Consider the following 41,317-nt stretch of genomic DNA (forward strand, 5'->3'; position numbering starts at 1 on the left):
AAGCGGTTTCTTTTTGGTTGGCATACATGCACCTCTTACTCATGTTATGCCCGAACACAAAATTTCTGACAGTCCCCTCAGGTAACACGTCAAGGCGGCACCCGGGAGGCGTCTGTCGCGGCGACGGAATGTTTGCGTGGCGCAGCGGTCCCAGCCTGGTAAGCCCCCATCATTGAAGGAGCACCCATGAAATCCAGATCCCTCGCTGCCTGCCTGCTGGTCGCCACCAGCCTGTCCACCGCCAGCTTTATCGTGCAGGCCGGTGACACCCCACAGGAAACCGTACAACCTTCGAACATCAATACCCGTGACTTGAAAGAAGGTGACCGTGCCCCGGATATCCTGATGCGCAAGGAGTCGGCCGTCAGCGACTGGAAAAAGCGCGGTCTCAAACAGCCTGAAGAAGACAGCCAGTGGGCGCGGGTAGGCGATAAGTTCGTGCTGCTCAAAACCACCAACGGCACCATTCTCGAGATCACCCCTGTCAAGAAATGACCTTGCATTTGTGCCCTGTTCCTGAGTTAAGGTAGCCGGCTGAAACGGCCGTGTTACCTTCAAGGAAAGAGAGCAGGATGCTTGCGACAATAAGAAACTACCCCCGCACTGTTAACCTGTTGCTGTCCGCCACATTGCTGCTCACGCTGGCCAAGGCAATCACGTTTCCCTACCTGGTGATCTACCTCACCCACCATTTTTCCCTCGACATCACCCAGGTTGGCCTGGTGATCGGCAGTTCGTTGATCGTCGGCTCGCTGCTCAGTGTGTATGGCGGTTTCCTGGTCGACCGTATCAACAGTTATCGGTTGTTGCTGACCTTCAGCGTGCTATTTGTGCTGGGCTTTGTCGGTACTGTTCTGGCCCAGAACATCTGGGCGTTCTACAGCTGCCTGATCCTGATCAACCTGGCTTATGCGGTGATCGATATCGCGGTCAAGGCCGGTTTTGCCAGCCTGTTGCCCGAAGACGCCCGCAGCGAAGTGTTTTCCATCAAGTACACCCTGACCAACATCGGTTATGCGGTTGGGCCCGCTTTCGGGGCGGTGCTGGCCAAGCTGGATATCAGCGTGCCGTTTATCCTTTCGGCGCTGTTGGGGGTAGGGTTTTTCCTGCTGTATTGGCGCTGGGGCGACCGTACCCTGGCCACCGTTGATGCCACGCAAAAGCCGGTGCCATTCCTTGCCGTCGGGCGAGTACTTTTAAGGGATCATCGTCTCGTGTGCTTCACTCTCGGCGGTGTACTCAGTGCCGTGGTGTTCGGCCAGTTCACCGCGTGGCTGTCGCAATACCTGGTGACCACCACCACCGCCGAATACACCTACACCGTGGTCAGCGCCGTGCTGACCACCAACGCGGTGTTGGTGATTGCCCTGCAATACCTGATTGGGCGGCGTATATCGCACCGTTACCTCGGCCAGTGGCTGGTCGCGGGCCTGGGCATGTTCATGCTGGGGATCATCGGGTTTGCGCTGTCCACCAGCGTACTGTGGTGGGTGCTGGCGATGGCGGTGTTCACCGTGGGGGAGATCATTGTGTTCCCGGCCGAATACATGTTCATCGACCGGATAGCCCCGGACCACTTGCGCGGCATGTACTACGGGGCACAGAACCTGTCCAACCTGGGCGCCGCGCTGGGGCCGGTGTTGTGCGGGCTGGTGCTGGCCAGCCTGCCGGCCCATTACATGTTCTGGATGCTGGGAGCGTTTATCGTCGGGGGCGGGGTGTTCTACTTTATTGGGGCGTCGTTGAAGGCAAGTCATCCAGCGTGAGCTTGCCCATGGTGTTGCTCTGCAGTTCGTAACGCAGCTCTTCCACCATCTTTTCCACTTCTTGCGGGGTCTGCAGGCGGTTGGTGCTGATCCCGGTGACGACCAGGTCGACCCGGCCGGTTTCGGCGTCATAGACCTTGAGGGTCAGGGACGCATCCCGGCACAGGGTGAACTCGCACGTCAGCGGCGACAGGCCTTCTTCGATGCAGTTTCGCAGTTGAGAGAGGGTAAACATGCGGGTTCCTTCAGGCATTCAGTTTGATACCTTGAAGGTTATTGACTAGCCGTCGCCGCAATAAGGCGAATTCGCACTAGGTGCACTAGTGCATTTGCACTGTCACGGCTTGTTCTTGACCCGCAATTCCCCGGCGAACAGCCCGCGTTCACGGGCCCAGACGATGGCAGCGCTGCGGCTGTGCACCCCCAGTTTGGAGTACACCGTGGCCACATGATTACGCACGGTGTTGGGCGCCAGTTTCAGGCGCGAGGCGATCTCCTTGTCGGCCAGCCCCTCACAGATCAGGCCCAGTACATCGCGCTCGCGGGCGGTAAGGTCGGTAAAGGCCACGTTCGTTTGGCTGGCGCTGTTGACGCTCTTGGCGTTGGCCAGTTTTTCGATCAACGTCTGGCTGAACCACGAGGCGTCCTGCATCACTTCCTCGATGGCCGCCACCAGCTCCAGCTCCGAGCGTTTGCGTTCGGTGATGTTCATCATCACCATCAGGTAGCAGGGCACGTCCTGGATGATCACGGTGTCGGCGGAGACCACGCAGTCGATCACCTCGTTGCCTTTCTTGCGCACCTTGAGGTCCTGGCCGTCGAGGTTGCCGGCTTTTTCCAGGCTGGCGAACAACTGTGCGGCAGCCTGGGGGCTGTCGATAAAGTCGATGTCCTCGATCGATTTGCCGATCAGCTCTTCACTGATGTAGCCGGTGATGCTCATGAAGGCTTCGTTGATATCCACCACCTGGCGGTTACCGGCGCTGCACACCAGGGTCGGCACCGGAGTCAGGCGGAAGGATTTGGCGAAGCGCTCCTCACTCTGACGCAGGGCAATTTCCGCTTTGCGCCGTGGCTCCAGGTCCATGAAGGAAAACAGCATGCAGTCCTCTTCGTTCATGTCCAATGGCTGGCCAGCAACGATTACCAGCTTGCTGCCGCCTCCGGGCAGCCGTAGCTCCGCCTGCATCTGCGGGATGGTCGCGCCTTCGCCCAGGCGCTGGATGGCCAGGTCCTTGCGTTCGGCCTGTTCCAGTACATCCAGTTCATACACCGATTTGCCGATGACCTGGTCGCGGTTGTAGCCGGTCATCTCCAGGAAACCCTGGTTGACCTTGATATAGCGCAGGTCGCTGAGGCGACAGATCACCGCCGGCGCCGGGTTGGCATTGAAGGTTTTTTCGAAGCGCTGCTCGGCGCTGGCCCACTCGGTGGCGTCGCTGAGGATCAGCACCAGCAGTTCCGGTTCACCGTGGGAGTCGGTGATCACCAGGCTGCGGAGGCGGTGCACCCAGGTTTTTTCTTCGTCGGCGGTGGGCGTGACTTCCACCACCACGTCGCTGAACTCATCGCCCGCCGCGGCCCGGGCCAGCGGGTAGTTGTCTGTCTGCACCGGGTGGTTGTTGCGGTAGCGCAGGGCAAAGCGTTCGGCGTATTGCTGCCCGTTGGCCCCCAGCCCCATCACGTCACCCACGCCATGCATGGTCAGCGCGGCCTCATTGGCCCACAGGATGGTCTGGTCGACCTCGGCCAGAATCACCCCGTCGGACAGGCCGGAGATGATCTGCTGCAACTGGCGGCGGTTGGTTTCCTTGGCAAGCACATCCTGGGTCATAGGTCTTCCTGAGAGTGGGCGCATGGAATTACGACACCTATGGCTCAGGATAGTGCAGGTGCACCAGGCGCAGACCTGCGTAAAATGCCCGTTTCATACGTATCAGGCACAGGTGCATTTTGAGCGCAGGCAAAGCCGTCGGACTGTTGTTACTCACCTCACTGCTGACGGCGTGCGGCACCTCGCCGCCACGTACGCCAAATGATCTGTGCGGCATCTTCCGCGAAAAAGACGACTGGTACGACGCTGCCAAAGTCACGCAAAAACGCTGGGGCGTACCGATCCAGGTGCCGTTCGCGATCATGTATCAGGAGTCCGGCTTCCATCAGGACGCCTTGGCCCCGCGTAAATACCTGCTGTGGATCATTCCCTGGGGCCGCGTCTCCACCGCCGCCGGCTACGCCCAGGCCAAGGACGAGGTGTGGAACGACTACCGCAAGAGCACCGGCCGCAGCGGCGCCAGCCGCCAGGACTTCGACGACGCCATCGACTTCGTCGGCTGGTACATGGACAAGACCTACACCATCAACGGCGTCTACAAATACGACGCCTACGGCCAGTACCTGAACTACCACGAAGGCTGGGGCGGCTATCGCCAGCGCACCTACGCCGCCAAGGCCTGGCTGCCACCGGTAGCCAGCAAGGTACAGGCGCGGTCGCAGATGTATGCGGCGCAATATGCGCGGTGCAAGGATGACTTGGGGCGGGGGTTCTGGAGTCGGTTCTGGCATTGGTTTTAAGGGGCAGCCCTTTCAAGGTCTTAAGGTCACAGGCGGTAAGTACCCTGTGGCGAGCGGGCTTGCCCCGCGTTGGGTCGCGAAGCGACCCTGGAGGAAGGAATGCGGTGAATCAGGCACTCCTCGGCCGCTGGTTTTGGGGCCGCTTCGCAGCCCAACGCGGGGCAAGCCCGCTCGCCACAGTTGCAGTGACCGCCCTATTGGGAGGGTATCGTGAAGAGCACAGCGTGGGGATGAGCTACATCTGAATCAACCAACCCACCAAAGGCACTATCATCAGCGTACTCAACGCCATTGAGGTGACATTGCCAATGTACGGGTGAAAGTGTGCGGGCAAGCGACCTGCAATTGCACAGGCCAGTGGCGGCGCGATCAAAGCCCCGAGCAGTGCACTTGAACCGATGACGGTCCAACTGCCACCGTGGGTCAATACAGCCGCCGGGACCACTGAGACCAGTGGAACGTAGGTCGGATACCATCCGCGTTTCTTCCACTGTTTTCGCCAGATCGCGACACCCAGTGCCGATGTCAGCGCCTGGGCCGCTATCAGGGGCAACACCAGGCCTGATCCATACGCCGGGCTGATCGGGTTCAGCGCATAGGCTACCAGTACACCTGCCAGCAACCCGAGACTGGCAAGTTCGTTCCCGAAAAAAGGCGCTTCGGAAAAATCTGCGAGCACCCGACGCAGACTCCAGGCAATACCATAAGTGGGGGGCGGGGCGGGGGCCGGTTTGGCGAGGGCTATGTAATCAGAACTCACCAACGACGGCACTCGGCGACAAAGTACAAACGCAATGACGCTGCCGAGTGCCATGCCCACCACGTTGCCGATCACCACTGGAAGACCCAGTGGAACGCATACGAAGTTCACGATCAGCAGACAAAGGGGGGTCACCAGCAATGCGCCGAATACCGCACCGTTTACGGCAACTTTCCAGCCGCCGCCGAACATCAGCACCATGGCTGCCGGTAACGAGACGAATGCCGCAAACGTGGGTTGCCACGTTTGTGCGGTGACGCTCCAACCCCACAGAAGATTGCTCAACATCAGCCCCAGCAGTGAACTTGTCACCAACCAAGGCCATAGCCCTGTTCCGTAGGAAATAGAAAACCCTTGCCAGGCTTTACCGTGCTTGCTCGCCCACCATGCAAGGTAGGCGCCGCCCAACAAACCGAGCGATGCCAGTTCGTGCTTGTAGAAGGCTACTTCACTGATATCCCCGACTATCCACCGCAGCCAGGCAACGGGATGGGGCAGGCTTGTGATCATCTCGGTATAGCCCGGCCAGGACCACTGGTTGCTAAGTGCAACCCAAAGCATCAATAGCACGCTGGCTAATCCCAACATCAGGACGGTTATATCGGCCATGGACCGGCGGGGCCTCGTTTCTGTAATGAGTGTTTTCATACAGAGCCCTCCGATCAGCGTGGAAGGGCAGGGTGGCGGGAGTAGCCAAGCATTTGATCGTAGAGATCATTGCGTCGATCACGCTGCAGGTCATTAAGGCTGTTCCAGATCGGAGCACTGCGGGCGCTGGTGATATCAATGTCGGCGAACAGGATTTCCTGGCGATTGGCTGAAGCTACCGGGCCTATAGGCCAGCCGTTGGTTCCGGCAATCAACGAGCATCCGAGGTAGCGCGCTTCCCGCTCTTCGCCAATGCGGCTGGCGGCAGCGATAAACACGTTATTGACGTGGGCGGCGGTCATCGTCAGGTACGACGCCATGCATTTGCCTGCCTCATCGAACAGGGGCGGAGGCGTCCACACCCAGTTGTTCAGGCTGCAAATGATATCGGCGCCCTGCTGGCTGAGAATACGTGGCACCTCCGGGAACCAGATATCCCAGCAAATCAGCAAGCCAATGCGGCCTATCGGCGTTTCAAATACTGGAAATCCGCTATCACCAGGCGTGAACCAGAGCTTTTCCAGGTTCCATAGATGTGCCTTGCGGTATTTGCCGATGAACCCATCGGGACCTAGCAGCACAGCCGTATTGAATAACTGCATACCGTCTATTTCGCACAGGCCCGCCACCAGGTACACCTGGTGCTTGCAGGCAAAATCTGCCCACGCCCGCACACTATCGCCGCCTGGTATCAGCTCTGCATGATCAAAGGCGTCCTGGCGGCTGCTGAAGAAATACCCGCAATTGGTAAGTTCGGGCAGTACGATCAGATTCGCTCCACCGTTTGCCGCCTCGGTCGCCAGTGCAAGACTTTGACGCAGGTTGTTGGTTCGGTTGTTCATGCCAACCTGAGGGTCCAGTTGGATGACGGCTACGCGGGCGGGGCTTGCTGGTTCGCTCATGGCGGTGACCTCTTATTGTTATGCAACCGGGAGTCGGTTGGGCGTTTATAAGAGGCGAACAAATGTTTAATTAAAAGTCAGGTGATTCCCGTTGCGTTGTAGTCTCTTTCTTTTACGGTTCAGCTTTGTAGAGTGGGTAGTCATGCATCGTAAAGTCGCCATTGAAATCGGCTTGGGTTTTACTGCAAATGTTTATCACGGTATCAATTGCTCCCCTGAAGCAAGGTTCCGTCCAACCCGCATCTACGGAGAAAGATTCACCGCAGAGATACAAACCTGAGGTGTGAGAAAAATCTCGATTGTACTTCAGTAGCTTCATGGCGTCGTAATAAGTACCTGCACGATAAAGTTTTGCACAGCCAAGGGAGTTTTTATCATTCATCCACCGTTGAACCACCGCGTTATCGCGTCCGATATACGGTGATATTCTTTCCTTTATATTGGCAGATTTCAAAAGAATTCTGTCGAGGTCTTCGATGCACCGGTCAACCAGTTCTTTGTCAGTAAATATCGATAGTTTGGTAGCGTCGTCTTCCCATGTGTAGCTGAGAAGGATGCAATCGTAGGTATTGGTAGCGTTGTAGCGGTAAGTGTATACGTCATGAATCAAGCTATCTGTGACGATGGCTTGAGGGATTTTTTTATTTTGAGAGAGAAACGACTTTTTGAGAGGTGCGTACACCTTGCAGCTGGTTTCCCAGTGGGCTGACTTATAGGCTTCTATGACTTCAAATGGAAGCATTTCCTGGCTGAAGTTTTCAATTGATATGTGTGTTTCGATCAGCCACGAAGGCAGTGTCATTACCACAGAGTCGTAATCGATGAACTCTTTCTTTGCCTGTTCTTTTTGTGTGATGTTCCAGTCGAAATAGACCCGTATTTTCCCGTTCTTTAGTTTCTTGAGCTTTGTCACTGCACTGCTGGTCATGAAACCTGAATGACTTTTTATGAGGTGCTCGTATAGAGACTCATGTGTTTCTTGGGATTTGATGAAAAGGAGTGATTCGGCCAGTGAACCAAGGCCGATGTAGGTGGGTTTGTTGAATGCAAGGCCTCTTGAATCCAAGGTCTCTGGATGATTCAAGTAAGGCGATGCTATCGGTTTACCGTCCACGTCTACGCGCCCGTGGATTAATTGCAGATGACTGCTGAATCCAAATATCGCCGTGCGAAGTGGGTAAAGCGAGCATACGTCATAGAATGCCCCCCAACTGCCGTCACCAATGCCGATGGCGTAGAAAACAGCGGATTCCTGTGCGGTCATACCCAAACCACCGAAGTTTCCAGGGTCGCTGTGGTGCCAGCCATCAAGGCTTGGCATTTTTACCAATTCGCGGAAGGAAACACTTTCATATTTTTTGACGATTGAATTCCACATGTGCTCCCAGCCTTCACAACCGTAATGCTCGGAGACAATCAGCGTCATTCGCTCGGCGAAGGTTTTCCATTTTGCGAAAACACTAGCCAGTGTTTGACCGGGAGGCGGTGTTTTGCCATCAGTATTTTTCCAGATAAGCATTGTGGGTTCGGTGCTGTCATCTATGCTCCCTTCACGTAGAAATATACCCGTGGACCGGACTGCAGGGCTGCCTGGGTTGGGAAAGTCTGTATGGCGCAATTCGAACTCGTTGGCGTAATAGGCCATGAGTGAACGCCCATCTTTAGGCAGTTCGTTTGATTTATTGAAGAACGGCATTCTCATTGCGCCCATTTCGAAAGGTGGTCTTCCAACGGTATCGGTATTGTTATTTCCAAGGGCCGTAAGGTGCCTGCCGCCTATACGTTGTGACTTTTCAATTAACGTTATGTTTGTGAAACCACATCGGTAAAGTTCACGTGCAGTTGTCAGTCCAGTAATGCCAGCGCCAATGATGCAAATTTTATGATGTGGCTCAGTGGCTTGGGCAATGCCATTAAATTGTTCCACCAAGGTGCGGTAGTCAAAACATAAGTCTGGTGGGTTTGGAAAGCTGGCCGCCCATTTGCTCTTGCTGGAGCGCTTTTTTCGATGAGCGTGTTGGGCTGTATCTGCGGGGTAATTAAAGGTGGAACCGATGGTCATTCTGATATTTCCTGTTCAGAGTTAACGGACTCTGAAAGGATGGATGTGAGCGCTGCTGGCCAGAAATAGGTTGCAGTTGGGTTTTGATGAGGGAAGTTCGTATTTTTTTGTAGGGGCGGTGCAAAAGATTTAGAGTGGGAGAGCATGCTTCACCCTTAACGACAGAGTATTACGAGCGAGGCTGCATGCACTCCAGTGAACGAGAATGGGCAGTGACCGACGAAGACTAGCCACGTGATTTGAGCGGCGCAAGCGGTTGGGATTCTTTCGGAAACGTTCTGCGAGATAAAGGGAAATGTCACTGACTTGAGGTGTGTCATCTCTCCAATATTCCGTATGGCGCCATAAGATCAAGGCGCAAAAACTGACATTAGTTCTCTGGCGCAAAGGTCTCGCACATCGTCATCATCACGGCACGCAAGCTTGCTTGAGGGGTAGCGGGCTTTTTTCATTGGTGTGTCATGTGTGTACAAAAAACGCATTGCCATTTAGCGGTGTGTAATATGCACACCTAAAGGTGGGCGATGAGAAGTCGAGAGGTGATTGACCTGTTGGTTGCAGATGGTTGGGTGGCGGTGAAGGGGAGTCATCACCAGTTCAAACACCCTGTGAAGCGGGGAGAGTAACCGTCCCTCATCCCAAGTCGGAGATTGCAGTATTTTCAAGTCAGTGCGGTTTAATGCCTCTTTGCCGGAACACCTGTTGCAACGCATTGATGAGCGTGTGCAGAAGGACCATCGCTATGCATCGCGGTCAGGGTTCTTGGCGACTGCCGCAGTGCGCGAGCTTTCAGCGTAAACCAACTCAAGCAAACACTATCTATCCAACGGATTCCCCATGAGCCCCGAAGAACTCCAAATCACCGACATCCGCCCCGGCACCGGCAAAGCCGTGGTCAAGGGCGCGCTGATCACCACCCAATACACCGGCACCCTGGAAGATGGCACGGTGTTCGATTCGTCCTGGGAACGCGGCAAGCCGTTCCAGTGTGTGATCGGCACCGGGCGTGTGATCAAGGGCTGGGACCAGGGCTTGATGGGCATGCAGGTCGGCGGTGTTCGGACCTTGTTCGTGCCGGCGCATCTGGCCTATGGCGAGCGGTCGATGGGCGCGCATATCAAGCCCAACAGTAACCTGCGTTTTGAGATTGAGTTGCTGGAAGTACTGACGCGGGATGATTGAGACCTCCTGGATAAGCACTTCCTGAACCCTCCCTGAAGAATCTTCTTATTCACCATACGGAAACTTTCCTACGGTTTACTCTCCCATCATCGGGGCGTAAGCTTCGCGCGTTTTCATCAATAGCGGAGACCCTCAGTGGGTACTTGTTCGAGTGACAGTAGTCGGCCGGTTTCAGTAACCGGCACAGGCTTGGCAAGGTAACGCGCATTTTTCCGATGCCGTTGTCTCGCCACTAAAAGCGAGAAGCGGCATCCCGGCAGCGGCCAGTCCTGGCACCTGCCCGAATCCCTCTCATCGACGCTGACCAGCACCCGGTTCACCTCGGGATGCTACGGACGCGCCTGTCCTTTGCGGCAGGCGGGCCAAAGTGGCTGTGCCTGTAAACAGGGCGCGGCGCACAGGGCAGTACCTGCACGACGGTTTTTTCCTCGCGCAGGAGTAACACCATGAACCTCACTCTGCTCAAAGAGTTCTTTGCCGGCTTCCTGCGGACCCGGCACATCGCCCGGCATTTCCGCCGCCTGGCGATGCTCGAAACCGTGACCGACGCCAGCGTCAGCCGCGAAGTGCCGCCGACCCTGGCGCAAACCCTGGTGGTCTCGGCCAACAGCAGTGCCGTGCAATTGCTCGGTACCCTGGGCAGTCACGCCGAGGGGTTGAATACCCAGGAAGCCGACGCCCTGCGCGTGCAATACGGCCTCAACGAAGTCGAGCATGAGCAGCCGCTGCCTTGGTGGGTGCACCTGTGGCACTGCTACAAGAACCCGTTCAACCTGCTGCTGACGTTGCTGGCGGTGATCTCGTGGCTGACCGAAGACATGAAGGCCGCCACGGTGATTTTCTCCATGGTGGTGCTGTCGACGCTGCTGCGTTTCTGGCAGGAGGCCAAGTCCAACAAGGCTGCCGATGCCCTCAAGGCGATGGTGAGCAACACCGCCACCGTGCTGCGTCGCGATGAAGCCAAGCGCATCGAACTGCCGATCAAGCAATTGGTGCCGGGCGACCTGATCGTGCTGTCCGCCGGTGACATGATCCCCGCCGATTGCCGCGTGCTCAGTGCCAAGGACCTGTTCGTCAGCCAAGCGGCGATGACCGGCGAATCGATGCCGGTGGAAAAGTTCGCCCAGCAGCAGGACGCCAAGACCCACAACCCGCTGGACCTGGAGAACATCCTGTTCATGGGCACCAACGTGGTGTCCGGCGCGGCGACGGCGGTGATCCTGACCACCGGCAACAGCACCTATTTCGGGGCGCTGGCCCAACGTGTAACCGCCACCGACCGTGCAACCACCTCGTTCCAGCACGGCGTCAACAAGGTCAGCTGGTTGCTGATCCGCTTCATGTTCGTGATGGCGCCGCTGGTGCTGTTCATCAACGGCTTCACCAAGGGTGACTGGACCGAAGCGCTGTTGTTTGCGCTGTCGATTGCCGTGGGCCTGACCCCGGAAATGCTGCCGATGATCGTGACCTCCACCCTGGCCAAAGGCGCGGTGTTCCTGTCGCGCAAAAAAGTCATCGTCAAGCGCCTGGACGCGATCCAGAACTTCGGCGCCATGGACGTGCTGTGCACCGACAAGACCGGCACCCTGACCCAGGACAAGATCTTCCTGGCGCGCCATGTGGACGTGTGGGGCGAAGAGTCCGATGACGTGCTGGAAATGGCCTACCTCAACAGCTACTACCAGACCGGCCTGAAAAACCTGTTGGATGTAGCGGTGCTGGAGCACGTGGAGGTGCATCGCGAGTTGAAGGTCGGCACCGCGTTCCAGAAAATTGATGAGATCCCGTTCGACTTCAACCGCCGCCGCATGTCGGTGGTGGTCGCCGAACAGGGTCAACCGCACCTGCTGATCTGCAAGGGCGCCGTGGAGGAAATCCTCTCGGTGTGCAACAACGTGCGCCATGGTGAAACCAATGAGGCGCTGACTGAAGAGTTGCTGGCGCGCATTCGTCAGGTGACGGCAGCGTTCAACGAAGAAGGCCTGCGCGTGGTCGCCGTGGCCGCACAGCCGATGGCACCAGGGCGCGATACCTACAGCCTGGCGGATGAGAAAAACCTCACGCTGATCGGCTACGTTGCCTTCCTCGATCCACCGAAGGAAAGCACCGCGCCCGCGCTCAAGGCGCTGAAAGCCCACGGCGTCGCCGTGAAAGTGCTGACCGGTGACAACGAACTGGTCACCGCCAAGATCTGCCGCGAAGTGGGCCTGGAGCAACAAGGCCTGCTGATGGGCAACGACATCGAGGACATGACTGACGCCGAACTGGCCAAGGCCGTGGAAACCACCAATGTGTTCGCCAAGCTGACGCCAAGCCACAAGGAGCGCATCGTGCGCCTGCTCAAGGCCAATGGGCATGTGGTGGGCTTCATGGGGGATGGCATCAATGATGCGCCGGCACTGCGTACTGCCGACATCGGTATTTCGGTGGACAGTGCGGTGGACATCGCCAAGGAAGCAGCCGACATCATCCTGTTGGAAAAGAGCCTGATGATCCTGGAGGAGGGCGTGCTGGAAGGCCGGCGCACCTTCGCCAACATGCTCAAGTACATCAAGATGACCGCCAGTTCCAACTTCGGCAATGTGTTTTCGGTGCTGGTGGCCAGTGCGTTCATCCCGTTCCTGCCGATGCTGCCGATGCATTTGCTGGTGCAGAACCTGCTGTATGACATTTCGCAGATTGCGATCCCGTTCGATAACGTCGATGACGAGATGCTGAGCAAACCTCAACGCTGGCAACCGGGAGATGTCGGCCGTTTCATGCTGTTTTTCGGGCCGATCAGTTCAATCTTTGACATCACCACGTTCGCACTCATGTGGTATGTCTTCGATGCCAACACCCCCGACCACCAGACCCTGTTCCAGTCCGGCTGGTTCGTGGTGGGGCTGCTGACCCAGACGCTGATCGTGCACATGATTCGCACCCCGAAGATTCCGTTCCTGCAAAGCCGCGCGGCGATGCCGTTGATGGCGATGACCGGCGTGATCATGGCGGTGGGGATTTTCCTGCCGATGGGGCCACTGGCGCACTACTTCAAATTGCAGGCGCTGCCGTCGCTGTACTTCGTGTTCCTGCCGGTGATCCTGCTGGCATACATGGCGCTGACCCAGGCGGTGAAGGGGTACTACATCCGTAAGTTTGGCTGGCAATGAACAGGGAAGATTTCCTATGCAAGCAATCAACAACATCAACCTCGAATCCCTGGTCGACACCCTGGTCAGCCTCACCGCAGCCTTCATCCTGGGTGGCCTGATCGGTTTTGAGCGTCAGTACCGCCAGCGCACGGCGGGCCTGCGCACCAACGTGCTGGTGGCGGTGGGCGCGGCGATTTTTGTCGACATGGCCAGCCGGCTCGGCGGTGCGGAAGGTGCGGTGCGGGTGGTGGCCTATGTGGTGTCGGGCATCGGCTTTCTAGGTGCCGGCGTGATCATGCGCGAAGAAGGCAATGTGCGCGGGCTCAACACGGCGGCCACCCTCTGGGCGTCGGCGGCGGTGGGCGCTTGCGCGGGTGCCGACCTGGTCCTCGAAGCGCTGCTGGGCACGCTGTTTGTGCTGGCGGCCAACACCTTGCTGCGTCCCATCGTCAATAACATCAACCGTCAGCCACTGGACGTGGTGTCGGCGGAAGTCACCAACATCTTGTACGTGGTTGCCCGGCGTACCCAGCAAAAGGCCGTTCTGGCTTTGCTGGAGGCCGAGCTGGCGCGCTGTAACTACCCGGCCAGCGATGTGGATGTGCGGCCTTTTGGCACGGAAGAAGTGGAAATCGAAGCCACCCTGGCCGTGACCTCGGTAGACGGTGATGAGCTGGACGCCCTGGTGGCGCGAATCTCGATGTCGACCCTGGTGGTGCAAGCGTTCTGGAGCCCCAGTACCACCGAGTAGTCCCCGCCTGTCAGGCCTTGCCCCGCGCTCAGCTGGTCATGCTATGACTAGGAAAAGTCCTACAAGCATTGGAGACTATCCCTTCATTTGACCGGACACGCCGTTGTTAAGGTTGCGCGCTTGCGTCTTCCCAGGAGGCAGGGCGCAGCTCTACGTGTTTAGCGTGTTCTATCAAAAGGAGGGGTCTGTACTGCCTGAGGTGTCATGCAGAGTAATCAGTACCGTTTGTCGGAACTGTTACTTTTCACAGGTAGATAGGTCCCGTGTGATATGTAAGCGTACTGATCCCTCGGGGAGTCTTATGAGCAAAGCTTTAATTGTGGACGATCACCCTTTTATCCGCGCCACCGTGAAGTACCTGTTGAAGCAGGAGGGCTTCGATACCATCTTTGAAGCGGGCAACGGCGCCGACGCCATGCAGATTGCTCGGGAGGAGCGCCCGGATCTGGTTATCCTCGATCTAGCAATGCCAAAGCTTGGTGGGCTGGAGGTGATCAGCCGGATAAAGGCGCTGGGACTGCCCTGCAAGATCCTGGTGCTCACGTCCTACCTGGCGGTATTTTTCTCAACTCGCTGCATGCGTGCCGGGGCCATGGGCTTTGTTGCCAAGACCGGTGAACTGGACGAATTGCAAAAGGCGATCAGGGCCATCAGGGCCGGTTACAGTTGCTTCCCGAGCACGGCCACCAGTTCAGTTCGCCGCGACGATTTGCAGACCACCGAACAGGAGTTGGTGGAGGCGCTGTCCGACCGCGAATTGACGGTACTGCAAAAACTGGCGCTGGGCCTGGGCAACAAGGAAATCGCCGAGGATATGCTGTTGAGCCACAAGACCATCAGCACCTACAAGACCCGCCTCAAAGAGAAGCTGCGCATGTCCTCGGTGGTGCACCTGTCCAAGTTTGCCCAGCGCAATCATCTGATCTGAAATGACCACCTCCCGGCTGGTGACATTCACGGCCATCCTGCTGATGGGGCTGTTGCCCTGTGCAGCGATGGCCCTGGACGAACCGCATGCCCTTCGACTGCTCGGCCATTCCACCCTGGAGCACCCAACAGTAGCGCTGGATGAAAGCGACTGGCAGTGGTTGCGCGAGCGCCGCAGGTTGGTGATGGGCGTGTCGGCACCCGACTACGCACCGTTCGACCTGAGCAACGACAACGATTTTGAAGGCATCACGGCTGACTACACGTGGCTGATCAGCCTGATCTTGAATGTACCTATCGAGGTTCGGCGCTACGACACCCGTGATGAAGTGATCGAGGCGCTCAAGCTGGGCGAGGTGGATTTGGTGGGGTCGGCCAATGGTTATGAGGCGGCCGACAAGGCGTTGGTACTGTCGCGTTCCTACGCCAATGATCAACCGGTGCTGGTGACCCGCACGGGTGAAAGCCATTCCTTGAGCGCCGACCTGGCCGGCAAGCGCGTGGCGATGCTCTACCACTATATGCAACCCGAAGCTGTCCAGGCCTTTTACCCCCAGGCGCAACTGTTGTTGTACGGTTCGACTCATCAGGCTATCGGCGCCGTGGCTTTCGGCCAGGCGGATGTCTACCTGGGCGATGCCATCAGCGCCCGCTATCTGATCAACAAGAACCACCTTAATAACGTGCGCATGGCAGACTTTTCCGCGCTGGAGGTCAACCCGTTCGGGTTCGCGTTTACTGCCGACAACCAGCGTCTGTTGACGATCATCAATGCCGCGCTGGCTGTTATCCCGGCCAGCCAGCAGATGGAAATCCTGCGTCGCTGGAGTGCCGGCGGCAGTGGGTTCCTGGAGGCTGACCGATTACGCTTGAGTGACAGCGAGCAGCGTTGGCTGGAGAAGCATCCCCGGGTGAGAGTGGCAGTACTGGATAAGTTCGTGCCGCTGTCATTTTTCAATGAGCAAGGGCAGTTCATGGGGTTGAGTGACGAGGTATTGTCGCGGATCAGCTTACGCACGGGCTTGAAGTTCGAAGTGGTGCAGGGCAGTTCGCTGCCTCGGCAAGTCGACGAGGTCAGCGCCGGCCAGATGGACATGCTGGCGGTGATTACGCCCAGTGTCGAGCGTTCCGAAAAGGTGCGCTTTACCCGGCCCTACCTGTCCAATCCCTATGTGCTGGTGGTGCGCGCCGGCGACGAGCGTCTGCTGACTCTGGAGGACATGCCTGGCAAACGCCTGGCGTTCATTGGCGGCAACAGCCTCGCCGCGCAGATCGCCCGGGACTATCCAGGGATCGAGTTTGTCGACGTCGAGAACCCGGAACAGGCCATGGAATGGGTGGCCAAGGGGAGTGCCGACGCGACAGTCATTTCATTGATCAGCGCACGCTACATGATCACGCGCAACTATCGCGATCGGCTGCGTATCACCAGCACGGTGGGTACGGAACCGGCGCGGATTGCCTTCGGCGTCAACCGCAGCCAGTTGGAGTTGTATTCGATCCTCGAGAAGGCGTTGTTGAGCATTACGCCGGAAGAGATGGACGAACTGACCAATCATTGGCGCAGTGAAATCATTATTGAAGACAGCTACTGGGTCAGTCATCGCAACGTGATTATCCAGGGGTTTGGCCTGGCCGCGCTGTTGTTGCTGATCACCCTGGGCTGGGTGTTCTACCTGCGCAACCTGATTCACAAGCGTGCCCAGGCCGAACGCGCCTTGAGCGACCAGATGCGCTTTATGAGCGTTCTGATCGACGGCACGCCTCACCCGATTTATGTGCGCGACCGCCAGGGGCGCTTGATGGCGTGCAACAACGCATACCTTGACGTGTTCGGCTTCAAGCTGGAGGACGTGATCGGCAAGACTGTTGTGGAGACCGATACGGGCAACCCGCCCCAGGCCCAGTCGTTCCATGCGGACTACCTGGACTTGATGGAGCGCGGTGAGCCACAGATTCATGACCGAGTGCTGAAGGTGCCCGGTGGCGGTGTGCTGACGATTTACCAGTGGATGCTGCCGTACCGTGATAGCAACGGCAACGTGGTGGGCATGATTGCCGGCTGGGTGGACGTGAGCGAGCGCCAGCGCCTGTTGGGTCAGTTGCGGGAGGCGAAGGAAGACGCGGACGCCGCCAACCGTGCCAAGACCACGTTCCTGGCGACGATGAGTCATGAGATCCGAACGCCGATGAACGCAGTGATCGGCATGATCGAACTGGCGCAGAAAAATGCTGAGCAGGGGCACGTCGATCGAGATGCGCTGGAAGTGGCATCGATGGCCTCGCGCAGTTTGCTGGAGTTGATCGGCGATATCCTGGACATTGCGCGAATCGAAACCGGTCACTTGTCCCTGACTCTGGAGCCGGCCAACCTGCACGAGCTGTTGGCCTCTGTGGCGCGGGTGTTCGAAGGGCTGGCGCGGGATAAAGGCCTGTCGCTGAACGTAGAGCTCGACCCGATGATCGACCGACTGGTACTGATCGATCCGTTGCGCTTCAAGCAAGTGGTGTCGAACCTGTTAGGCAATGCGATCAAATTTACCTACTCTGGCCAGATACGCCTGTGTGCCCAAGCCGCATCGGTGTTGGCCGGTGAGCATTTGAACCTGCGGCTCTGCGTGGAAGATGCGGGGATTGGCATCAGTGCCGAAGATCAGCAGCGTTTGTTCAACCCGTTTATCCAAGGCAGCAATAACGAGCAATCGGCACGCAGCGGCTCGGGCCTGGGGCTGGTGATCAGCCGTAACCTGTGCGAGATGATGGGCGGCCAACTGCACCTGAGCAGCGTGCTGGGCAAGGGGACGCGGGTGGATGTGACACTGGCACTGGCGTTGACCACGGCAGCACCGGTTGGCTCACCGGTCCCCTGTGTTCCTGCCACGCAGGCATTGCAGCTTCTGGTGGTCGATGATTATCCGGCCAACCGCTTGCTTCTGGCTCGACAGTTGACCTTCCTGGGGCATCAGATCGTTACAGCCGAGGATGGCGCCGAAGGCTTTGCACGTTGGCAAACCGGGCATTTTGATGGGGTGATCACCGACTGCAATATGCCTGTCATGGACGGCTACACGTTGGCGCGTGATATTCGTGCCCAGGAACGGCAACGTGGCCTTGTGCCCTGCCTTCTGCTGGGATTCACCGCCAATGCCCAGCCGGAGGAGGTCGAGCGCTGTCGACAGGCCGGTATGGACGGTTGCCTGTTCAAGCCGACGGGGCTTGACGATCTACGTGCGGCCTTGGCGTCGCGCACGGCCAGCGCTGTAACGGGAGAAGCCAAAGCGCAATTTGATTTGAGCTCGCTGGTGATGCTGACAGGCGACGACGCGGCCGTGCTCAACGAGTTGCTGGCACCCTTGCTCATTAGCCTTGCAGAGGACCTCCGAATGCTGTCGACCCTGCAGGACCGGGCCGATTTCGCCAAGTTGTATGACCTGGCCCATCGTGTCAAAGGCGGTGCGCGCATGGTCAAGGCCCAGGCGCTGATCACCTGTTGCGAGGCTTTGGAGGATGCGTGCGAAAGGCGCGACGGCGATGCGGTGGCGGTGGCGGTTGCGGCATTGAGCGTGGCTATCGATGGTTTGCATCATGACCTGAGCCAGTACTGCAAGCAGGCTTGACCGAAGCGGGCAGCCGTTCGGCGAATTTGGGAGAACTCCTACATGGAACGGGAACAAGCCTGATTTTGTCGTCGGTATATGTCTGGAGAATGGGCCTCGCTCACTGACGAGCACTGCCTGCCCAGGGGTTCGCCATGCCAAACAAAGCACTGACCATCCTGATTGCCGATGAGCAACACCTGCAACGCCTGTACATCGAAAAAATGCTCAACCAGTTGGGTTATCACCGCATCGTACCGGTGCAGACCTTCGAAGAGGTCCAACTGCTCACCGCCATTCCGGCACAGCCTTTCGATGTGCTGATCATCAACGCGGGGCTGGCGATCCACACTTGCGGTCCTCAACCCCAGGTGCATCATGTGCTGGTCTATGACCACCTGGACCTGGGCCTGTCTGCCGACGCAACGCCGGCGGTGCTGGTACGCCTGCCCGGTGTGCCGGACAACGTCAATCTCGAACACTTCATGGACATCATCGACCCACCCGCGGCCGCTACGGGCCTGCGCGTACTGCCGTGGCTGCGGGAATTATCCCGCACGCCTGTGGCCGGGGTTTAGTCCCACTGGGGGGCGATACCCTTGGGGCTGGTGAGGCGATGGCCGCGTTCCAGCTCGGCCATCTGCGCCATGTCGGCAGGGCTCAAGGTCAGTTGCAGGGCCTTGAGGTTGCTTTCCAGGTTGGCGCGTTTGGTCGACGAAGGGATGACTGCATAACCCAGTTGCATCGCCCAGGCCAGTGTCACTTGCGCCGGGGTCGCCTGATGGCGCTCGGCGATTTGTCGGATCACCGGGTCCTTGAGCACTTCGCCGTAGGCCAGGGTCATGTAGGACGTGATCTGGATACCGTTGGCGGTGGCGAAGTCCACGACCTTGCGGTTTTGCAGGTAGGGGTGCAGCTCGATCTGGTTGGTGGCGATATTCTCCGCACCTACTGCCGCAATCGCTTGTTTCATCAGGTCGACGGTAAAGTTGGAAATGCCGATCCGGCGGGTCAGGCCCAGGCGCTTGGCCTCCAGCAACTGGCCCATGAATTCGGCGACAGGCACCTGGTCTTCCGGCGAGGGCCAGTGGATCAGGGTGAGGTCAAGGTAATCGGTTTTCAGTTTGCGCAGGCTCTCGCGCAGGCTGGGAATCAACTGGCCTTCGGCGAAGTTGGCGATCCAGATCTTGCTGGTGATGAACAGCTCATCGCGCGGGATGCCACTGTCGGCAATGGCCTGGCCAACATCGGCTTCGTTCTCATAGATTTGCGCGGTGTCGATGACGCGGTAGCCCAGCTCGAGGCCGGTGCTGACGGAATCGATCACCACCTGGCCTTGCAGACGGAAGGTGCCGAGGCCAAAGGCCGGAACGTTTTGCGTAGTGGACATCAGTAACTCCTGAAGGGGGGTGAACAATGGAGTCGAGTATCCGCCTGTCGTTCCTTCGGAAAAACCGTCGAATCCGAAAAGGACTCTTTACCGCAGATCACGAATTTACTGGGGGGGATGGGTGTCGCCGGGCTACCGCGACTGATGTAGAGTCGTGCTGCCGACTCAACCCAAGGAAATCGCCGCATGACCCAGGAATCCCGTTTCTCCCGGATGGACCCGGAAGTGCGCAAGGCCCATCTGGTCCAGGCCACGCTCACCTGTCTCAAGCGCGATGGTTTCCAGGGTGCGTCGATTCGCAAGATCAGTGCCGAGGCCGGGGTGTCGGTGGGGCTGATCAGCCATCACTATTCGGGCAAGGATGAGCTGGTGGCCGAGGCCTATCGCACCATCACCGACCAGGTCATGGGCCTGTTGCGCGCGACCATGGCCAAGGCGCCGCCGAACCCTCGGGAGCGCCTGTCGGCGCTGTTCCAAGGCTCGTTTTCCGCCGAACTGCTCGACCCGCACCTGCTGGACGCGTGGCTGGTGTTCTGGGGCGCGGTAAAGACCGCACCGGCGATCAACCTGGCGCACGAGCATTCCTACGGCGAGTACCGCACTATCATGCGCTCCGCCCTGACCGACATGGCCAGGGAGGAGGGCTGGAAGCACTTCGACGCCGACCTCGCCGCCATCGGCCTGAGCGCATTGCTCGATGGGTTGTGGCTGGAGTCGGGGCTCAACCCCGGTACGTTTACGCCCGAACAGGGCATCCAAATCTGCGAAGCCTGGGTGGATGGCCTGCAGGCTGGCGGTCGCCAGCGTTACCAGCTCAAACCCTGAGCCTTCTCCAGCCACCTGAACGCCAGGTTCAGGCAGGCCGTTTCCCTCCTGAAAAAATTTGCTGTTGGCTGATTGCCTTCTTGCTGAACACTTGTTTAGTATCGCCTCATGTCGCACCCCTCAGGCCAAATAAAACAATTCGAGGACGCCATGACTGCCGAATCGCCCGTGCTCACTCATGTAGAAGCTGGTGTTGCCTGGATCACCCTCAACCGTGGTCCGCAGCGCAACGCTCTGGACATCCCCACCCTCAAGCACCTGCATGCCTTGCTCGATGCCTTCAATACAGACGTCGCTGCGCGCGCGGTGGTATTGACCGGTAATGGGCGAAGCTTCTGCGCCGGTGCCGACCTGGCCGAGTGGGCGGATGCCGAAGCTCGCGGTGCCCTCGAAACCTACGGCTGGACCGAAACCGCCCACGCGCTGATGACGCGCCTGCACACTCTCGATAAACCCACGATTGCCGCGATCAACGGCACCGCCGTCGGTGCGGGCATGGACCTGACCTTATGCTGCGACCTGCGCATAGCGGCCCAATCGGCGCGCTTCAAGGCTGGTTACACCCGCATGGCCTACTCGCCGGACGCGGGCGCCAGTTGGCACTTGCCGCGCCTGATTGGCAGCGAACAGGTCAAGCGCCTGTTGTTTCTCGACGAGCTGTGGAGTGCCGAGCGTGCCTTGGCCGCGGGCCTGGTCGGTGAAGTCGTCGCCGATGACCAGCTCAATGCCTACACCACCGAACTCGCCACACGCCTGGCCAACGGCCCGACCTTCGCCTTCGCCCAGACCAAGACCCTGCTGCGTGAAGGTGCCGGGCGCAGCCTGCCCGAACAGTTGCAGGCCGAACGGGCGGCCGGCCTGTTGTGCGGGCGCAGTGCCGATGGCGCCGAGGCCTTGCGCGCGTCCGTGGAAAAACGCCTGCCGACTTTTTACGGCCAATAACACCACCACCTCCGAGCAGGTAGCGCCATGCATTTCCAACTCAGCCAAGAACAAGACATGTTGGTGGACGCGGTACGCAGTTTTGTAGCCAAGGAATTGTTGCCCCATGAAGCGGCGGTGGACCGTGCCGATGAGGTCTCTCCCGAGCTGGCCGCGCAGATCCGCGACAAGGCCATCGCTGCTGGCTTCTACGCCTTCAACATGCCGGAGGCGGTGGGGGGCGGTGGCCTGGACTATCTGTCCCAGGCCCTGATCGAGCGGGAATTGTCCAAGGTGTCGTGGGCGCTGCATGTGTTTGTTGCGCGGCCGTCCAAGATCCTCATGGCGTGTACGGGAGCACAGATTGGCGACTACCTGCTGCCGTGTGTGCAGGGCAAGAAAATCGACTGTTTCGCCCTCACCGAACCCGGCGCCGGCTCCGACGCCAATGCCATCAAGACCCGCGCCGTACAACGTGGCGATGAGTTCGTGATCAACGGCAGCAAGCACTTTATCAGCCATGCCGGGCACGCCGATTTCGCCATCGTGTTTGCGGTCACCGACACCTATGAACACAACGGTCGACAGCGCAACGCCGTGACCGCGCTCCTGGTGGATCGCGGCACGCCCGGCATGACCATCCGCCGTGGCCCCAAGTGCGTGAGCAACCGGGGTTATCACACCTATGAACTGTTCTTCGACGACTGCCGCGTACCGGCTTCCAAGGTACTGGGCGAAGTGGGCAAGGGCTGGGACGTGGCCAACGCCTGGCTCACCGCCGGCCGTGTGATGGTGGCCGCCAACTGCGTCGGCCAGGCCCAGCGCGCGCTGGATGTGTCGCTGCAATGGGCGGCGGACCGCAAGCAGTTCGGCCAGCCCATCGGCACTTATCAAGGCGTGAGCTTCAAGCTGGCGGACATGGCCACACAGATCCGCGCAGCAGAACTGCTGACCCTGCACACCGCCTGGAAGATGGACCAGGGCAGCATGACCGATGGCGAGGCCGGCATGGCCAAGCTGTTTGCCAGTGAAACCCTGGGCAAGGTTGCCGACGAGGCGGTGCAGATTTTCGGCGGCATGGGCCTGATGGAGGAAGGGCCGGTGGAGCGCATCTGGCGCAACGCACGGATCGAGCGGATCTGGGAAGGCACCTCGGAAATCCAGCGCCATATCATCGCCCGTGAACTGTTGCGGCCGCTGTTGCGCTGATCGGCGCGGAGAACGCTTATGTCTCAGGCTATTCGCGACAACCTCAAGCGCCTGCTGGCGCCCCGGCACCTGGCATTCGTCGGCGGCCGCAGCATGGCCCGTGCGCTCAAGCGCTGCGCCGAAGGTGGTTTTAACGGGCCGATGTGGCTGGTCAACCCGCAGCATGACCGCCTCGACGGCATCCCTTGTGTACGCCGTGTGGCGGATTTACCGTGCGGGCCGGACGCGGTGTTTATCGCCACCAACCGCGAACTCACGTTGGCCTGCGTCGCCGAACTCGCGGCCATCGGCACGGGTGGCGCGATTTGCTACGCCTCAGGGTTTGCCGAGACCGGGGCCGACGGTGCCGTCCTGCAACAGCAGCTATTAAAGGCGGCGGGTGAGATGGCCTTGCTTGGCCCCAACTGCTACGGCCTGCTGGATTACCTGCACGGCGCAGCGCTGTGGCCGGTGGCTCATGGCGGCAAGGCGGTGGAGAAGGGCGTGGCGGTGCTGACCCAGAGCGGCAACTTCGCCTACAACCTGTCGATGAGCGACCGTTCGCTGCCGGTAGCCTACATGGCGTCGGTGGGTAACCAGGCGCAATTGGGTGTTGCCGAATTGATGGAGGTGCTGCTCGATGAACCGCGCGTCACCGCCATCGGCCTGCACCTGGAAGGGTTGAAAAATGTGCCGGGGTTTGCCCGTGCCGCCCACAAGGCCCTAGAAAAAGGCATTCCGATCATTGCGCTGAAAACCGGCGTGTCGCAGATCGGCGCCGAGCTGGCCTTGAGTCACACCAGTTCGCTGTCCGGCTCCGATGCGCTGTACGACAGCCTGTTTGCACGCTTGGGCGTGATTCGCGTGAGCGGGCCGGTGAGTTTTGTCGAAACCCTCAAAGCTGCGGCATGCGGCAACCTTCCTGCGGGTAACCGCCTGATCGCGCTGGCCTGTTCCGGGGGCGATGCGGGGCTGATTGCCGACTATGCCGAACGCAATCACCTGGCCTTGCCAACGCTTGACGCAGGCCAGCGCCGTGAACTGGCGCAGGTGCTGCCCAGCTACGCCAACCTGGTCAATCCGCTGGATTTCACCACGGCCATCTGGGGCAACCGTGCGGCCCTCGATGCCATGCTCGACACCGCCCTGCGCACCGAAGCCGATGCCGCCCTGTTGGTGCTGGATTACCCGGCCGAGTCCACGGGTGAGCGCAAGGAGTGTGACCTGCTGCTGGAGTTGTTCTGCAACGCGCTTGGCCGGCATGGCAAGACGGGGTTTGTCACCTCGGCCTTTCCCGAGTTGCTGCCGGCCCATGCCCGCGAGCGCCTGCATGCTCAAGGCATCGCAGCGCTGCAAGGCGTGGAAGACGCATTGGCGGCGTGGGGACGGATTGCCGGTTACCCGGGCAATCGCCGCGTGCTGCTGGAGCGCGGCGAATCGATCCTCGAACCGCTGTGCCCGAAGGCCCTGCAAGGCAGCGGCGAGGCCCTCGACGAATGGGCTTCCAAACAAGCCTTGCGCGCGTTCGGCCTGGCCACGCCAACCGGGGTATTGAGTACTCCGGCCAGGGCGATCAGCGATGCCGCGGTGGTTGGCTATCCCCTGGTGCTCAAAGCGGTCAGCGCGCAGTTGCCGCATAAAACCGAAGCCGGTGCAGTGGTGCTGAACCTGAAAAACGGTATGGCGCTGACCACTGCACTTGAGCAGATGCGCGAGCACATCGCCGCTTATGCGCCGGATGTCGCGTTCGATCAACTGCTGCTGGAGGCCATGGCTGCGCCGCCTTTGGCGGAGTTGATCGTGGGCATCAAGCGAGAAAACGAGTTTGGCCTGGCACTGGTCATCGGTACCGGTGGCATCCTGGTAGAGCTGCTCAAGGACAGTCGCAGCCTGCTGCTGCCCACCACCGACAGCGCCATTTGCAATGCTCTGCTCAGCCTGCGCAGCGCCCCGTTGCTGCAAGGTTATCGCGGCCGTGACGCGGCGGATATGCATGTATTGGTCGCGGCCATTCGGGCGGTGGTCGACTACGCCTGCGCCAACGCCGGGCAGTTGCTGGAGCTGGATGTGAACCCATTGTTGGTCAGTGCCCAGGGCGCTACGGCGGTCGATGCATTGATACGTCTAGGAGATGAGCATGCACGATAAGGTGATGACCGGCGGCCAGGCCCTGGTGCGGTTGCTGGCCCATTATGGGGTGGACACCGTGTTCGGCATTCCCGGTGTGCATACGCTGGAGCTGTATCGCGGCCTGCCCGGCAGCGGCATTCGCCATGTGCTTACGCGCCACGAGCAAGGCGCCGGTTTCATGGCCGACGGGTATGCGCGGGTCAGCGGCAAGCCAGGGGTGTGCTTTGTGATCACCGGGCCGGGAGTGACCAATGCCGCCACCGCGATCGGCCAGGCGTATGCCGACTCGATTCCGCTGCTGGTGATCTCCAGCGTCAACAGCACCGCCAGCCTTGGCAAGGGCTGGGGCAGCCTGCACGAGACCCAGGACCAGCGGGCCATCACCGCACCGATCACGGCGTTTTCGGCGGTCGCACTCAGTGCCGAGGATTTGCCCGAACTGATCGCCCGCGCCTATGCGGTGTTCGACAGCGAGCGGCCTCGGCCGGTGCATATCTCGGTGCCGCTGGATGTGTTGGCGGCACCGATCAAGCGCGACTGGAGCGATGACGTGGTGCGCCGCCCGGGTCGCGGCGTGCCGTCGGCTGACGTCTTGGGCCAGGCGGTGGCCAAGCTCGCAGCGGCCCAACGGCCCATGATTATCGCCGGGGGCGGTGCACTGGCGGCAGGCGAGGCGTTGCAGCGTTTGAGCACGCAGTTGGCCGCGCCGTTTTTCACCAGCGTGGCCGGCAAGGGGTTGCTGCCGATCGATCACCCGTTGAATGCCGGTTCCACCCTGTGCGTCGAGCCCGGCTGGCAACTGATCAGCGAGGCCGATGTGGTGCTGGCGGTGGGCACGGAAATGGCCGACACCGACTATTGGTGCGAGCGTCTGCCCCTCAACGGTGAGCTGCTGCGGGTGGATATCGACCCGCGCAAATTCAATGATTTCTACCCCAGTGCCGTGGCGCTGCGTGGCGATGCCAATCAGACGGTGCTGGCGTTGCTGGAGCGTTTGCCAACCGTGTCGGCTGACGCGGAAACGGCAGCCAAGCGTGTTGCGGCATTACACCAGGCCGTCGAGCGGGGACACGGCCCGTTGCAGTCCATCCACCGTGCCATTCTTGACCGCATCGAAGCCGAACTGCCCGCCAATGCATTCATCAGCAGCGACATGACCCAACTGGCCTACACCGGCAATTACGCCTATCGCAGTCGCGCCCCGCGCAGTTGGCTGCACCCCACCGGCTACGGCACCTTGGGTTATGGCCTGCCGGCGGCCATCGGTGCCAAGTTCGGCGCACCGCAGCGGCCAGGCCTGGTGCTGGTCGGTGACGGTGGTTTTCTCTACACCGCCCAGGAACTGGCCACCGCCGTGGAGGAATTGGACAGCCCGCTGGTGGTGCTGTTGTGGAACAACGACGCACTTGGCCAGATCCGCGACGACATGCTCAACCTCGACATCGAACCCGTCGGCGTGCTGCCGCGCAACCCCGACTTTGGGCTGTTCGCCCAGGCGTTCGGCTGCACCGTGAACCAGCCCCACAACCTGGATGAATTGCAGACGCACCTGCGCAACGCTTTCCAACGCAATGGCGTAACCCTGATCGAACTGAAACAGGCCTGCGCTGTTTGAGGAACTCACATGAAGGTTTTGATTGTTCACGCCCATCCCGAGCCACGGTCGTTCACAGCGGCACTGCGTGACCAGGCGCTCGTCACGCTGCAAGGCCGGGGACACACCGTCAAGGTCAGTGATTTGTACGCCATGCAGTGGAACCCGGTGGCGTCGGCGGCGGATTTTTCCATTCGGGAAAACCCCGATTACCTGGTGTATGCGCTGGAGCAACGCCTGGGAGTGAGGAAACAGTCGATAGCGGCGGATATTCAGGCTGAGTTGGACAAGCTGCTGTGGGCCGATCTGTTGGTCCTCAACTTTCCGATCTTCTGGTTCTCGGCGCCGGCCATACTCAAGGGCTGGATTGACCGGGTGCTGGTGTCGGGCGTGTGTTACGGCGGCAAGCGCTTTTACGATCAGGGTGGGTTGGCGGGGAAGCGGGCGCTGGTCACCGTGACCCTGGGCGGGCGCGAGCATATGTTCGGCGAGGGCGCGATTCATGGGCCGCTGGAGGATATGTTGCGCCCGATCCTGCGCGGCACGCTGGCGTATGTGGGCTATGAGGTGCTGGCGCCGTTTGTGGCGTGGCATGTGCCGTATATCAGTGCTGAGGCGCGGCAGGATTTCCTGGTGGAGTATGAGCAACGGCTGCAAGGGCTGGCGGATGAGCAGCCCTTGGTATTTCCGAAACTTGAGCAATTTGATGAGGCGCTGTACCCGCTGTAGCAGCGCCTTGGTCGTTCAGCCTTGTGCGCGCAAGCGCTCGGCGGCGCTACGCAACAACTGCTCGGTGGCATCCCAGCCCAGGCAGCCATCGGTCAGCGACACGCCGTACTTCATCGATGTGCTCAACGGCTGGCAGCCTTCGAACAGGTGGCTTTCGAGCATCATGCCGATCAGCGACGTGTCGCCCTGCAAGCGCTGCTCCAGCACGTCGTTGAACACCGCCGGTTGACGCAGCGGGTCTTTGCCGCTGTTGGCATGGCTGCAATCGACCATGATCCGCGCCGCCACCTTGGACTTGGCCAGGTCGTGTTTCACCTGCGCCACGCTTTGCGCATCGTAGTTCGGCCCACGGTGGCCGCCGCGCAGCACCAGGTGGGTGTCGGGGTTGCCCGGGGTCTGGATGATCGCCGGGTGCCCCTGGCTGTCGACGCCGAAGTGACGGTGCGGGTGGGACGCCGAGCGCATCGCGTCGCAGGCAATCGCCACGCCGCCGTCGGTGCCGTTCTTGAAGCCCACGGGCATGCCCAGGCCGCTGGCCATTTCGCGGTGGATCTGCGATTCGGTGGTGCGTGCGCCAATCGCGACCCAACTGAGCAGGTCATCGAAGTAGCCGGCGGCCATCGGTTGCAGCAGCTCAGTGGCGACCGGCAGGCCCAGGCGCAGCATTTCGCGCATCAGTTCGCGGGACAGGCTGAGGCCGGCGGCCATATCGTCGCTGCCGTCCAGGTGCGGGTCGTAGGCCAGGCCTTTCCAGCCGATGGTGGTGCGCGGTTTTTCGACGTAGGCGCGGATCACCAGCAGCATCTGGTCGCTCACTTCGAGTGCGAGTTTCCTCAGGTTGCGTGCGTATTCCATGGCCGACTCCGGGTCGTGGATCGAGCACGGGCCGACGATCACCAGCAAACGTGAATCCTGGCCATTGAGGATGGCGCGCACGGCGTGGCGATGGGCGTGGACTTGTTCATTGAGGAACGGGCTGAGCGGCAGCTTGAGCTTTAAATCAAGCGCGCTGGGCAAGCGCTGGGTCAGGGCTTCATTGGCGCTGGTCAGGGCAGAAACGGGCAGAGCGGCGGTGGCAGAGTTCATATTCAAGGCTTCCTGGGCAAGCGGCGGGCTGTTCCCGCGCGCCTGGCCCTACTGGGGTGTTCGACAGTGGGCCGTACTGGCTGTGTGTGTTGGCTTGCCACCCATAGGTGACCGATCGGAGGCGGCAGGCTGTCCCGAGCGGAGCTGGCTAAATCGCCATGCAGTGGAAGTGTCGTAGCGGTAATAGGTGGCGTAGTTCATGTCGTGTGTCCTTTAAGTGTTCATCAAAAAATATTGGGGCCTGAAAAAACAAAACCCCCGGTCGGGGAGCCGACCGGGGGTTTGGATTTCTCTGGTAGGCGACCCCTTGAGTAGTGGGCGCCGATTTCAGGTATCAGGCGCGCCAGTGGCTAAACCAATACCCAAAATAAAAGCTGACCAGTGCGCTCGAACCGTTCACACGGGTAGCCGATACCGAGCGCGGGGCGCTGGCAACAGGGCAGACCTGAGGGGTGGTGAGTTGCAACATGGTGTGTCTCCAAATGATGGGGGGAGCTTACTAGAGGCACGCAGGTGGATTCAATCAGTAATTTCTATTGCGCGGGGGTACTGACCGCTATCGACCGCGATATGCTTGTCACACCTTGGATGATTGCCTGGACGCGACCATGACTGCCCTGACCCTTGCTGCTGCTCAATCTGTTTCCATCGCGGGCGACGTGCCGGCCAATATCGAACGGCACTTGGCCCTCATGCACGCGGCGGCCGAACATGGCGTGCACGTGCTGGTGTTTCCGGAACTGTCGTTGACCGGCTATGAGCCGTCACTGGCGGCCGCATTGGCGATTGCTCCCGAAGACGCGCTGCTCGCACCGCTGCGCGAAATGGCACGGGAGTGGGGCTTGACGGCGGTGGTCGGCATGCCGATTCGCCTGGCACCTGGGGCAGGTGTGCTGATCGGCGCGCTGGTGTTGGGGGCAGACGGTTCTCTTGCGGTGTACACCAAGCAGCATCTGCATCCAGGCGAAGAAGCGGTGTTTGCCCCAGGGCAGGGGGGAGCGGCGCTTGACATCGGCGATGAGCGGATTGCGCTGGCGGTGTGCGCGGATTTCTCCCGCGCCAGTCACCCGCGCCAGGCGGCCCAGATGGGCGCCACTGTCTATGCCGCCGGTGTGTTGATCAGCGAAGGCGGCTACGCAGCGGACAGCGCGTTGCTCCAGGGGTATGCGGCCGAGCATGGCCTGGTGGTGCTGGTAGCCAACCATGGCGGGCCATCGGGTGGCTATGTGTGTGCCGGTAGCAGCGCCATTTGGGCCGCAGATGGCCGTTTACTGGCTGCTGCGTCAGGCCTGGGTGATGCGCTGGTAATCGCCCGTCGTGATGGCGCCGTGTGGGCTGGCCAAGTGGTAGCGCTGTAAATGGCGTTTCACCTGCGCGCTGCGACGGACCAGGACTTGCCGTTCGCCCGAACCCTGACCTTTGAGGCCATGAGTCGCTATTACCTGCAATACGATCTGGTGTGGTCCAACGACGGCTTCGATGTGGCTTGGGCGGGTCGCGAAAACTGGCTGATCTGCAACGACGAGACCGTGTTGGGCTTTATCAGTTTGAGCCGCGACAGCCGCGCACTCTATATCCGTGAGCTGCATATGCTTGCGGCATGTCGTGGGCAGGGCGCGGGCAGTTGGGTCTTGGAGCAGATGGCGCTCAAGGCTCAGGCCCTGGGGTTGCTGCGTCTGACCGTGTTCAAGACCAATCCGGCCCGAAGGCTCTATCAGCGCATGGGGCTGAGTATCGTCGGTGAAGAAAACTGCTTCTGGCGCATGGAACGTCTCTGTCCATCAAGCTAAACCACGCACCCAATTCTAATAAGCGCATACTGGCTTCAGGAAATGACCTCCTGATCGTTTTTTTGAGCATCAGCCTCAGAATGGATGATCCCTTCTTTCATGCCCAAGAGGACCGCTACCTTATGGGCCTCTCCACGTCGTCCCTTTTTGCGCCCAGCGAGCACTTGATAGGTGGTTGCCGGATCAACGCCATGTTCACGGGCGAACGCTTGAACTGACTTTCCTTGATGTTCCAGCCAGGCCTTGGCTTGTGCGGCAGTACGGATTCCGGGCATAGTTCAAAACCGTTCAAGTTTGTTCAGCAAAATGATGAGTGTGTCACCTCTTGGGGTGTCCCAACCAGGATCATACATCCAAATGAGTGGAATCGGTTCGCGTTTGAGGCAAGAAAGGGAGCGACTTGGCTTGTCGCAAAAAGTTTTTGGTGAAATAGGCGGCGTTGAAGCCAACGCACAAGGTAAATACGAAAGTGGAGGACGGGCGCCTAAAGCGGACTACCTGTCGCGTGTCGCCGAGAAAGGTGTGGATGTGCTGTACGTGTTGACCGGTACGCCTACCCCGATTCAACTGGACAACCTGAGCCAGGTTGAAGAAAAAGTATTGGGTGACTACCGTGCGATGTTCAAGGAAGACCAGGCTGCAATCCGTCGCTTGACGTCAAGCCTGGCCGAGCACTCCGTGTCACTGAATGGAAAAAGCAGACCGCAGCCCCAGGAATCCTGACCTGCTGCCCAACAAATAGAGCCGTCCACCGCAGGGTGGACGGCTGCTGTGTATTCAAACTCTATATATATGACGCTTGCAGCTAGGTCTGCGCCTTGGTTTTTTGCTAAGGTGTTCAGCAACCTATAAGACCATATCGCGAGGTGTCTGCTTGATTAGGGTGCTAGTAGTCGATGACCATGATCTCGTTCGTACAGGCATTACACGAATGCTGGCTGACATCGATGGCCTGCAAGTAGTCGGTCAGGCCGAGTCCGGGGAAGAGTCCCTGATCAAGGCCCGGGAGTTGAAACCCGATGTGGTACTGATGGACGTCAAGATGCCAGGTATCGGTGGTCTTGGCGCCACGACCAAATTGTTGCGCAGCCACCCGGACATCAAGGTCGTGGTGGTGACCGTGTGTGAAGAAGACCCGTTCCCGACGCGCCTGTTGCAGGCCGGCGCGGCCGGTTACCTGACCAAGGGTGCCGGTCTGGCCGAGATGGTGCAAGCCATTCGCCTGGTGTTTGCCGGGCAGCGTTACATCAGCCCGCAGATCGCCCAGCAACTGGCCATCAAATCTTTCCAGCCCACCAGCGACTCGCCGTTCGATGCGCTGTCGGAGCGGGAAATCCAGATAGCCCTGATGATCGTCGGCTGCCAGAAGGTGCAGACGATCTCCGACAAGTTGTGCCTGTCGCCCAAGACCGTCAACACCTACCGTTATCGCATTTTCGAGAAGCTCGCCATCAGCAGTGATGTTGAATTGACCCTGCTCGCGGTGCGCCACGGCATGGTGGACGCCAGCGCCTGACATGACCACACCGTTTGATCCCAGTGCCTTCCTCTCGACCTGCAGTGGCCGCCCCGGCGTGTACCGCATGTTCGACAGCGAGGCGCGCCTGCTGTATGTCGGCAAAGCCAAGAACCTGAAGAACCGCCTGGCGAGCTACTTTCGCAAGAGCGGCCTCGCGCCGAAAACCGCCGCGCTGGTGGCGCGCATCGCCCAGGTCGAAACCACCATCACCGCCAATGAAACCGAAGCACTGCTGCTTGAGCAGACGCTGATCAAGGAGTGGCGGCCGCCTTACAATATTCTGCTGCGCGATGATAAGTCCTACCCCTACGTGTTTTTATCCGACGGCAACTTCCCACGCCTGAGCATCCACCGAGGCGCGAAGAAGCAGAAGGGCAAGTATTTCGGGCCCTATCCCAGCGCCGGCGCGATCCGCGAAAGCCTGAGCCTGCTGCAAAAGACCTTTTTTGTGCGCCAGTGCGAAGACAGCTTCTACAAGAACCGCACCCGGCCGTGCCTGCAATACCAGATCAAGCGCTGCAAGGCACCCTGTGTGGGCCTGGTGGAGCCGGCCGAGTACGCCGAGGATGTGCGTCACTCGGTGATGTTTCTCGAAGGGCGCAGCAATGCCCTCACCGACGAACTCTCCGGCGCCATGGAGCAGGCGGCCAGCACCCTGGATTTCGAAAAGGCCGCCGAACTGCGCGACCAGATCTCCCTGCTGCGCCGCGTGCAGGACCAGCAGAGCATGGAAGGCGGTACCGGTGACGTCGATGTGATCGCCGCCTTCGTCAACCCGGGCGGTGCCTGCGTGCACCTTATCAGCGTGCGGGGCGGGCGGGTGTTGGGCAGCAAGAACTTCTTCCCGCAGACCGGTATCGACGAAGACGTGGCTGAGGTCATGGCGGCCTTCCTGGGCCAGTACTACGTGAGCAGCCCGGAGCGCGATTTGCCGTCGGAGCTGATCGTCAACGTGGTGCACGAAGACTTCCCCACGCTGATCGAGGCGATCCACGAATTGCGCGGCCGCGAGCTGGACATCAGCCATCGCGTACGCGGCACGCGAGCCCGTTGGCAGCAACTGGCCGTGACCAATGCCGAGCAGGCCCTGGGCGCACGCCTGGCCAATCGACAGCACGTCGCCGCACGCTTCGACGCCCTGGCCGAAGTCCTCAACCTGGACGAGCCGCCGCAACGCCTGGAGTGTTACGACATCAGCCACTCCAGTGGCGAAGCCACGGTGGCGTCCTGCGTAGTGTTCGGGCCGGAAGGGCCGATCAAAGCCGATTACCGTCGCTACAACATCGAAGGCGTCACCGCCGGCGATGACTATGCGGCCATGCACCAGGCCCTGACCCGGCGTTTCAGCAAGTTGAAGGACGGCGAGGGCAAACTGCCGGATATCCTCCTGGTGGACGGTGGCAAGGGCCAGCTGTCCATGGCCCGCGACGTGCTCAACGAACTGGCGGTGCCCGACCTGATCCTGCTCGGCGTGGCCAAGGGCGCTACGCGCAAGGCCGGTTTCGAGACGTTGTACTTGAATGATGCCGCCCATGAGTTCACTTTGAAGGGCGACTCACCGGCGTTGCACCTGATCCAGCAGATCCGCGATGAGGCGCACCGTTTCGCCATTACCGGTCACCGCGCCCGACGCGGCAAAACCCGTCGAACCTCAACCCTGGAGGGGGTGGCGGGCGTCGGGCCGACACGGCGACGCGACTTGCTTAAACATTTTGGTGGCTTGCAGGAGCTATCCCGTGCCAGCATTGACGAAATAGCCAAAGCTCCCGGTATCAGTAAAAAGCTCGCTGAGTTGATTTATGCGAATCTGCACAGCGAATAGAATGCCTTTCCACCTCGTAGCCAGTTGTGCCGATGAATATCCCTAATCTGATCACCGTTCTACGCGTCCTGCTTATTCCTATTTTCATCCTGTTGTTTTATTTGCCGTACGAATGGAGCTATGCGGCCTCCAGCTCCGTCTTTGCCTTCGCGGCTGCCACCGACTGGCTCGACGGCTACCTGGCCCGTCGCCTGGAACAGAGCACGCCGTTCGGCGCGTTCCTCGACCCGGTAGCGGACAAACTCATGGTGGCCGTCGCCCTGGTCCTGCTGGTGCAGGAACACGGCAACCTGTGGCTGACCCTGCCGGCCGCCGTGATCATCGGCCGCGAAATCGTGGTGTCCGCACTGCGCGAATGGATGGCCGAAATCGGTGCCCGCGCCCATGTCGCTGTCTCCAACATGGGCAAATGGAAAACCGCCGCTCAGATGCTCGCGCTGGTGATCCTGCTGGCCAACCCGTCGGACTTCTCCTTTTGGGTGTTGACCGGCTACGCCCTGCTGCTCATCGCCGCCGGCCTGACCTTGTGGTCCATGCTCCAGTACCTGCGCGCTGCCTGGCCGCATCTGCGCACCACCGTTGAAAAGAAATAAAACATTTTCGAATCAAGGGGTTGACCGGTTCTGATAATTCTATAGAATGCGCATCACCAAGACGCGGGAATAGCTCAGTTGGTAGAGCACGACCTTGCCAAGGTCGGGGTCGCGAGTTCGAGTCTCGTTTCCCGCTCCAGACATTGATCCACAGAAGTCCATTGGGCGCTGGGATCCACGAAATAGACGCTTAGGCGTCTTTTTTCGTTTCTGCGGAAAACCACTGAAATCCAGGGTAATCCAGTACGAACAAGTACAGGATTAAGTACAACATTACGGGCTCGTTCGAATCCGTATTTTGACTGGTTCCTCTCGGGTCTCCAGACGAGCATCAGGTGCTGACTCTCTCACAGGAGCTCACCATGCCACTCTCGGAATTCACCATTCGGCATGCCCGAATCACCGGTAAAAACTATACCCTCGGCGACTTTGACGGCCTATCCCTTTGGGTCACCAAGGCGGGCAGTAAGCTGTGGCTGTTTCGCTATTACTGGGAGGGGCGTCAGCAGCGCATGTCCCTCGGTACCTACCCTGAAGTCAGCCTCAAGCAAGCACGCTCTCGGCGTGATGACGCGCGGCGATTACTGGCGGACAACATCAACCCCTGTGAACACCGTAAGCAGCAGCGGCATGCGGCTGAAGTTGCTGAAAAGCATACCTTTGAAGCGGTGTACAACGAGTGGGTCAACTTCCGCCGGTTGATCCTGAAAGAAGGGCGGCAAAGCACACTCTCGCAAATCCTCAGGGTCTTTAAAAAAGACATCTTGCCCACCTTAGGCGAGCGCCCCATCAAGGGCATTACCCGTCACGACCTGATGGGCGTCCTCAGTGTCATCGAGCAGCGCAACGCCCTCACAATGGCCGAGAAATGTCGCACCTGGTTCAACCAGCTGTTTCGTTATGCTTTGGTGAAAGTCGAAGGGCTCGAAGTGAACCCGGCGTCAGACCTGGATGTGGTGGCGCTACCCAAGCCACCGGTGACGAACAACCCATTTTTGCGGATGGAGCAACTGCCAGAACTGCTGTCGAGGATTCGCAATTACGGTGGCCAACTGCAGACAAAACTGGGGTTGCGCTTGTTGCTATTGACCGGTGTGAGAACGGGCGAGTTGCGTTATGCCACGCCTGATCAGTTCGACCTGGAAAAGCAGCTGTGGGTGATTCCACCGGAGGTCGTTAAACAGCTCCAAGTGCAGATGCGCAAGCCGGGTAGGGCTGGTGGTCAGGTGCCGCCGTACATCGTTCCGCTTTCGGTGCAGGCGCTGGAAATCGTGCGCTATATGCTTGATCAGGTCTTACCTGCACAACGTTTTCTTTTCTCCCATCGCAGCAACCTGCAGCTACGCATTAGCGAAAACACCTTAAACAATGCCCTGCATCGAATGGGTTTGGCTGATCAGTTAACAGGTCATGGTATGCGCGCCACAATTTCTACTGCGCTGCACGAGATCGGATATCCCAAGAATTGGATTGACGCGCAGCTTTCTCATGCTGATCCGGATCAGGTGAGTGCGACCTATAACCATGCCCGATATGTGGAACAGCGGCGGACCATGATGCAGGACTGGGCCAATCGGTTAGACCTTTGGGCTCAGGGAAAGCATGACGCGGCGAGTTCGCCGCTGACGATTCGGTTGGAGGGGGCGGTATCAGTCGCTGGAGCAGTGGCAGCAGATGCCGCCTCGTTGATATATGAGGTGGAGTCTAAGCCGAAAAGGGCTGCTCACGTGGTTGAAGGTGTCGATGCGGTTGCAGTGATGCCAGAGAGGAATGTGATGGCGGCGCCTGTTTCGGAGATACAACGGCAACGTCTTGCAATGCTGGCAGCATATGAAGCACCTACCAATTTGACAGTGCCAGAGTTTGCGCGATTGGCGGGTAAGTCTCGGGAGCAGGTGAGTCGGGACATCAAGGAAGGGCGGTTATTGGCTATTAGTTTGGGGAATCGAGGATTGCGGCTACCGGATTGGCAGCTCGACGCATCTTGGTTAGGGCAAACGCAGAGGGCTCTGATGACAGTGGAGGCGCACTGGGATGCCTACTGGGTTATCTCGAAGCGACTTGCTCTTCCGTGACTACATGTTTGGCTGTTCACCCAGTTTTTTGGGGGCGGCAGCGGTTTCGAGCCTTGCGCATCTCTATCACAGCGTCATCTAACTAGATTTGAGCGCAGTGATAACGGCACTGCCTGATTGCAGCTATCCGTCAGAAGCAGACATAGAGGTGAGATTTCCCGGGGCAGCTTTGCGCCCTTATCTCGGCCACTCGTAAAGTCGATACCTACCGACGAAAGCGACTACGCTTTCGCCTGTGCCTCCGCACTTCATTATTCGAAACTCAACATTACAGATGAGGGGGCTTTTTCACCGAACAGCTTCTCTTGGCGCTTTTTCTGGACCTTAATTGCTCTGTTGCTGATTTCCCGACTTATCGTCGGCATAAACGCCGTGAAGATGGCTGTTGGTGCTATCGAGACTTCAGACCATATGTCAAAACGGCCATCGACGATCTTCATAAACAGAATGGAAGCGCTCCAGAAATCCTCCTGCCGTTGAGCATTGAGCATCTTTGCATACCAAGTCTTTGCCCAACGATTCCTTGCATACGAATCGCTCGCAGTTGAGTGGGCCTTGCCAATGAAGCCCTCGGTGCCTTCGAAGCGGGACAGAACCGCCTCAGCGTGGGCGCTATCGTCGCAAAAGCCTGCAATCATGAGCGCAAGTGCTGTCTCGTAAGGCCGGTCCGTGGCAAGAAGCTCATCAATGTAGGTCTGTAGAATTGCCACATTTCCGGTGAGATGGGCTGCGATGACCTCGCGCGCGATGTCGCTGTCGCTTTGCGGTGTTCGGAGGCGCCTTTTGCATATGTCCACCATCGCCGGGCTAGCAGTGTTGCGCCACAGGGTAACGGTCTCTACAGGGCTTTTTGCAGTGCCGGTGACACGACGTATGGTCGGCTCCAGTGCCAAAATGCGGGTAATAAACTCAGGTGCTAACGGATTGCCGCTGATGCCGAGTGCGACCGCTACCTGTAGGGCGACGTGGTGAAGATGACGGAGCTTTCGATCGGAGGTGGCGACCAACATCTGGAGCCAGCGCTGATCGCGATCAGCATCCTGTCCGATGATCGATTTGATGCCGCCGTACGTGAGGTCGGAGAGTATTAGGTCTGCTTCAACAGCCGTAAGCTCACCCGCAAAGCGTTCATAGGCGTCATTCATGCGGCGTTGGCGCTCGTCGAACTGTTCTTCCGTTTCCGAAAGCCGATTCATCTGGGATGTGAAGCCGTTTTCCGGCGGAGCACGTTCCGTTAACGAAACTAGGGGAGGCTCAAGGTCAGACACTGTCGGCACCCCGGTCTCAATTTCCGGCAACTCCACATCACCCTCATAATCCAACGCCTTCACAAGCGCGGCTTCGATGCGAGCGGCGATGGCATCATTCTGTTCGGCAGGTAGAGTTTCGGCGGCGAACCCGTAGTGGGACACGTTCATTCGATCAAGCGCGGACTCCATCTCTATTAGGCCCGCTTCCAACGCCTTCAATATCGCGGTGGACCCGTGCCACTCCTCAAAACTGCTGTCGCGTTTGTTCGGCTTTTCCGCGCCCCATCCACTATCTATGACTTCCTGCAGTAATGAAGTGTTGTCGCTCAATGCGGCGAGGGCGAACGCTCCATGTCGGAGATTTTTGAGTGGAGATCGGATGAAGGCTTTGACAATAACGACGGCACGCGGCGTGAGAGGCGCTTTAGAATAGTGGATTGAGGCAAGAACTGCCGTCTGCGCATACTCATTTCCGCTCTGCAAAACACCCTCCAGCACCTGTTCCACTTTTTCCGGTGTGGCACTGCGCACGCATGAGAGCAGCTCCAGTAGGAGGGGCTCGCCCTGTATTTTTGCGATCGCGTCGAGCTGCTCGTCGGCGGTGAAATGCGGCAATGCGATGATCGCGGAAAACTGTGCCGTAAGGAATTCGTCCCGAGCGTCTTGCCCGTCTTTATACGACGCGGTGCTAGATACACTGGCCGAAAGGAAGCGTTGGGCAAGGTCTTTTGTGAGAGCCGCACTATGCCGTAAAAGCATCAATACGCCCTGAAGTCGCGCATGCCCGCTACGGTCGAGCACCCCGCTCGCGAGTGCACGGTGCGCGTGTATAGCGTCATCACGTACGAAGCGTGCAACTCCGGCCCGTGCGCCGCAGAAGAAATGGTCCTCTTGAGTCATTCCCCTGCTCATGGCAATTTTTTCTGGATCAATCTGTCGATAGTTTCGGGCTGTCCCGATAACGTTCTCTGGTTCAACGGTATCGGGATTGCAGGGATCAACAGTGCTGTAATTTTCTTTTATAGACCAGCCTTCAAAGCGTTCTTTGTCGCGTGTGAGTTCACCGCGGATTCGGGCCCCCTCTTTGGCGTCGTCTACATCCCCGGTGCCGTACAGCATGCCAACGCGTGTCCATGCCCCCACGCTGGACGAGTGTTCCGCCGGCAGCGCTTCCAATCCCTTCAAGATTGCTGATCGAGTCTCCTGCCAATCGGCGCGGTTGTAGTGAAGAACCTGCTCGAACTCTGCATAGGGCACCGACGTTGACGAATTGAGTGCAGCAGAAAACCGCCAACGGACAAGATAGTTTGCGATCTCTTCTAGCGGCATACCAGCCAGAAGATAGAGAGCGAAGCGACTTATGCCATCGAACCTTGGGTGCGGAGCGATTACGAGGTTCCTAGTCATGAAGGATTGCTCGACTTCAGTGAGGGCAGCCTGACATTCTTGGATGTTGGCCAAGACTCTATTGCGCTCTTCGTCAGCCTGAGTGGCAGACCCATGGCCCGACGTCCGGTGCATCCCTCGTTCTGGTGCAAGCGAATAGAAGGACAGCCAACGCTTCGTGGATTCCAAAATGTGCTGCCAAATTCCCGGCTCGTCGCGCCGGTTGAGTAGAGCGTAAAGCAGCCATTCTTTACTGGCGATGTGCTCTTGAGACAGGTATACATTTTCAGCGGCTTGCAGAAAGGCGAGGGGGGCCGATTTTGCTAGCGCGGCGAAGGCGTCGGCCTGGCTGTTCGGAAGATTCTGTAGTGATACGAATTTTTCGATCAGCGCGGAGCGTACCTCAGGGCTCGTTTCATCTTCAAGGCAAGCGATCTGCGTTGCGAGCAAGATAACCTTGGCCGTTTCATCAAGTGCGCTTATCGGTTCGAGTATTGTCTCTAGCTTTTCTCGAGGGTCGCGTTCGTTGCGCAACTCGCGTTCGAGTTGGTCGACGAGGTAGAGCGCTAGTGCCAGGTTAAGACCATCGATTTTTATCTCATACTGTGACGCGCGTCCTTTCACCGAGGAGAAGAACCGGCTCGATGCAACAGCTTGGAGTTGGGCTTCTTGGACGGCATCGAACAGCCTAAGATCATCTGTATTTTGTGCATTCACTCGAGCCAATACCTTAGCTGCGAGGTCTTTCAAAAGGTCGGCGAATGCGGGCGCCGAAACTGTAGCCGCCCCGTGCTGTTCCATTCTGCGCATGTGCTCAAAGAGCAGCCGCCCGACGTTTAGCTCATCCAAAAGCTCGATAGCCTTGGCTTCTATCAGCTCAATAGCGATACCAAGAAGTCGAGGATTCCGAACGGATTCGAGAACCTCAATCCTGGTGTTGGAGAAGTTGATGCCGCGACTGTCCAATATCTGTTTCACGTCATTGATGGACCACTCGGCCAGCGGGATCGTCCTCAATGCACAAAATAGCGTTTTTTTGAGATGCGCCCAGTGCTGCGTACGGGTGGTAACCACCAGGCAGCCGCCCAGTTCCTTCAAGCGTACCGCGGCGCGACCGAGCCAGCGCCCCCAGTTTGACTTGAGCGGTTGGTTGAGCCCGTCAGCTATGAGGGCTACACGGACTGAGTTTGCCGGAATGTTCGCACGCCAAGCTTCGAAGCGGCGCCCCCAGCGCGCGATCACTTGCGGCGTGGCATTTTGACCTGTCTGATAGATAAGTTTGCGAATTAGGAAGTCATCGAAGTCTTCTGCATCATCTCCGGTCAAATCGTCGGCAGGACACAGGACGAGAAGTGATTTGGGATTGGACAGACTCCAGCTCTGGACAGCCAGCCAGGATTTTCCGACTCCTTCTTCACCGACAATTGCGTAGATTTCGCTTTCTGGAGCTCCGGAGAATGCCGTTGTAAGAAGCGCACGCTCAGGTCGATCGAGTGTCGATGGGCCGGACGGATCAAATGGAGAGAGTGGTTGGCCGAGTTCGGCGCGCGCCTGCAATTTGTCTGTGAACAATCGGCCCAGCCATTCTTGGTTGAGCGTCTTGGCGTGGCCTAACCCAACGTCTGTGGCAAGTGATTTTCTGAGCGCGCTCAGCCTTGAGGGATAATCCCCGTGTTTTTCAAAGTGGTCGATAGCTTTGATAGCGGGTGCTATAAGGCCCGATCCAGACTTTCCGGTGAGTCCTTGTTTGATAATCGCTTTGGATTTTGAACCTGCCGCAACAGTGGCGACGAGTAGAGCTCCGAGATCGTTATTTGACCAGTCCAATACCGTGAAGCCGAAGCCGTTCTTGGCCGAAAATTTCCGCCCGTCTTCGACTGTTTGAGATGCCACCTCGCATGTTGCTCCGAGTATCCAGAGATCCACCACGCCAGTGTCGTCGTTCGCAACGTCGAAAAGCTTTGTCGAAATATCGTTCTTCGAAAGGCCTTCTTTGTAGCGTTTGCCCTCGAAATATGTGGCCCCGCCATCGAACGCCGAATCGCCGTCTCGTCCTCGCTGTGTACCTGACTTTGCGAGACGGAAGGATTGTCCTGTGATTTCACCCAGTACGACTCCGAGTAACCCTTCAAATCCTTCTGGGCCTGAAGGATCGAGGGCTAAAAGGGCCCCCTGTAGCGCCTTCGCGTGCGTTCTATCTGCTGTGTTCATGCTGGAATGATGGTTCCACAAGTGTTGCAGCCAATGGGAGTTAGGAGGGGCGTAGCTTTATCAGGTGAACGCTTTGCTTCATCTCTTGGTTAGGTTCGGAAGAATAAATGTGTCGGTTGCAGAACGAAAACTTTCCGGACCTCTCGCTTTAAAAGCAATGAATGTCTCCTATTGGCCGATTCTGTTGAATAAGTCGGATTTTCAGATCGCCTGAACTCAGGCACGACTACCACTGGAGAACCTACTCACCACATTGAGTGGTTTTTCGGCCCTTCGTTGACCGCTGCCGCTCAGTTAGTGGGTTAGTTTGAGGTTTTTGCTTAGTGCAGGCGCACCTATCCCGTGACCGGTGGACCTTGAGAGGTAAATTTGGCCAGCCGGCGCAGGTTCTGCACCGCAGCGGCCAGCGTGAACTCATCGGTCGCGCCGCTCATGCCACGTAGTCGCAAGCGATCCAGTTTCAGGATGCGCTTGAGGTGGGCAAACAACATTTCGACCTTCTTACG

The 41,317-nt window shown here is 58.9% G+C and carries 32 protein-coding genes, 1 tRNA gene and 2 pseudogenes; 25 read left to right on the forward strand and 10 right to left on the reverse strand.

Annotation, left to right across the window (positions count from 1 at the left end; translation table 11 throughout):
• The first annotated feature begins 186 nt into the window (after positions 1-186).
• Both AC3WP7_RS28880 and AC3WP7_RS28885 read left to right on the forward strand, forming a co-directional pair.
• Positions 187-495, forward strand: coding sequence for an RcnB family protein (locus AC3WP7_RS28880; RefSeq protein ID WP_092249723.1), 309 nt, complete (start codon positions 187-189; stop codon positions 493-495).
• Positions 496-572: 77 nt separating this feature from the next.
• On the forward strand, positions 573-1,766 hold the full coding sequence (locus AC3WP7_RS28885; protein WP_092249726.1) for an MFS transporter: 1,194 nt from the start codon (positions 573-575) through the stop codon (positions 1,764-1,766).
• Here AC3WP7_RS28885 and AC3WP7_RS28890 read toward each other — a convergent pair.
• A complete protein-coding gene (locus AC3WP7_RS28890; RefSeq protein ID WP_071489650.1) occupies positions 1,729-2,001 on the reverse strand; it encodes a DUF1652 domain-containing protein in 273 nt (90 codons plus the stop codon). The two genes, AC3WP7_RS28885 and AC3WP7_RS28890, sit on opposite strands and share 38 nt — an antisense overlap.
• A 102-nt stretch (positions 2,002-2,103) precedes the next feature.
• Positions 2,104-3,600 (reverse strand): PAS domain S-box protein, encoded by a 1,497-nt coding sequence (locus AC3WP7_RS28895; protein WP_102593293.1) that lies wholly within the window; start codon positions 3,598-3,600, stop codon positions 2,104-2,106.
• Positions 3,601-3,719: 119 nt separating this feature from the next.
• Between AC3WP7_RS28895 and AC3WP7_RS28900 the strand changes: the two genes are divergently transcribed.
• Entirely contained in the window at positions 3,720-4,340 is a 621-nt protein-coding gene (locus tag AC3WP7_RS28900; protein WP_093513792.1) for a transglycosylase SLT domain-containing protein, read from the forward strand.
• A 235-nt stretch (positions 4,341-4,575) separates the two neighbouring features.
• Here AC3WP7_RS28900 and AC3WP7_RS28905 read toward each other — a convergent pair whose 3' ends face one another.
• From AC3WP7_RS28905 to AC3WP7_RS28915, 3 genes are all read right to left on the reverse strand, one after another.
• On the reverse strand, positions 4,576-5,748 hold the full coding sequence (locus tag AC3WP7_RS28905) for a hypothetical protein (RefSeq protein WP_170856120.1): 1,173 nt from the start codon (positions 5,746-5,748) through the stop codon (positions 4,576-4,578).
• Positions 5,749-5,762: 14 nt separating this feature from the next.
• Positions 5,763-6,650 (reverse strand): nitrilase family protein, encoded by an 888-nt coding sequence (locus AC3WP7_RS28910; RefSeq protein WP_092249731.1) that lies wholly within the window; start codon positions 6,648-6,650, stop codon positions 5,763-5,765.
• Positions 6,651-6,762: 112 nt separating this feature from the next.
• The gene (locus AC3WP7_RS28915; RefSeq protein ID WP_102593148.1) at positions 6,763-8,712 is read right to left on the reverse strand and encodes a flavin monoamine oxidase family protein; all 1,950 of its coding nucleotides are present in this window, start codon (positions 8,710-8,712) and stop codon (positions 6,763-6,765) included.
• A gap of 524 nt (positions 8,713-9,236) precedes the next feature.
• Here AC3WP7_RS28915 and AC3WP7_RS28920 point away from each other — a divergent pair.
• The 8 genes and pseudogenes from AC3WP7_RS28920 to AC3WP7_RS28955 form a co-directional block, all read left to right on the forward strand.
• Positions 9,237-9,364: pseudogene (locus tag AC3WP7_RS28920) on the forward strand (type II toxin-antitoxin system HicA family toxin); the annotation flags it as partial.
• 11 nt (positions 9,365-9,375) lie between these two features.
• Positions 9,376-9,510 (forward strand): annotated as a pseudogene (locus tag AC3WP7_RS28925) (type II toxin-antitoxin system HicB family antitoxin); the annotation flags it as partial.
• 39 nt (positions 9,511-9,549) lie between these two features.
• Positions 9,550-9,894 (forward strand): FKBP-type peptidyl-prolyl cis-trans isomerase, encoded by a 345-nt coding sequence (locus tag AC3WP7_RS28930; protein ID WP_092249737.1) that lies wholly within the window; start codon positions 9,550-9,552, stop codon positions 9,892-9,894.
• A 446-nt stretch (positions 9,895-10,340) separates the two neighbouring features.
• The gene (gene mgtA, locus AC3WP7_RS28935) at positions 10,341-13,046 is read left to right on the forward strand and encodes a magnesium-translocating P-type ATPase (RefSeq protein WP_093528963.1); all 2,706 of its coding nucleotides are present in this window, start codon (positions 10,341-10,343) and stop codon (positions 13,044-13,046) included.
• 16 nt (positions 13,047-13,062) lie between these two features.
• Entirely contained in the window at positions 13,063-13,779 is a 717-nt protein-coding gene (locus AC3WP7_RS28940; protein ID WP_092249743.1) for an MgtC/SapB family protein, read from the forward strand.
• Positions 13,780-14,080: 301 nt separating this feature from the next.
• Entirely contained in the window at positions 14,081-14,707 is a 627-nt protein-coding gene (locus tag AC3WP7_RS28945; protein WP_092249746.1) for a response regulator transcription factor, read from the forward strand.
• 1 nt (position 14,708) lies between these two features.
• Complete coding sequence (locus AC3WP7_RS28950; RefSeq protein WP_102593147.1) at positions 14,709-18,323, forward strand: transporter substrate-binding domain-containing protein; 3,615 nt, start codon at positions 14,709-14,711, stop codon at positions 18,321-18,323.
• Between the two features lie 134 nt (positions 18,324-18,457).
• A complete protein-coding gene (locus tag AC3WP7_RS28955) occupies positions 18,458-18,880 on the forward strand; it encodes an ANTAR domain-containing protein (RefSeq protein ID WP_092249752.1) in 423 nt (140 codons plus the stop codon).
• Here AC3WP7_RS28955 and dkgB read toward each other — a convergent pair.
• On the reverse strand, positions 18,877-19,692 hold the full coding sequence (gene dkgB, locus AC3WP7_RS28960) for a 2,5-didehydrogluconate reductase DkgB (RefSeq protein ID WP_092249755.1): 816 nt from the start codon (positions 19,690-19,692) through the stop codon (positions 18,877-18,879). The two genes, AC3WP7_RS28955 and dkgB, sit on opposite strands and share 4 nt — an antisense overlap.
• Positions 19,693-19,878: 186 nt before the next feature.
• On the opposite strand from dkgB, the gene AC3WP7_RS28965 reads away from it, so the two are divergent.
• From AC3WP7_RS28965 to AC3WP7_RS28990, 6 genes are all read left to right on the forward strand, one after another.
• Entirely contained in the window at positions 19,879-20,517 is a 639-nt protein-coding gene (locus AC3WP7_RS28965) for a TetR family transcriptional regulator C-terminal domain-containing protein (RefSeq protein WP_092249758.1), read from the forward strand.
• 150 nt (positions 20,518-20,667) lie between these two features.
• Positions 20,668-21,459, forward strand: coding sequence for an enoyl-CoA hydratase/isomerase family protein (locus tag AC3WP7_RS28970; RefSeq protein ID WP_102593146.1), 792 nt, complete (start codon positions 20,668-20,670; stop codon positions 21,457-21,459).
• A 27-nt stretch (positions 21,460-21,486) separates the two neighbouring features.
• Positions 21,487-22,647: an acyl-CoA dehydrogenase family protein gene (locus tag AC3WP7_RS28975; RefSeq protein WP_093127277.1), complete on the forward strand. Its 1,161-nt coding sequence runs from the start codon at positions 21,487-21,489 to the stop codon at positions 22,645-22,647.
• Positions 22,648-22,665: 18 nt separating this feature from the next.
• Positions 22,666-24,774, forward strand: a complete 2,109-nt coding sequence (locus AC3WP7_RS28980; protein WP_102593145.1) for an acetate--CoA ligase family protein — start codon at positions 22,666-22,668, stop codon at positions 24,772-24,774.
• Complete coding sequence (locus AC3WP7_RS28985; RefSeq protein ID WP_092249770.1) at positions 24,764-26,371, forward strand: 5-guanidino-2-oxopentanoate decarboxylase; 1,608 nt, start codon at positions 24,764-24,766, stop codon at positions 26,369-26,371. Before AC3WP7_RS28980 ends, AC3WP7_RS28985 begins: the two co-directional genes overlap by 11 nt.
• A gap of 9 nt (positions 26,372-26,380) precedes the next feature.
• On the forward strand, positions 26,381-27,079 hold the full coding sequence (locus AC3WP7_RS28990) for an NAD(P)H-dependent oxidoreductase (protein ID WP_102593144.1): 699 nt from the start codon (positions 26,381-26,383) through the stop codon (positions 27,077-27,079).
• Between the two features lie 15 nt (positions 27,080-27,094).
• Here the strand turns inward: AC3WP7_RS28990 and AC3WP7_RS28995 are convergent, their stop codons facing one another.
• Complete coding sequence (locus AC3WP7_RS28995; protein ID WP_102593143.1) at positions 27,095-28,165, reverse strand: 3-deoxy-7-phosphoheptulonate synthase; 1,071 nt, start codon at positions 28,163-28,165, stop codon at positions 27,095-27,097.
• Between the two features lie 608 nt (positions 28,166-28,773).
• On the opposite strand from AC3WP7_RS28995, the gene AC3WP7_RS29000 reads away from it, so the two are divergent.
• Positions 28,774-29,523, forward strand: coding sequence for a carbon-nitrogen hydrolase family protein (locus AC3WP7_RS29000; RefSeq protein ID WP_092249779.1), 750 nt, complete (start codon positions 28,774-28,776; stop codon positions 29,521-29,523).
• Positions 29,524-29,955 carry a GNAT family N-acetyltransferase gene (locus tag AC3WP7_RS29005; protein WP_092249782.1) on the forward strand — a complete coding sequence of 144 codons (432 nt, stop codon included), beginning with the start codon at positions 29,524-29,526 and terminating at the stop codon, positions 29,953-29,955.
• 35 nt (positions 29,956-29,990) lie between these two features.
• Here AC3WP7_RS29005 and AC3WP7_RS29010 read toward each other — a convergent pair whose 3' ends face one another.
• Positions 29,991-30,230, reverse strand: a complete 240-nt coding sequence (locus AC3WP7_RS29010; RefSeq protein WP_071489635.1) for a DNA-binding protein — start codon at positions 30,228-30,230, stop codon at positions 29,991-29,993.
• A gap of 82 nt (positions 30,231-30,312) precedes the next feature.
• Between AC3WP7_RS29010 and AC3WP7_RS29015 the strand changes: the two genes are divergently transcribed.
• The 6 genes from AC3WP7_RS29015 to AC3WP7_RS29040 all read left to right on the forward strand — a co-directional run bounded on the left by AC3WP7_RS29015 (position 30,313) and on the right by AC3WP7_RS29040 (position 35,964).
• The gene (locus AC3WP7_RS29015; protein WP_092249785.1) at positions 30,313-30,678 is read left to right on the forward strand and encodes a helix-turn-helix domain-containing protein; all 366 of its coding nucleotides are present in this window, start codon (positions 30,313-30,315) and stop codon (positions 30,676-30,678) included.
• A gap of 151 nt (positions 30,679-30,829) precedes the next feature.
• Positions 30,830-31,471 carry a response regulator transcription factor GacA gene (gacA, locus tag AC3WP7_RS29020; RefSeq protein ID WP_003190387.1) on the forward strand — a complete coding sequence of 214 codons (642 nt, stop codon included), beginning with the start codon at positions 30,830-30,832 and terminating at the stop codon, positions 31,469-31,471.
• 1 nt (position 31,472) lies between these two features.
• Entirely contained in the window at positions 31,473-33,296 is a 1,824-nt protein-coding gene (uvrC, locus tag AC3WP7_RS29025) for an excinuclease ABC subunit UvrC (RefSeq protein ID WP_092249788.1), read from the forward strand.
• A gap of 32 nt (positions 33,297-33,328) precedes the next feature.
• Positions 33,329-33,889, forward strand: coding sequence for a CDP-diacylglycerol--glycerol-3-phosphate 3-phosphatidyltransferase (pgsA, locus tag AC3WP7_RS29030; protein WP_003232771.1), 561 nt, complete (start codon positions 33,329-33,331; stop codon positions 33,887-33,889).
• 63 nt (positions 33,890-33,952) lie between these two features.
• Positions 33,953-34,028, forward strand: a tRNA-Gly gene (locus AC3WP7_RS29035).
• Positions 34,029-34,251: 223 nt separating this feature from the next.
• Positions 34,252-35,964, forward strand: a complete 1,713-nt coding sequence (locus AC3WP7_RS29040; RefSeq protein WP_256579986.1) for a tyrosine-type recombinase/integrase — start codon at positions 34,252-34,254, stop codon at positions 35,962-35,964.
• Between the two features lie 251 nt (positions 35,965-36,215).
• Here the strand turns inward: AC3WP7_RS29040 and AC3WP7_RS29045 are convergent, their stop codons facing one another.
• Together AC3WP7_RS29045 and AC3WP7_RS29050 are read right to left on the reverse strand one after the other, a co-directional pair.
• Complete coding sequence (locus tag AC3WP7_RS29045) at positions 36,216-40,811, reverse strand: NACHT domain-containing protein (RefSeq protein ID WP_102593279.1); 4,596 nt, start codon at positions 40,809-40,811, stop codon at positions 36,216-36,218.
• Between the two features lie 335 nt (positions 40,812-41,146).
• Positions 41,147-41,317 (reverse strand): transposase (locus AC3WP7_RS29050; RefSeq protein ID WP_172963366.1); only part of this gene is annotated, 171 nt, incomplete at its 5' end.

Source organism: Pseudomonas sp. FW305-3-2-15-C-LB1 (assembly GCF_058787615.1).

What these genes read in the sequence shown, in the direction of transcription:
- AC3WP7_RS28905 (WP_170856120.1), bottom strand. Translation starts at nt 5,748, where the DNA reads ATGAAAACACTCATTACAGAAACGAGGCCCCGCCGGTCCATGGCCGAT.
- AC3WP7_RS28930 (WP_092249737.1), top strand. Translation starts at nt 9,550, where the DNA reads ATGAGCCCCGAAGAACTCCAAATCACCGACATCCGCCCCGGCACCGGC.
- AC3WP7_RS29045 (WP_102593279.1), bottom strand. Translation starts at nt 40,811, where the DNA reads ATGAACACAGCAGATAGAACGCACGCGAAGGCGCTACAGGGGGCCCTT.
- AC3WP7_RS28995 (WP_102593143.1), bottom strand. Translation starts at nt 28,165, where the DNA reads ATGAACTCTGCCACCGCCGCTCTGCCCGTTTCTGCCCTGACCAGCGCC.
- AC3WP7_RS28880 (WP_092249723.1), top strand. Translation starts at nt 187, where the DNA reads ATGAAATCCAGATCCCTCGCTGCCTGCCTGCTGGTCGCCACCAGCCTG.
- AC3WP7_RS28955 (WP_092249752.1), top strand. Translation starts at nt 18,458, where the DNA reads ATGCCAAACAAAGCACTGACCATCCTGATTGCCGATGAGCAACACCTG.
- dkgB (WP_092249755.1), bottom strand. Translation starts at nt 19,692, where the DNA reads ATGTCCACTACGCAAAACGTTCCGGCCTTTGGCCTCGGCACCTTCCGT.
- pgsA (WP_003232771.1), top strand. Translation starts at nt 33,329, where the DNA reads ATGAATATCCCTAATCTGATCACCGTTCTACGCGTCCTGCTTATTCCT.
- AC3WP7_RS29040 (WP_256579986.1), top strand. Translation starts at nt 34,252, where the DNA reads ATGCCACTCTCGGAATTCACCATTCGGCATGCCCGAATCACCGGTAAA.
- AC3WP7_RS29015 (WP_092249785.1), top strand. Translation starts at nt 30,313, where the DNA reads ATGAGTGGAATCGGTTCGCGTTTGAGGCAAGAAAGGGAGCGACTTGGC.
- AC3WP7_RS28990 (WP_102593144.1), top strand. Translation starts at nt 26,381, where the DNA reads ATGAAGGTTTTGATTGTTCACGCCCATCCCGAGCCACGGTCGTTCACA.
- AC3WP7_RS28970 (WP_102593146.1), top strand. Translation starts at nt 20,668, where the DNA reads ATGACTGCCGAATCGCCCGTGCTCACTCATGTAGAAGCTGGTGTTGCC.
- AC3WP7_RS29000 (WP_092249779.1), top strand. Translation starts at nt 28,774, where the DNA reads ATGACTGCCCTGACCCTTGCTGCTGCTCAATCTGTTTCCATCGCGGGC.
- AC3WP7_RS28965 (WP_092249758.1), top strand. Translation starts at nt 19,879, where the DNA reads ATGACCCAGGAATCCCGTTTCTCCCGGATGGACCCGGAAGTGCGCAAG.
- AC3WP7_RS28945 (WP_092249746.1), top strand. Translation starts at nt 14,081, where the DNA reads ATGAGCAAAGCTTTAATTGTGGACGATCACCCTTTTATCCGCGCCACC.
- AC3WP7_RS29010 (WP_071489635.1), bottom strand. Translation starts at nt 30,230, where the DNA reads ATGCCCGGAATCCGTACTGCCGCACAAGCCAAGGCCTGGCTGGAACAT.
- AC3WP7_RS28940 (WP_092249743.1), top strand. Translation starts at nt 13,063, where the DNA reads ATGCAAGCAATCAACAACATCAACCTCGAATCCCTGGTCGACACCCTG.
- AC3WP7_RS28975 (WP_093127277.1), top strand. Translation starts at nt 21,487, where the DNA reads ATGCATTTCCAACTCAGCCAAGAACAAGACATGTTGGTGGACGCGGTA.
- AC3WP7_RS29005 (WP_092249782.1), top strand. Translation starts at nt 29,524, where the DNA reads ATGGCGTTTCACCTGCGCGCTGCGACGGACCAGGACTTGCCGTTCGCC.
- mgtA (WP_093528963.1), top strand. Translation starts at nt 10,341, where the DNA reads ATGAACCTCACTCTGCTCAAAGAGTTCTTTGCCGGCTTCCTGCGGACC.
- AC3WP7_RS28915 (WP_102593148.1), bottom strand. Translation starts at nt 8,712, where the DNA reads ATGACCATCGGTTCCACCTTTAATTACCCCGCAGATACAGCCCAACAC.
- AC3WP7_RS28895 (WP_102593293.1), bottom strand. Translation starts at nt 3,600, where the DNA reads ATGACCCAGGATGTGCTTGCCAAGGAAACCAACCGCCGCCAGTTGCAG.
- uvrC (WP_092249788.1), top strand. Translation starts at nt 31,473, where the DNA reads ATGACCACACCGTTTGATCCCAGTGCCTTCCTCTCGACCTGCAGTGGC.
- AC3WP7_RS28910 (WP_092249731.1), bottom strand. Translation starts at nt 6,650, where the DNA reads ATGAGCGAACCAGCAAGCCCCGCCCGCGTAGCCGTCATCCAACTGGAC.
- AC3WP7_RS28890 (WP_071489650.1), bottom strand. Translation starts at nt 2,001, where the DNA reads ATGTTTACCCTCTCTCAACTGCGAAACTGCATCGAAGAAGGCCTGTCG.
- AC3WP7_RS28885 (WP_092249726.1), top strand. Translation starts at nt 573, where the DNA reads ATGCTTGCGACAATAAGAAACTACCCCCGCACTGTTAACCTGTTGCTG.
- AC3WP7_RS28950 (WP_102593147.1), top strand. Translation starts at nt 14,709, where the DNA reads ATGACCACCTCCCGGCTGGTGACATTCACGGCCATCCTGCTGATGGGG.
- AC3WP7_RS28980 (WP_102593145.1), top strand. Translation starts at nt 22,666, where the DNA reads ATGTCTCAGGCTATTCGCGACAACCTCAAGCGCCTGCTGGCGCCCCGG.
- AC3WP7_RS28985 (WP_092249770.1), top strand. Translation starts at nt 24,764, where the DNA reads ATGCACGATAAGGTGATGACCGGCGGCCAGGCCCTGGTGCGGTTGCTG.